The 57,063-nt window shown below is 66.5% G+C and carries 52 protein-coding genes (2 of these 52 cut by a window edge); 31 read left to right on the top strand and 21 right to left on the bottom strand.

Features of this window, described 5'->3' with window-relative positions; genetic code table 11:
• Window positions 1–200 carry the 3' portion of a cytochrome c oxidase assembly protein gene (locus tag IZR02_RS13800; protein WP_025102537.1) on the top strand. It extends 709 nt beyond the left edge of the window, so 200 of the gene's 909 nt are visible here — the last part of the coding sequence; its start codon lies beyond the left edge, outside the window; the stop codon is at window positions 198–200.
• Here the strand turns inward: IZR02_RS13800 and IZR02_RS13805 are convergent.
• The 4 genes from IZR02_RS13805 to IZR02_RS13820 all read right to left on the bottom strand — a co-directional run bounded on the left by IZR02_RS13805 (window position 134) and on the right by IZR02_RS13820 (window position 2,516).
• Window positions 134–502, bottom strand: a complete 369-nt coding sequence (locus IZR02_RS13805; RefSeq protein WP_025102538.1) for a hypothetical protein — start codon at window positions 500–502, stop codon at window positions 134–136. The two genes, IZR02_RS13800 and IZR02_RS13805, sit on opposite strands and share 67 nt — an antisense overlap.
• Before the next feature lie 56 nt (window positions 503–558).
• A complete protein-coding gene (locus tag IZR02_RS13810) occupies window positions 559–723 on the bottom strand; it encodes a hypothetical protein (RefSeq protein ID WP_164498166.1) in 165 nt (54 codons plus the stop codon).
• A gap of 107 nt (window positions 724–830) precedes the next feature.
• Complete coding sequence (locus IZR02_RS13815) at window positions 831–2,156, bottom strand: flavin monoamine oxidase family protein (RefSeq protein WP_025102539.1); 1,326 nt, start codon at window positions 2,154–2,156, stop codon at window positions 831–833.
• 108 nt (window positions 2,157–2,264) lie between these two features.
• Window positions 2,265–2,516 (bottom strand): VOC family protein, encoded by a 252-nt coding sequence (locus IZR02_RS13820; RefSeq protein ID WP_051582155.1) that lies wholly within the window; start codon window positions 2,514–2,516, stop codon window positions 2,265–2,267.
• Between the two features lie 97 nt (window positions 2,517–2,613).
• Between IZR02_RS13820 and IZR02_RS13825 the strand changes: the two genes are divergently transcribed.
• From IZR02_RS13825 to IZR02_RS13835, 3 genes are all read left to right on the top strand, one after another.
• Window positions 2,614–2,820: a hypothetical protein gene (locus tag IZR02_RS13825; protein WP_025102541.1), complete on the top strand. Its 207-nt coding sequence runs from the start codon at window positions 2,614–2,616 to the stop codon at window positions 2,818–2,820.
• A gap of 50 nt (window positions 2,821–2,870) precedes the next feature.
• Window positions 2,871–3,305 carry a redox-sensitive transcriptional activator SoxR gene (gene soxR / locus IZR02_RS13830; protein ID WP_025102542.1) on the top strand — a complete coding sequence of 145 codons (435 nt, stop codon included), beginning with the start codon at window positions 2,871–2,873 and terminating at the stop codon, window positions 3,303–3,305.
• A 151-nt stretch (window positions 3,306–3,456) separates the two neighbouring features.
• Window positions 3,457–3,795, top strand: a complete 339-nt coding sequence (locus tag IZR02_RS13835; RefSeq protein WP_025102543.1) for a DUF7882 family protein — start codon at window positions 3,457–3,459, stop codon at window positions 3,793–3,795.
• A gap of 39 nt (window positions 3,796–3,834) precedes the next feature.
• On the opposite strand, the gene IZR02_RS13840 is transcribed toward IZR02_RS13835, so the two are convergent.
• Window positions 3,835–5,274, bottom strand: a complete 1,440-nt coding sequence (locus IZR02_RS13840; RefSeq protein ID WP_082758450.1) for a serine/threonine-protein kinase — start codon at window positions 5,272–5,274, stop codon at window positions 3,835–3,837.
• 133 nt (window positions 5,275–5,407) lie between these two features.
• On the opposite strand from IZR02_RS13840, the gene IZR02_RS13845 reads away from it, so the two are divergent.
• Window positions 5,408–6,808 carry a threonine/serine ThrE exporter family protein gene (locus IZR02_RS13845; RefSeq protein ID WP_025102545.1) on the top strand — a complete coding sequence of 467 codons (1,401 nt, stop codon included), beginning with the start codon at window positions 5,408–5,410 and terminating at the stop codon, window positions 6,806–6,808.
• Window positions 6,809–6,818: 10 nt separating this feature from the next.
• Here the strand turns inward: IZR02_RS13845 and IZR02_RS13850 are convergent, their stop codons facing one another.
• Together IZR02_RS13850 and IZR02_RS13855 are read right to left on the bottom strand one after the other, a co-directional pair.
• Window positions 6,819–7,334, bottom strand: a complete 516-nt coding sequence (locus IZR02_RS13850; protein WP_025102546.1) for a GNAT family N-acetyltransferase — start codon at window positions 7,332–7,334, stop codon at window positions 6,819–6,821.
• 85 nt (window positions 7,335–7,419) lie between these two features.
• The gene (locus IZR02_RS13855; RefSeq protein ID WP_025102547.1) at window positions 7,420–7,911 is read right to left on the bottom strand and encodes a DUF1269 domain-containing protein; all 492 of its coding nucleotides are present in this window, start codon (window positions 7,909–7,911) and stop codon (window positions 7,420–7,422) included.
• A gap of 168 nt (window positions 7,912–8,079) precedes the next feature.
• Here IZR02_RS13855 and IZR02_RS13860 point away from each other — a divergent pair, with 168 nt between their 5' ends.
• Both IZR02_RS13860 and IZR02_RS13865 read left to right on the top strand, forming a co-directional pair.
• A complete protein-coding gene (locus IZR02_RS13860; protein ID WP_025102548.1) occupies window positions 8,080–8,910 on the top strand; it encodes a zinc-ribbon domain-containing protein in 831 nt (276 codons plus the stop codon).
• A 109-nt stretch (window positions 8,911–9,019) separates the two neighbouring features.
• Window positions 9,020–9,364 carry a hypothetical protein gene (locus tag IZR02_RS13865; RefSeq protein ID WP_025102549.1) on the top strand — a complete coding sequence of 115 codons (345 nt, stop codon included), beginning with the start codon at window positions 9,020–9,022 and terminating at the stop codon, window positions 9,362–9,364.
• A 27-nt stretch (window positions 9,365–9,391) separates the two neighbouring features.
• Here the strand turns inward: IZR02_RS13865 and IZR02_RS13870 are convergent, their stop codons facing one another.
• On the bottom strand, window positions 9,392–10,048 hold the full coding sequence (locus tag IZR02_RS13870; protein ID WP_025102550.1) for a metal ABC transporter ATP-binding protein: 657 nt from the start codon (window positions 10,046–10,048) through the stop codon (window positions 9,392–9,394).
• Between the two features lie 55 nt (window positions 10,049–10,103).
• On the opposite strand from IZR02_RS13870, the gene IZR02_RS17940 reads away from it, so the two are divergent.
• Genes IZR02_RS17940 through aztD form a run of 5 tightly spaced genes read left to right on the top strand, consistent with a single transcriptional unit; the run spans window position 10,104 to window position 14,361 of the window.
• Window positions 10,104–10,667 carry a metal ABC transporter permease gene (locus tag IZR02_RS17940; RefSeq protein WP_254385392.1) on the top strand — a complete coding sequence of 188 codons (564 nt, stop codon included), beginning with the start codon at window positions 10,104–10,106 and terminating at the stop codon, window positions 10,665–10,667.
• Complete coding sequence (locus tag IZR02_RS17945) at window positions 10,664–10,969, top strand: metal ABC transporter permease (protein ID WP_254385394.1); 306 nt, start codon at window positions 10,664–10,666, stop codon at window positions 10,967–10,969. Before IZR02_RS17940 ends, IZR02_RS17945 begins: the two co-directional genes overlap by 4 nt.
• 20 nt (window positions 10,970–10,989) lie before the next feature.
• A complete protein-coding gene (locus IZR02_RS13880) occupies window positions 10,990–12,216 on the top strand; it encodes a hypothetical protein (protein WP_025102552.1) in 1,227 nt (408 codons plus the stop codon).
• A gap of 1 nt (window position 12,217) precedes the next feature.
• Window positions 12,218–13,132, top strand: coding sequence for a zinc ABC transporter substrate-binding protein AztC (aztC, locus tag IZR02_RS13885; RefSeq protein WP_025102553.1), 915 nt, complete (start codon window positions 12,218–12,220; stop codon window positions 13,130–13,132).
• 29 nt (window positions 13,133–13,161) lie between these two features.
• Window positions 13,162–14,361 (top strand): zinc metallochaperone AztD, encoded by a 1,200-nt coding sequence (gene aztD / locus IZR02_RS13890; RefSeq protein ID WP_025102554.1) that lies wholly within the window; start codon window positions 13,162–13,164, stop codon window positions 14,359–14,361.
• 64 nt (window positions 14,362–14,425) lie between these two features.
• Here aztD and IZR02_RS13895 read toward each other — a convergent pair whose 3' ends face one another.
• Complete coding sequence (locus IZR02_RS13895; protein WP_157544383.1) at window positions 14,426–17,209, bottom strand: hypothetical protein; 2,784 nt, start codon at window positions 17,207–17,209, stop codon at window positions 14,426–14,428.
• 114 nt (window positions 17,210–17,323) lie between these two features.
• Between IZR02_RS13895 and IZR02_RS13900 the strand changes: the two genes are divergently transcribed.
• Together IZR02_RS13900 and IZR02_RS13905 are read left to right on the top strand one after the other, a co-directional pair.
• Window positions 17,324–17,857, top strand: coding sequence for a DUF488 domain-containing protein (locus IZR02_RS13900; RefSeq protein WP_025102556.1), 534 nt, complete (start codon window positions 17,324–17,326; stop codon window positions 17,855–17,857).
• Between the two features lie 120 nt (window positions 17,858–17,977).
• Window positions 17,978–19,069: a YihY/virulence factor BrkB family protein gene (locus tag IZR02_RS13905; RefSeq protein ID WP_051582157.1), complete on the top strand. Its 1,092-nt coding sequence runs from the start codon at window positions 17,978–17,980 to the stop codon at window positions 19,067–19,069.
• A 40-nt stretch (window positions 19,070–19,109) separates the two neighbouring features.
• Here IZR02_RS13905 and IZR02_RS13910 read toward each other — a convergent pair whose 3' ends face one another.
• From IZR02_RS13910 to IZR02_RS13925, 4 genes are all read right to left on the bottom strand, one after another.
• Complete coding sequence (locus IZR02_RS13910) at window positions 19,110–20,603, bottom strand: thioester domain-containing protein (RefSeq protein ID WP_025102557.1); 1,494 nt, start codon at window positions 20,601–20,603, stop codon at window positions 19,110–19,112.
• 304 nt (window positions 20,604–20,907) lie between these two features.
• On the bottom strand, window positions 20,908–21,423 hold the full coding sequence (locus tag IZR02_RS13915; RefSeq protein WP_025102558.1) for a hypothetical protein: 516 nt from the start codon (window positions 21,421–21,423) through the stop codon (window positions 20,908–20,910).
• Between the two features lie 13 nt (window positions 21,424–21,436).
• Entirely contained in the window at window positions 21,437–22,291 is an 855-nt protein-coding gene (locus IZR02_RS13920) for an aminoglycoside phosphotransferase family protein (protein ID WP_051582158.1), read from the bottom strand.
• 1 nt (window position 22,292) lies between these two features.
• Window positions 22,293–22,913 (bottom strand): cyclodeaminase/cyclohydrolase family protein, encoded by a 621-nt coding sequence (locus IZR02_RS13925; RefSeq protein ID WP_025102560.1) that lies wholly within the window; start codon window positions 22,911–22,913, stop codon window positions 22,293–22,295.
• Between the two features lie 56 nt (window positions 22,914–22,969).
• Here IZR02_RS13925 and IZR02_RS13930 point away from each other — a divergent pair, with 56 nt between their 5' ends.
• Complete coding sequence (locus tag IZR02_RS13930) at window positions 22,970–23,359, top strand: hypothetical protein (RefSeq protein ID WP_025102561.1); 390 nt, start codon at window positions 22,970–22,972, stop codon at window positions 23,357–23,359.
• A gap of 16 nt (window positions 23,360–23,375) precedes the next feature.
• Here the strand turns inward: IZR02_RS13930 and IZR02_RS13935 are convergent, their stop codons facing one another.
• Window positions 23,376–24,044 (bottom strand): hypothetical protein, encoded by a 669-nt coding sequence (locus tag IZR02_RS13935; RefSeq protein WP_051582159.1) that lies wholly within the window; start codon window positions 24,042–24,044, stop codon window positions 23,376–23,378.
• A gap of 90 nt (window positions 24,045–24,134) precedes the next feature.
• On the opposite strand from IZR02_RS13935, the gene IZR02_RS13940 reads away from it, so the two are divergent.
• Both IZR02_RS13940 and IZR02_RS13945 read left to right on the top strand, forming a co-directional pair.
• A complete protein-coding gene (locus IZR02_RS13940) occupies window positions 24,135–24,389 on the top strand; it encodes a type II toxin-antitoxin system VapB family antitoxin (protein ID WP_025102563.1) in 255 nt (84 codons plus the stop codon).
• A complete protein-coding gene (locus IZR02_RS13945) occupies window positions 24,386–24,790 on the top strand; it encodes a PIN domain-containing protein (RefSeq protein ID WP_025102564.1) in 405 nt (134 codons plus the stop codon). The genes IZR02_RS13940 and IZR02_RS13945 overlap by 4 nt, the downstream gene beginning before the upstream one ends.
• Window positions 24,791–24,798: 8 nt before the next feature.
• On the opposite strand, the gene IZR02_RS13950 is transcribed toward IZR02_RS13945, so the two are convergent.
• Window positions 24,799–26,607 carry an oleate hydratase gene (locus IZR02_RS13950; protein ID WP_025102565.1) on the bottom strand — a complete coding sequence of 603 codons (1,809 nt, stop codon included), beginning with the start codon at window positions 26,605–26,607 and terminating at the stop codon, window positions 24,799–24,801.
• A 131-nt stretch (window positions 26,608–26,738) separates the two neighbouring features.
• Here IZR02_RS13950 and IZR02_RS13955 point away from each other — a divergent pair, with 131 nt between their 5' ends.
• From IZR02_RS13955 to IZR02_RS13965, 3 genes are all read left to right on the top strand, one after another.
• Window positions 26,739–27,053, top strand: a complete 315-nt coding sequence (locus tag IZR02_RS13955; RefSeq protein WP_025102566.1) for a hypothetical protein — start codon at window positions 26,739–26,741, stop codon at window positions 27,051–27,053.
• 34 nt (window positions 27,054–27,087) lie between these two features.
• The gene (locus IZR02_RS13960) at window positions 27,088–27,705 is read left to right on the top strand and encodes a hypothetical protein (protein WP_025102567.1); all 618 of its coding nucleotides are present in this window, start codon (window positions 27,088–27,090) and stop codon (window positions 27,703–27,705) included.
• Between the two features lie 83 nt (window positions 27,706–27,788).
• Window positions 27,789–28,064 carry a hypothetical protein gene (locus IZR02_RS13965; RefSeq protein WP_025102568.1) on the top strand — a complete coding sequence of 92 codons (276 nt, stop codon included), beginning with the start codon at window positions 27,789–27,791 and terminating at the stop codon, window positions 28,062–28,064.
• A gap of 44 nt (window positions 28,065–28,108) precedes the next feature.
• Here the strand turns inward: IZR02_RS13965 and IZR02_RS13970 are convergent, their stop codons facing one another.
• Entirely contained in the window at window positions 28,109–28,369 is a 261-nt protein-coding gene (locus IZR02_RS13970) for a hypothetical protein (RefSeq protein ID WP_157544385.1), read from the bottom strand.
• Between the two features lie 164 nt (window positions 28,370–28,533).
• Between IZR02_RS13970 and IZR02_RS13975 the strand changes: the two genes are divergently transcribed.
• From IZR02_RS13975 to IZR02_RS13985, 3 genes are all read left to right on the top strand, one after another.
• A complete protein-coding gene (locus IZR02_RS13975) occupies window positions 28,534–28,959 on the top strand; it encodes a hypothetical protein (RefSeq protein ID WP_025102569.1) in 426 nt (141 codons plus the stop codon).
• Window positions 28,960–29,553: 594 nt separating this feature from the next.
• Window positions 29,554–30,027: a Pycsar system effector family protein gene (locus IZR02_RS13980; protein WP_162817521.1), complete on the top strand. Its 474-nt coding sequence runs from the start codon at window positions 29,554–29,556 to the stop codon at window positions 30,025–30,027.
• An 8-nt stretch (window positions 30,028–30,035) separates the two neighbouring features.
• On the top strand, window positions 30,036–30,764 hold the full coding sequence (locus IZR02_RS13985) for an adenylate/guanylate cyclase domain-containing protein (protein WP_025102570.1): 729 nt from the start codon (window positions 30,036–30,038) through the stop codon (window positions 30,762–30,764).
• A gap of 50 nt (window positions 30,765–30,814) precedes the next feature.
• Here IZR02_RS13985 and mobF read toward each other — a convergent pair whose 3' ends face one another.
• Window positions 30,815–34,366, bottom strand: coding sequence for a MobF family relaxase (gene mobF / locus IZR02_RS13990; protein WP_025102571.1), 3,552 nt, complete (start codon window positions 34,364–34,366; stop codon window positions 30,815–30,817).
• Between the two features lie 325 nt (window positions 34,367–34,691).
• Here mobF and IZR02_RS13995 point away from each other — a divergent pair, with 325 nt between their 5' ends.
• The 6 genes from IZR02_RS13995 to IZR02_RS14020 are packed head-to-tail and all read left to right on the top strand — an operon-like array spanning window position 34,692 to window position 51,979.
• The gene (locus IZR02_RS13995; protein ID WP_081811509.1) at window positions 34,692–38,690 is read left to right on the top strand and encodes a protein kinase domain-containing protein; all 3,999 of its coding nucleotides are present in this window, start codon (window positions 34,692–34,694) and stop codon (window positions 38,688–38,690) included.
• The gene (pglX, locus tag IZR02_RS14000) at window positions 38,687–42,244 is read left to right on the top strand and encodes a BREX-2 system adenine-specific DNA-methyltransferase PglX (protein ID WP_025102574.1); all 3,558 of its coding nucleotides are present in this window, start codon (window positions 38,687–38,689) and stop codon (window positions 42,242–42,244) included. The genes IZR02_RS13995 and pglX overlap by 4 nt, the downstream gene beginning before the upstream one ends.
• Entirely contained in the window at window positions 42,241–45,870 is a 3,630-nt protein-coding gene (locus tag IZR02_RS14005) for a hypothetical protein (RefSeq protein ID WP_025102575.1), read from the top strand. The genes pglX and IZR02_RS14005 overlap by 4 nt, the downstream gene beginning before the upstream one ends.
• The gene (gene pglZ / locus IZR02_RS14010; RefSeq protein ID WP_081811510.1) at window positions 45,867–48,581 is read left to right on the top strand and encodes a BREX-2 system phosphatase PglZ; all 2,715 of its coding nucleotides are present in this window, start codon (window positions 45,867–45,869) and stop codon (window positions 48,579–48,581) included. Before IZR02_RS14005 ends, pglZ begins: the two co-directional genes overlap by 4 nt.
• 4 nt (window positions 48,582–48,585) lie before the next feature.
• Entirely contained in the window at window positions 48,586–49,893 is a 1,308-nt protein-coding gene (gene brxD, locus IZR02_RS14015) for a BREX system ATP-binding protein BrxD (protein ID WP_029989114.1), read from the top strand.
• Complete coding sequence (locus tag IZR02_RS14020) at window positions 49,844–51,979, top strand: DEAD/DEAH box helicase (protein ID WP_205272901.1); 2,136 nt, start codon at window positions 49,844–49,846, stop codon at window positions 51,977–51,979. The genes brxD and IZR02_RS14020 overlap by 50 nt, the downstream gene beginning before the upstream one ends.
• On the opposite strand, the gene IZR02_RS14025 is transcribed toward IZR02_RS14020, so the two are convergent.
• The 4 genes from IZR02_RS14025 to IZR02_RS14040 form a co-directional block, all read right to left on the bottom strand.
• Window positions 51,980–53,155, bottom strand: coding sequence for an alpha/beta hydrolase (locus tag IZR02_RS14025; RefSeq protein ID WP_081811511.1), 1,176 nt, complete (start codon window positions 53,153–53,155; stop codon window positions 51,980–51,982).
• On the bottom strand, window positions 53,152–54,171 hold the full coding sequence (locus tag IZR02_RS14030) for a DUF6545 domain-containing protein (RefSeq protein ID WP_025102579.1): 1,020 nt from the start codon (window positions 54,169–54,171) through the stop codon (window positions 53,152–53,154). The genes IZR02_RS14025 and IZR02_RS14030 overlap by 4 nt, the downstream gene beginning before the upstream one ends.
• Entirely contained in the window at window positions 54,168–54,632 is a 465-nt protein-coding gene (locus IZR02_RS14035; RefSeq protein ID WP_025102580.1) for a hypothetical protein, read from the bottom strand. The genes IZR02_RS14030 and IZR02_RS14035 overlap by 4 nt, the downstream gene beginning before the upstream one ends.
• Window positions 54,633–54,693: 61 nt before the next feature.
• Window positions 54,694–55,125 carry a hypothetical protein gene (locus IZR02_RS14040; protein WP_025102581.1) on the bottom strand — a complete coding sequence of 144 codons (432 nt, stop codon included), beginning with the start codon at window positions 55,123–55,125 and terminating at the stop codon, window positions 54,694–54,696.
• A gap of 388 nt (window positions 55,126–55,513) precedes the next feature.
• On the opposite strand from IZR02_RS14040, the gene IZR02_RS14045 reads away from it, so the two are divergent.
• Together IZR02_RS14045 and IZR02_RS14050 are read left to right on the top strand one after the other, a co-directional pair.
• On the top strand, window positions 55,514–56,596 hold the full coding sequence (locus tag IZR02_RS14045; RefSeq protein ID WP_025102582.1) for an ArdC-like ssDNA-binding domain-containing protein: 1,083 nt from the start codon (window positions 55,514–55,516) through the stop codon (window positions 56,594–56,596).
• A 5-nt stretch (window positions 56,597–56,601) separates the two neighbouring features.
• Window positions 56,602–57,063, top strand: the 5' portion of a protein-coding gene (locus IZR02_RS14050; protein ID WP_240183545.1) for a bifunctional DNA primase/polymerase. The gene runs 456 nt beyond the window's last position; only the first 462 of its 918 coding nucleotides appear in the window; it begins with the start codon at window positions 56,602–56,604; its stop codon lies off the right edge, out of view.

A 57,063-nucleotide genomic window follows, 5' to 3' on the forward strand; every position in this document is an offset into this window, starting at 1 on the left:
CGGTGGGTGTCGACCCCGGGGACGCGCGGATCGGAGCGGAGCTGATGTTCTACGCGGGTGACGCCGTCGACGTACTGCTCATCGTGCTGCTGCTCCGGCAGTGGTACGTCGCGACACGACCGCGCGAGCCGGCTCAGCCGCAGAAGGAGGAGAGTCCGTCGTGGAGGCGCTCGATCGCCTCGACCGTCTCCGGGGCCTGAAGGTCGGTCATGCCGCCGAGCTGATCGGCGCCGGAGCGGATGAGGTCGCCGAGCTGCCCGTCCATTCCGTCCGCGACGCCGTCGAGGGTGGCGACGAGGTCGTCGCGCGCGGCATCGAGCTGCTCCGCGGACGCGTCGCCCTGGCTCAGCAGCTCCTGATACTGCGCGTACGCGTCATCGATGGTCGCGCACGTCTCCGCGACCGGAACTCCGAACGCGTCTCCCGCGGCCTGGGTGACCTGCGCACACCCGGCGAGGAGACCGACGGCGAGCAGCAGAGGGACGAGAGCGATGCGGCGCATGACCCGAGAGTAGCCGCGCCACCTGGGGCGCGGCTGACCCTCGGGCGGTGCGGCGGTCAGCCGCCGGACGGGTTCTCGAGGGGCTTGCCCTCGTCGTCCGTCGTCTCGCGCTCGAGCACGTCGTCGGTGCTCTCACCGCTGTCGTCGGGAGCGCCGCCGGAGGCCGTGTCGGCTTCCTCGTCGGCGCCGGGGGTGCCCTGCGTGTTCTGGGGGTCGCTCATGCTCTCCTCCTCTGTTCGGTCCGACGACCGTATGCGCGGCGGCGAGGAATGACGTAGGGGGTTGACCGCACGTATGGCGACGGCCACACTGCCCGCGCCGGGGCGTGTCACTCCGGTGTCCACAGTCGTTCGATCGGGACCGCCCGCCCGAGGATGCGCTCCGCCGCACGATGCCCGGAGAACAGGGCCGCCGGCACCGTGGCCGGATCGTCGGTCCACGTGGCCTCGCCGGCGAGGTGCAGCACGCCGCCGACCGGGGTGGCGAGGTCGTCGTGATCCGCGGTGGTCGACCCGACCGTCATGTACGCGTACGACCCGTGCGCGAACGGATCGTCCTGCCAGGCCGTGCGGCGCATCCCGATCGGATCGGGGATTCCGTCGCCGTAGAGCCGGCGGAGCTGCGCCATGATCGAGGCCTGCACCTCCGCATCGCTCCAGTCCCGCGTGGCTGCCGCGGCGGGCCCGGCGGCGAAGGTGAGCAGGAGCGGCTCGTCGTGCAGCGCGGTGAGGTCGTACCAGGAGTGCCACCATCGCGCCTCGGGGCCCTGCTGCCGGAGGGCGTACACCCCGTCCTCCCAGAACCGCGTCGGGAACCGCAGGAAGACCTTCTCGAAGGCGTTCATGCGCAGCCGCCCCAGCGCCTCGGCGTTCACCGGCGGCAGCGGAGGGACGATCTCCATGGTTCCGGCCTGCAGCACGCCGACGGGAACCGTGATGACGGTCGTGTCCCCGGAGAAGTCGCCGTGCGAGGTCCGCACCCAGACGCCGTCGTCGCTCCAGTCGACACGGGTGACGAGGTGCTCCAGCCGGATGTCGAGGCCTTCGGCCAGGCGCTCCGGGAGCACGCCGTACCCGTCGGGGAACACGACCTCGTCGCCCTCGATCGCGTCGTCGTCGAGGCCGTGCGCGGCGAGGTCCTCGATCCACGCCCCGTACTGCTCCTCGGCGCGATGCTCCAGGTACTCCCGCACCCGCTGCGTACGCTCGGCGCTCCATCCCTGGCGCGAGAGGGCCTCGTCCGTGACGTCGCGGTAGGAGGCCGTGGGGCGGGAGGTGGCGATGATGTCCGGGAGCACGGCGTCCACCGCGTGGACATCGGCGGCGAAGGCGCGCGCCTCCTCGACGGAGAGCGGGCGCCCGTCGGGGCCGTGATAGGCGATCGGCCGGCTGTCCACCTGGAAACCGCCGACGGTGAACTCCACGGTCCGCATGCCGAAGGCCTCGGCAGCCGCCGCCACCGGGCTGCCGTCGACACCGTGGATCCACGAGGCGCCGAGATCGACGATGCCGTCGGTCCGATCCGTGTGCACCCGGCCGCCGATCCGGTCGCGCGCTTCGAGCACCACGACCGTCCGCCCGGCATCCTGCAGCAGCCGCGCCGCCGTCAATCCCGCCACGCCCGCGCCCACGATCACCGTGTCGACCTGCTCCATGCGCCCCTCCTCGCAGCCCCTCCGCGCGGAGCCGTGCCCCGACGATAGCCCAGCCCGGCACCCACCGACAGGGCCGCGGAGCCCGACGACCCGGTCGCGACGCCGGGCTCAGGCGGCGTGTTGGATGAGTCCGAGCAGGGTGCCGTCCGGGTCGAAGAACTTCAGGAAGAGGGCGAAGCCGCCGTCGTCGAAGCTCACCACCTCGACGCCCTCTGCCGCGAACCGCTCGGTGAGCGCGTGGATCTCGGTCGTGCGCAGGAAGAAGAGCGGCCGCTCCTCCCCCGACACCGTGAGCTTCATCGGCGCGTGCCCCGGCGCCTCCCAGAGCATGAGATCCGGACCGCCTTCGGCGCGGAGCATGGCGCTCGACCCCGCAGTAGCGCCACCCACCGACCACACGGCGGGCCGGATGACAACCCCCTTGGGTGCCGCACGCGGCACAGCGCACCCTGGGGCCATGAGCCACCACCCCGATGACATCAAGCAGCCCCTGGACCATCTGCCCCCGGCGGACGAGCGGGACAAGGCCGTCGAGATCGACGAGCCGCACTATCCGACGTCGGGCGCGCCGGCCGACAGCCCGGACGTGACGCCGGAGACCGCGGCCGAGCCGGACAAGCCGAACCGCCACGGCGTCGACAAGCTTCCGCCGACCTCGCGCTGACCGTTCCGCCCGTTCCTCAACTATTGTTGAGGTCTACGGAAGGGCGGCGGATGGAACCGGACGATCTCCTCCCGATCGGGGAGGTCACCCGACGCACGGGCGTCGCGCCCTCCGCGCTGCACTTCTACGAGCAGCTCGGCCTCATCGCGTCGACGCGCACGCCCGGCAATCAGCGACGCTATCGCCGCCACATGCTGCGACGGATCTCGATCATCGTGGTGGCCAAGCGCATCGGCATCCCGCTCAGCGAGGTCCAGGAGCTCTTCCAGACCCTGCCCGTCGACGCCCCGCCCTCGCACGGCGATTGGCGCCGCGTGGCCAAGCGCTGGCGCGCCGAGCTCGAGGAGCGGCGGACCCAGCTCGAGCATCTGCAGCGCGAGCTCGCGGGCTGCATCGGCTGCGGCTGCCTGTCCCTCAAGGCCTGCCGCCTGCTCAATCCGGAGGACGCTCTCGGCGAGAGCGGCCCCGGCCCCCGCCGCATCTGAGAACCGGGACGTCCGCCGCGACCGGCTGGACGAAGGTGGGGTGGTGCGAAGCCCGGATCGGTGAGAGCGTGGAGACATCCCCACCAGCGATCAGTGTGGTTGCGCCTCTTGGCAACGGGTTCCTGTGGAGATGGAACGAAGGATCCATCGAATGGGCAAGTTCATCTATGAGGGCGGTCCGAAGATCGAGATCGAGGACCGCGCTCTCACACATATCCAGCTCGTCATGACGACGAAGCTCCGGCGCGGCGAACCGATGCCGTTCTCGTGGAAGGAAGACGCCTCCGTCGGAGGCGGCCGGACGACGGTCTGGGTGCACGCGCACTCGAACATCGTGTTCAAGTTCTTCGGCAGCAGGCCTCCGGCCATCAACCGGCGGTGGGTGGACGCGCTGGCGTTCACCGCGAACACGCCGAACGGCCTGTATCTGGTGCCGGAGCCGACCGAGACGAGCACCGCCTCCCGGCAGCTCGCGGATCTCGCCGTCTGACACCGGCTCCGCCGTAGGGGAGGGCACAGGCCCGAGGACTCAATCCTCGAGGTCGGTGTCCTCCCCTTTCGCCTTCTCGGCCTTCTCCTGGGCCTTCTCCGCTTCCTTCTCGGCGCGCTCCTGAGCCTTCTCGGCCTTCTCCTGCGCGTCCTCCTCGGCCTTCCGCTGCTCGTCGGCGGCCTTCTGAGCTGCCTTCTGCGCGGCCTCCTGAGCCTTCTCCGCCTTCTTGTCGTCCGGCACGTCGGGCGCCGGTTCCGGAGCCGGGGCCTCGACCGGGGTCGCCGGCGTGTCCGCCTCTTCCGGCACGGTGACGGGCACGACGACCGCCGGCGTGGGCGACGAGCGCGGGGTCGGTTCGGTGTCGACAGGGGTCACCACAGGGTTCGGGTTGAGCGCTCCGGCCGCCCAGAGCGTTCCGGCGACGGTGAGGGCGACCGCGACCGCCACGGCTCCGGTCAGGAGTCCGCGGCGTCGCCGCGCCCGCTGCACGCGAGGAGTCCGGGAGCGGAGCATCCCGACCTCGGGAGACGGAGGAGCGGGCAGCACGAGGGTTCGTGTCGGAGCAGACGGACCGGCCGGCTCCCGCTCCGCGAGCGCTGCGGCGGCGATCGGAGCAGGAACCGGGGGCCGCGGCGGAATCGAGGGGTCGTGCGCAAGGGCGGACACCGCTGCGAAGACGCCGGCGGCGCTCGGCCGGTCCTCCGGATCCGTCGCGGTCATCCGCTGCAGCAGCGCGGACCACACCGGACCCACGGATTCCGGGATCGTGGGGGGATCGATCAAGCGGGCCAGGGTGGCACCGATCCCCTCCGCCTCCGCGAAGGCGCGCTCTCCCGTGAGCGCTTCGCGCAGGACCAGGCCCAGCGCATAGATGTCGGCGGCAGGCGCCGGCGCCGCGCCGTTCAACTGCTCCGGCGCCAGGTATGCCGCGGTACCGATCACGGTTCCGGGAGACGTCAGCCGGGCCGCGTCCACGAGCACCGAGATCCCGAAGTCGGCGAGCTTGGCACCCGACCGGCTCCCGGTGAGAGAGCGCCCGGTGAGCAGGACATTGGAGGGTTTGATGTCGCGGTGGACGATCCCTGCGCCGTGCACGACATGGAGGGCCTCCGCCAGATCGGCCGCGAGCGCCGCCACCTCGTCCGAGGGCAGCGGCCCCTGGGCGATCCGCTCGGCGAGTGTCGGCCCGTCGACGAACTCCATGACCAGGTACTCGGCCCGCCCCGGATGCAGCTGTGCGTCATACAGCGTGACCAGAGCCGGATGATTCAGGGAGGCGAGCACGGTCATCTCGCCGCGGGCGCGCTCGGAGGCGGCGCCCTGCTCGGTCTCCGCGCGGAGCATCTTGATGGCGACCGTGCGCCCGAGGAGCGAGTCCTCCGCGCGGTACACGCGCGCCATCCCGCCCTGCCCGACGCACTCCCGGAGGTGGTAGCGACCATCGAGCAGCGCCTCCGTGGGAAGCGAGTCATCCGTCATCGTCGAATCCTCCTGCCACGGCGTCGGGAGCGGCGCGGCGAGACCCCACTGTAGAAGCAGGGTCGGGGGCCGTCTCGGGCCTTGACAGACGGGCCGTCGATCGGGTGCTCTCGTCCGCGGGAGAATGGGAGATATGCCCGCGCGTTCCCCCCAGCGACTGCTCCTGTCCGTCCGCCGGCTGCTGCACACGGATCCGTCCGCCGTCGCCCACACCGAGGCGATGCCCGTGATCGACGAGCACACGGTGCCGCGGGTCCTCGATCTGGCGACGCGCATCGGGGAGTCGATGTTCGCGGTCGGCGCCTCCGCGCACGAGGTCACGCTCGCGATCACGCGCGTCTGCGAGGCGTACGGCCTCAAGGGCGTCCAGGTCGATGTGACCTACAACTCGATCACGGTGTCCTTCCACCTCAGCGGGGAGGTGTGGCCCGAGACGCTCGTCCGCGTGGTCCGCGTGGCCGCCCCCGACCACGCCAAGCTGCAGCGCGTGCAGGCGCTCGTGGCCGACATCGACGGCGGCCTGGATCTGGAATCCGCACGCACCGCGTTCCGGGTCATCCGTCGCGTGCCCTTCCGCTACCAGCAGTCCGTGGTGATCGTCGCACGGGCGCTCCTCGCGGTCGGCGTGAGCATCATGCTCGGCGCCTCTCCGCTCATCGTGGGCCTCACCTTCGTCGCCGCGCTGGGGGCGGCGCTCACCCAGGCGGGCCTGGCCCGATTGCGGGTACCGCTGTTCTTCAGCCAGATCGCCGGAGGCCTCGTCACCACGGTCGTCGCGGTCGCCGTCTCGGCGCTCGGCAGCGCGGGGATCGAACCGTTCGTCGGCATCCGCCCCTCGATCATCGTCGCCTCGGGTATCGTGCTCATGCTCGCCGGGCTCACGGTGGTGGGCGCCGCGCAGGACGCCATCGACGGCTTCGCGCTCACGGCCGGCGGCCGCATCCTCGACCTGACGATGCAGACGCTCGGGGTGGTCATCGGCATCCTCGTCGGCCTGGAGCTCGGCGGCGTGCTCGGCTTCACGATGGAGCTGCCGGACGACCCCGCGCCCTTCGGCCCGCTGCTCAACCAGTTCGTCGGGGCCATCATCATCGCGGTCGCCGTGGCCGTGTTCAACGGCGCGGGCATCCGCATCATCCTCGTCAGCGCCCTGCTCAGCGCCGTCACCCTCGCCGGGTACGCGGGCACCGTCGCGCTCCAGCTCCACCCGGCCGCGGCGAGCGCGGTCGGAGCACTGCTGGCGAGCTTCATCGGCATGCTCATCGCGCACAACCTGCACGTGCCCTCGGTCGCGGTGACGACCGCCGCGATCGTCCCGCTCGTGCCCGGTGTCGCGGTGTTCCAGGGCCTCCTCGAGGTCGTGCACGCAGCGGGCACCTCCTCCGGGATGCTCACCGTCGGCGGATCGCTGATCGACGCCGCCGTGATCGGGATCGCGCTCGCCTCCGGCGCCTCCCTGGGCCTCTACCTCGGAACGCCGGTGCGAGCGACCCTCGCCGGCGTCGCGAAGACCAGGGCGCGCGTGCGCCGCTGACCCGACGAGGTCATGCCGCCGAGGAGTCGGCGGCGAGGTCGAGCACCCATTCGTTGACCGTGAGCTCGGCTCCGCGGAACTGCTCCGTGAGGGTTCCCTGACGGGTGAATCCGCCCCGCTGACACACCGCGTTCGACGCCGGGTTGTCGACCGCGGGGAACGCGAGCAGCGAACGCCCCTCCCCTGCGCGATCGCGGAGGACGTCGACGAGCAGAGCCAGAGCCCGGGCGGCCACTCGCCGGCCCTGTGCAGCGGGCAGCACGAACCAGCCGGTCTCCCACGCCGGCTCGTCGTGCCACGTGATCCGCCACGCGCCGATCGAGCCGAGAGGCTGCCCCTCGTCGTCGACGATCGCGAACATCAGGGCCTCGTCCCCCGCGACGAGACGCAGGTACCGCTCGTGACGCGCCTGCACCTCCGCCGCACTCTCCGGCCCGTTGAGGTGCACGGTCATCTCCGGGGCGTTCGCCGCGTGCAGGAGAGGGAGATCGTCGGCCGACCAGGGCCGGAGGCTCAGCGTGTCCACGTTCGCAGCCTGTCACGCCCCTCCGACACCCGACACCCGATGCGCCCGCCGCGGACGGATCCACGACGGGCGCATCGGTCTGCGGTCAGTGGCCGCCGAGGTCCTTGACCAGCTCGGCCTCGTCCTCCTTCGACAGCGAGGTCTGCACGACGGTGCCGTTGTACGGGGCCAGTGCCTCGGCGAACTTGTCCTCCGTGAGCTTGAGCGCGTAGATGACGACGGCGGACTTGCCGGCCGTCACGGTGGCCTTCACGCGGTCGCGGAACTCGGCGTCGATGCCGGTCTTGTCGAGGCCGGAGAACAGGGCCCCGAGGAGGCCGCCGAACACCAGGCCGGCGACCGGGATGAAGAACAGGATGCCGATCAGCGCACCGAACAGAGCGCCGGAGGCGACGCCGAGGCCGATCCTGCTCCCGGCGCCCGGGTACTCCACCTTCGTCTTGCCCTCGCCGTCCACCTTCACGAGCGCGAGGCCGGCGAGCTCGACGACGAGGTCGTCCTGCAGGGCCTGGACGCGGTTGTAAGCACCCTCCGCGTCGCTCTCGGTGTCATAGGAGATGACGATCAGTTCAGCCATGGTTTCCTGCTTTCGGTTGCGATCGGAGATGCTCTCCACGCGCGCAGAGGCACCGGTCTTCGCCACCGACCCTAGGCGCGCCCCTGCGGACACGACAGAGCAGCCGTCGATGTTCACCCTGGTGACTCCGCAGCGGCGATGTCCGTGGCCTCGCCTACCGTCGCTGTCGTGCCCGAGCCCGTGCAGCAGTGGTGGGCGAGACGCCAGTTCTCGCGGGGACTCGACGTGCCCTACGCGGTCGGCACCTACCGGGCGGCGTGGGCGGCCTACCCGGAACTCATCCGCCAGTACCACCCGGAGCACAATCACGGCATCGCGCTCTCGCAGATCCCGTTGGCGGCCGATGTGCTGCTCTGCTGGGAGTGCGCCGTCGGCCACCTGTTCGCGGCGACCCCGACCGAGCAGCGCGAACGCCCGGGACGGGTGCGACGGCGCTCGTCCTGGTGTCCGGAGTGCGCGGCGCTGGCACGGCCGCAGCCGGTGGTCCTCGGAGAGGCGCGGACGCTCCCCGCCCGTCCGAAGAAGCCGGCGCCGCCGCTGTGCACGAAGACCCCCGCGCTGCCGACGGGGACCGCGTTCCTGAGTGTGTGCGCTCCGAGACCCGCTTCAGCCGCCGAGGGGAGGCTCCGGCAGGCGCTCACGGAACGGCTGCTGTTCCCCGACGACGTCAACGCCATCAAGGTCGCGCGGCCGTTCTTCCGGCATACGGAGGTGTGGCCCGACATCCTGCTCCCGGACCTGCGGATCGCGATCGAGTACGACACGGTCGGCCGCCACGGGCTCGAGCACGTCGGGAAGAGGGAGGAGGCCGATCGCCGGAAGGATCGCGCGGTGCGGGGCGCCGGCTGGGAGGTGGTGCGCGTGCGGATGGGGAAGCTCGAACCGCTCGGACCGTTCGACCTCCCGCTCGCCTCCCTCGGCGCGAGCGGCATCACCCGGCTGGTCGACCGGCTCCGCGACATCCGTGGCGCCCTCCTCGTCGACGCCTACCTGCGCTGACGCGCGGTGCCTCACCCAGTTAGATACTCGAAGGCGGAGCGATCTAACCGTTCTCGCCCGCGAGCGCAACCCCCGTGCGCGACGGCGGCGGGCAGGCGATGATGCCCGCATGAAACTCGTCTCCTACGCCGGCCAGCAGCTCATCACCTCTGACGACGTCGCGGAGACGCTGCTCGCCCTGGCCGCCGCCATCGCCAGGGAGGGCGAGTCCGAAGCCGTCGAGATCCCGATCCTCCTGGAGGGCGAAAAGGACTGGGCCGACCTCCTCGTCGGCGTCGGCAACGACGTGCTCGTCAGCCCCCACCACACCGGGGAACCCGATCCCGACTTCTCCGCCGAGGTCGACGAGCTGCAGGCCCATCGCCTGTTCCCGAAGCCGCGGAGCGACTCGTCCTCTCCCGGCGACATCGAGGTCCCCGCGCTCTCCGACTTCGACATGGGCCACGGCCTCTGATCGCGCTCCGCTGAGCGGCTGGTCCCCTCAGCGCGACGCAGAGAGCCTCATGCCGTCGCGGAGCGCGACCTCGCGGTCGGCATCGGCGATCAGGGTCGCATCGTGTGTGACGCAGAGGACGACCGCCCCGCGATCCGCCTCCTCCCGCAGCACTGCCCGGATGCGACGGACTGATGCGGCGTCCAGGGCCGTCGTCGGCTCATCCACGAGCAGGACGCTTGCTTCCCCCGCGAGCCCGTGAGCCAGGAGCACACGCTGCTGCTGGCCGCCGGACAGCGTCGCGAACGGCAGGCGCTGCAGAGCCGACACAGCGGTGCGCTCCATCGCCGCCGCCACCGCCGCACGCGCCCGCCGATCCCGCCGGCGGAAGGCCCCGAGCCGACGCCACGTCCCGACCGTCACGACGTCTCGCGCGGTGAGCGGAAGGCCCGGGGGCACCGCGGCGCGCTGCGGCACGAAGGCGATCGGCCCGGTCGCACTCCGCCGCCCCCTGGTCGGTGAGCGCACCCCGGCGGCCACCTCCAGGAGCGTCGACTTCCCCGCGCCGTTCGGACCGGTGACGACGACGAACTCACCCGCCTCCACCTCCAAGGTGACGCCGCGCAGGGCCTCGTGGTCGCCGAGCCGGACGGAGACGCCGTCGAGACGCAGGGCGCCGTCGGCAGCACGGAGGGTTCTCGTCATGTCTCCAGTTTATGAATTTGATAATCATTCTCAACTACGAATAGGCTCGCGTTCCGTGACCCCCTCGCTCGCCGCCCTGCTCACCCCGTTCACGCTCGAGTTCTTCCAGCGCGGACTCATCGGCGGCGCTCTCGTCGCGGTCCTCTGCGGGGTCGTCGGCACCTGGGTCGTCGTCCGCGGGATGGCCTTCCTCGGTGAGGCCCTGGCGCACGGAATGCTGCCCGGCGTCGCGCTGGCCACGGTGCTCGGGGCACCCGTGCTCGTCGGCGGGGCGGTCAGCGCCGTCGCGATGAGCATCGGAATCGGCGCCCTGCAACGACGCGCCCGGCTCTCCTACGACACGAGCATCGGACTGCTCTTCGTCGCGATGCTGGCCCTGGGGGTGATCGTCATCTCCCACTCCGGGAGCTTCGCCACGGATGCCACGGCGATCCTCTTCGGCGACATCCTCGCGATCACCCGCGCCGACCTCCTCCTGCTCGCCGCGGCCGCGGTCGTGGGAGTGACGGTCGCCGCCCTCTGCCATCGGCCGTTCGTCGCGCTCGCCCTCGACGCCCGTATCGCGACGGTGCTCGGGCTCCGCCCACGGGGGCCCAGGCGGCTCTGGTCGGACTGGTGACCCTCGCGGTGGTGGCGTCGTACCAGGCGGTCGGCTCGCTGCTCGTCGTCGGTCTACTCCTCGCCCCCGCGGTCGCCGCCGGACAGTGGACGTCGCGCCTGCCCACGCGGATGGCGCTCGCGTGCGCCTTCGGCGTGGCTGCCGTCCTCGCCGGTCTCCTCGCGTCCTGGTATGCGGCCACCGCCGCGGGAGCGTCCGTCGCCGCCGCCGCGATCGCCCTCGCCGGTCTGTCCTGGGCGGCGCGGGTCGCCGTGCGAACCCGACGGCCGATCGCCCCTCCCGTCCCTGTCGCCGCCTCCTGACTCGTCCCGAAAGGCTCTTCGTGCATTCCCGCCTCCTTCCCCTCATCACCGTCGCCGCCCTGACTCTCCCCCTCGCGTCCTGCGCCGGACCCGCGGCGCAGAGCCCCGCCGCCTCCTCCTCCGCCGGAGACGGCCACGGCGCGATCGCCGGGGCGGAAGAGGTCGCGGAACCGCAGCTCGGACTCACGACCATCGACGCGCAGGGTCGGGTCACCCACCTCGACCTCCTTGACGAGAGCGTCACCGACATCGGCACGGTGGCCGCCCCGGAGGGCCTGACGACCGACGGCCGGTACCTCTTCGCAGACACCGGCGACGGCGTCGAGGTCGTCGACAGCGGCGTCTGGACGTGGGACCACGTCGACCATTTCCACTACTACCGCGCCGATCCCGCCCTGCTCGGCACGGTGGAGGGCGACGGCGCGGCGACGGTCGCGACGACGAACAGCTCGACCACCGGCGGCACCGGCATCTCCTTCTCCGGATCCGGAGAAGCTGTCCTCCTCGACACGGAGGCCCTGTCGAAGGGGGAGATCCGTGAGCTGTTCCGCATCGAGCGCTCCCCGCACGAGGGGCTGGTGGTGCCGGCCGGGTCGTTCGCGCTGGTGACCGAGGCCGACGGGGAGACGGGCGGAGTCGTCGTCGGCTACACGGCGGACGGCGAGCGCACCGGCCTCCGGGAGGACTGCGCCGCACCGACCGGCACGATCACGACCAGGGTCGGCGCGGTCATCGGCTGCGCCGACGGTGCGCTGCTCGCCCGTGTCGAAGCCGGGGCGCTCACCGTGGACCGCATCCCGTACCCGGACGGAGCGCCGGCCGGAGCCGTGTCCGCGTTCCACAACCGCGAAGGGCGCCCCACGGTCGCCGGCCTCGCCGGACCGACCGACATCCGGGTCCTCGACACCCGCGCGCAGGCCTGGACGCTGCTCACCGCCCCCACTCCCCTCGCGCAGGTCACCGCGGTCGGCGATGAGGACGACACCCTTCTGGCGCTGACGCAGGACGGACGCGTGCTCGTGCTCAGCGCGCTCGACGGGACGGTGCGGGCGGAGACCACCCCGCTGGTGGCGGCATCGCTGGCGGCGGGCGAGGCTCCGGCCCTCATCGCCGATCAGCACCGCGCCTATCTGAGCGGCCCGGCGGAGCACCGGCTGTTCGAGATCGACTACGCCGACGACGCCCGCCTCGCGCGGACCTTCGATACCGCCGACGCCCCGGCGTTCGTCGCCGAGACGGGACGCTGACATGCGCCTCCTTCGCCCCCTCGCCGCCGTTCTCGCCGCGCTCACCGCCGCCGCTCTGACCGCCTGCGCCCCTCCCGCCGATACGCGGCCGGTGGTCGTCGTCTCGACGAACATCCTGGGCGATGTGGTCGGCGAGCTCATCGGCGCTCAGGCTCGCGTCGTCACCCTCATGAAGCCGAACGCCGACCCGCACTCGTTCGAGATCTCGGCGCAGGAGGCCGCCACGCTGCGGGACGCCGACCTGCTCGTCTCCAACGGGCTCGGGCTCGAGGAGGGCCTGCAGCAGCATCTCGACGCGGCCGTCGCGGCCGAGGTGCCGTCCTTCGTCGCGGGCGACGCGATCGAGGTCCTGGACTACCGCGACGGCGACGCCGCGGGTATGCCGGACTCCCACTTCTGGACCGATCCGGCGCGGATGATCGACGTCGTCGACGCCCTGCAGCCCGCCCTGGCCGCGCTCGACGGGGTCGACGCCGACACCCTCGCGGCGGACGTCGCCGGCTACCGCGAGGAGCTGACGGCGCTCGACGACGAGATGACGAGCGCGTTCGCCCGGATCCCCGACGACCGTCGGGCGCTCGTGACCAACCACCACGTCTTCGGCTACCTCGCCGACCGCTTCGACTTCGAGGTCGTCGGTGCCGTCATCCCGGGCGGCACCACGCTCGCGGCCCCCTCGGCCTCCGACCTCGCCGATCTCGTGGGTGCCGTGGAGGAGACGGGCGTGCCCGCCGTCTTCGCGGAGTCCTCCTCCCCCGACCGCCTCGTCCAGGCGCTCGCCGACGAGGCCGACGTCCACATCGAAGTGATCGAGCTCTTCACCGAGTCGCTCACCGCCGAAGACGGCGGCGCACCGGACTACCTGACCATGATGCGCGTCAACACCGAGCGCATCGCCTCCGGTCTCACCCGCTGAGACCATCCCTCACAAGAAAGAAGCACCGCATGAAGACACTCCCCCTGCGCCGGGCGCTGGTCGGGGCCGTCGCCCTCGGCGCCGCCGTGACGCTCGCCTCCTGCTCGACCACGGCTGGAGCCGGCTCCGCCGCGAGCGACGCCCCGGAACCGGACGCCGGCCCCCGGGTTGCCATCTCGTATGAGGGCGGCATCCTCGTCCTCGACGGCGAGACCCTCGACACCGTCGCCGACTTCGACTCCGAGCCGTTCACGCGGCTGAACCCGGCCGGCGACGGTCGCCATGTCATGGTGACGATGAGCGAGGGCTTCCAGGTGCTCGATACCGGGGCCGGGTCAGCCGACGAGGCGGTCCTGACCGACACGGTGTTCGCGGCCGACACCCCCGGCCACGTCGTCCGGCATGGTGGCAAGACCATCCTCTACGCCGACGGCACGAGCGACACCACGATCTTCGACACCGCCGACCTCGGCGACGGCGGTCTCCCGGCGGTGGAGACCGTCGACGGCGTCGAGGCGCACCACGGCGTCTCGGTGCTGTTGGAGGACGGCACGTTCCTCACCACGGTGGGCGATGCGGACGGTCGCAGCGGCATCGTCGTGCGCGATGCGGACGGTACGGAGATCGCCTCGTCCGACCAGTGCCCCGGCGTCCACGGCGAAGGGACCGCGGCCGACGAGGTGGTCGTCTTCGGGTGCGAGGACGGCGCGCTCGTGTACAAGGACGGCGAGATCACCAAGCTCGCCGCACCCGACCAGCCCTACGGCCGGATGGGCAACGCGTACGTGAGCGAGACGAGCCCGATCATCGTCGGGGACTACAAGAACGACCCCGACGCCGAGGGCTACCTGCTCGGCGCCGTCACGCTCATCGACACCGCGGCGATGACGTCCGAGGTCGTGTCCCTGCCCGAGGGGGCCGAGTACACCTTCCGGGACGTCGCGCGCGGCCCGGGCGACCTGGCCTACATCCTCGGCGCCGACGGCGCCATCCACGTGCTCGACCCGGAGACCGGCGAGATCACCGACTCCTACCCGGTCATCGAGGCGTGGGAAGGGCCCGCCGAGTGGCAGGACCCGCACCCCGCCATCGTCGTCGCGGGCGACATCGCGTACGTGACCGAGCCGGCCGCGGACAGCGTGCACGCGGTCGACCTCACCACCGGCGAGGTGCTCGCGAGCGCCGAACTGGAGGTCACGCCGAATGAGATCGCACCGGCCGCCGGCTGAGCCTCGACACGGCGGGCCCGTCCTCTCCAGGGCGGACCCGCCGTGCGTGGGCGGAGGGGTCGGATCAGCGCGATCCGGGATGCCCGTGCCGCGTGCGCCGAAGCCGCCGCGCCGCGAGGAGTCCGGCACCGAGGAGCACGAGCAGACCACCGGCGCCTGCCGCCGCGGCCGCGGCCGGCGCGAGACCCGTCGTGGCCAGGTCGGAGGCCGCCCCGCCGTCCGCCCCGGTCGCCGTCCCGGGGTCGACATCCGTGCCCGGATCCGGATTCTCGGGTTCGGGTTCGGGTTCCGGCTCGGGGTCGGGACCGGAGCCGGGGTCGTAGACGTTCGTCACCGTGCACACGGTGTCGACCCCTGCCGTCACCTGGACGACGTCGCCCTCCAGCACGCCCCCCGCGCACTCCCAGCCGTCGCTGCGGTAGTCCACGGTGGGCGCGCCCGCGACCGCCCGCTCCGAGAGCCGGAACGCACCGGCCCCGAGCGGAGCCAGGGTCACCGCCGTCTCGCCGGACGCTCCCTCGATACGCGGGCGCGGGAACTCCCCGCCACCGATCGCACGCAGCGTCCAGTCCGTGGGGTCGGCGGGCCCGGCCGGATCTCCCGGACCGTCTCCGACGACGGTCTTCCGGAGCGTCAGAGTGCCGCCGACGAAGGTGTTCGTGGCGGTGCAGATCGCGTCCTCTCCGAATCCCAGCGTCGCCGTGGTCCCGTCCCAGGTCGTGCCGGTGCAGGACCACTCACCCTCATAGCCGCTCGGGCCGTCCTCGGAGAAGATGTACTCCCCCGGCGGAAGCTGCATGTCGGTGACGAACTCCGAGCCGCTGGGGCCGGAGAGCGCCGCGTTGCCAGGGCCGCGGGCCTTCAGCTCGAAGTCGCCGGGCACCGCGCGTCCGCGCTCGCCGTTCACGACCTGCTTGACGAGAGTCAGGCTCGGCGTGATCGATGCATTGGTGAGGATGCACACGACGTCTGCGGACGGCGGCACCTGGACCACGTCGCCGGTCACCGTCCCGCCCGAGCAGTTCCAGCCAAGCGGATCATAGCCGGTGGGGCCGTCCTGCTCGCTCAGCGTCCATGCGCCGGGGGCGACGGCCGCCTGCGTGACGGCGGGGGAATTGGCGGGTCCCGACACCGTGGCGGCACCGTCGGTTGCGGTCAGGGACCACGCCGAGGGCAGCGCCGGCGTGCCGAAGGCGGAGGCGACCTGCTTGCGCAGCGTCAGAGTCGACTGGGTCCACCGGTTCGTGACGGTGCAGATCACACTCTCCAGCGGCACGACCTCGACGGTGTCGCCGGAGCCGACGGGAGTGCCCTCGTCATCGACGCACGACCAGCCCTCGCTCACATAGGAGCCCGCCTCCGGAGCGGAGCTCGCCTCCGACAGGGTGAAGGTCCCCGGAGCCACCGCCGCGAAGCTCACCTTGCCGGAGCCGGAGACGCCGCTGATGACGGTGTCGGCCGATGTCGCGGTGAGCTCCCAGTCCTGCGCGGTGAGGGGACCGCCGCCGGCGTTCACGACGTTCTTCACGAGAGTGAGCTGGCCGACCTCGAGGGTGTTCGTGACCGTGCAGGTCACGTCCGCTCCGGCGCCGACGGTCACGGTGTCGGTCGCCAGGGCGCCGCCCGTGCACGACCACGGCCCGGCCGCGTATCCGGCGGGTCCGTCCGCCTCGGCGAGCGCGTAGTCGCCGACCGGCACGGGGACGCGGGTGACCGCCGCGGATCCGGAGGCACCGGTCACCGTCTCCGGTCCCGCGGCCGTCAGCGTCCAGTCGGACGGGGGCTGGTCGCTGCCCACCACGTTCTTGACGAGGGTGAGCCACCCGCCCGCGAAGGTGTTGGTGATGCGGCAGGTGATGTCGGAGCTCTCCCGCACGTAGAGGAGCGCCCCATCGATCCCGCCGTCGGCCGTGGCGTCGACGCAGGTCCACGCACCGCCGCTGTACCCGGCGGGACCGCTCTCGGCGAGTGTGTAGGCGCCGGGGTCGATGGAGGCGTGGTCGACGGCGTCCGAGCCGGAAGGACCGGAGATCCGCTCGGGTCCGCTCGCGCTCAGGACGAAGTCCGACGGGGCGGCCAGCGGGTATCCGGTCGCCGCCGGGTCGACGACCTCCTTGACGAGCGTCAGGTGGGGCAGGTCTCCGGTGTTCGTGATCTGGCAGGTCACCGCGCCGCCGAGGGTCATCTCGAACTGCTCACCGGCCACGGGGACGGCAGTGACCGCGCCGGTCGTCAGATCCCGCCGCTCGCAGGTCCAGGGCCCCGGCACATAGCTCCCCGGTCCGCCCGATTCGCTCAACGTGTAGGTGCCGATCCGCGCCGGCTGGTTCTGCACCGCAGCGGAGCCTCCCGCCCCCTCGATGGTCGACGGTCCCTGGGCCCGCAGCGTCCACTCCGACGGGGCCGCGCCACCGCCCTGCACGTTCTTGACGAGCGTGAGGCTGCTCCGGATCGCGTTGTTCTGCACCGTGCACGTCATCGACTGGTTCGCGGTGATGGTGATCGTACGCTCCGGCTGCGTCGTCACGTCGCCGTCGCAGTTCCAGGAGAAGAAGGCGTACCCGGCCACGCCGCCGGTCTCGAAGATGCGGTAGGTGCCGGGTGGGATGAGGCGCGACTGCATGCCGTTGAGGCCGTCGCCGGTGAAGGTCTCCCCCGTGGCCACGTTGACCGCGTGCATCGTCCACAGGGTGCGGTCTCCGAGGCTGGCCCCCGTGTCGAGGTTCTCGATCGCCTTGAAGAGCGAGAGCCGAGCCGTGGGTTCGGCGGCGACGGCGGGAAGAGCACCACCGATGCCGACGACCGCGGCCAGCAGCACGCCCAGAACTCCGAATCGGACTTTTCTCATCGAACGACCCCCGCCCCGGGTGCGGATCCCCACCCGTCACCTCACCGTAGGTGCGGGGACCGCGGCAGGGCAAGGGTCGTCCGTGGATGGGGACGAGTGGGCTACGGTCGCCTCATGTCTGAGCCGTTCTTCACCATCGGGCACTCCACCCGCACGATCGACGAGTTCCTCGGGCTCGTGCAGGAGAGCCGCGTGGAGAGTGTCGTCGACGTGCGGCGTCTCCCCGGCTCGAAGCGGTACCCGCAGTTCGACCAGGACGCGCTGGCTTCTTCCTTGCAGGACGCGGGGATCGCCTACCGTCGCGAAGAGGCGCTGACGGGTAGACGCCCGGTGAGCAGGGACGTGCCCTTCGAGACCAACGCGTGGTGGCAGAACCGCAGCTTCCACAACTACGCCGATCACGCCCTGTCCGCGGATTTCGGACGCGCCCTCGATGAGCTCCGCGCCGAGGGTCGCGCGCGGCGCGTCACGGTCATGTGCTCGGAGAGCGTGTGGTGGCGATGCCATCGACGGATCATCGCCGACCACCTCCTCGCGCGGGACGAGGTCGTCCGCCATATCCTCGGTCCGGGGCACGTCGATAGGGCGGAGCTCAGCGGCGGCGCCGTCGTCCGCGCGGACGCGGTGGTCACGTACCCGGCCGCATGACCCTCCGCCGGCAGAGGATCCCCCTCGACTCGGGTTCGCGCAACCCCCGTGCCGGAACACCTCCTCTCCTCATAGGACTGGATCGCGGGAGCAGCGCTCGCGCCGACGCGAGGAGGAACCATGTCGAAGGCACCCACAGCACGCAGCGGATCCGCGTCCGCTCCACCGCCCGAGCACGACGAGAAGCCGGACAGCCCGACCGATCTGCAGAAGCGGTCGTGGAAGTACGTCCTCGTCAAGAGCGTCCGGGAGTTCTCCGCCGACCAGTGCATGGACGGCGCGGCGGCCCTCACGTACTACGCGGTGCTCTCGATCTTCCCCGCCATGATCGCCGTCTTCTCGCTGCTCGGCGTGTTCGGCCAGGGCGGGGCCGCCGCCGACGCGGTGCTGGGCATCATCGGCGACGTGGCCCCGCCGGAGACCGCGAAAGCCCTCCGCGGGCCCATCGAGCAGATATCCCAGGCGCCAGGCGCCGGGATCGCGCTCGTGTTCGGAATACTCCTCGCTCTCTGGTCGGCGTCGGGGTACGTCGGAGCGTTCAGCCGGGTGATGAACCGCATCTACGAGATCGAGGAGGGGCGGCCGTTCTGGAAGCTGCGCCCCATGCAGCTGCTCGTCACGCTCATCACCGTCGTCTCCCTGACGATCGTCGCCATCGTGCTCGTGCTCTCCGGGGATGTGGTGTCGGCGCTGGGCGACGCGATCGGCGCGGGCGAGGGCGTGCAGCTCGCGTGGAACATCGCCAAGTGGCCCCTGCTGCTGTTCGTCGTCGTCTTCCTCGTGGCGATGCTCTACTACGCGACCCCGAATGCCAAGCAGCCGAAGTTCCGGTGGATCAGCATGGGGGCCCTCGTGGCGATCGTGGTGCTGGCCGTCGCCACCCTCGGCTTCGTGCTCTACGTCACCACCTTCTCCAACTACGAGCGGACCTACGGATCGATGGCGGGCGTCATCGTGTTCCTGCTCTGGCTGTGGATCGCGAACCTCGCCCTCCTGTTCGGCGCCGAGTTCGACGCCGAGCTGGAACGCGGCCGCCAGCTCCAGGCCGGGATCGCCGCCGAACGCGACATCCAGCTTCCCGCGCGCGACACCCGCCAGAGCGACAAGCGCGCGGAGAAGGAGCGGAAGGACATCGAAGAGGGTCGGCGCATCCGCATCGCGAACGAGGACGACGGAGGGGAACCGCGGCGAGACGAAGCCCCGCGGTCCTGATGCCGGGGTGGGGGCGCGGCCGGGCCGCGCCCCCACCTGCTCAGCGGAGGTTCGCTCGACGCCGGATCCGCAGAAGAGCACCGGCGAGCAGGAGCCCGACGCCGGCGGCCGTCAGCGGGCCTGTCATCAGTGTGGGGCCGGAGGCGGCGAGTCCCTGCCCCTCGTCACTGCTCCCCCCGGAGCCGCCCTCGCCGCCACCGTTGCTCGGCGTCTCGACGGGGTCGTACGTGTTGGTCACGGTCACGACGACGGGCTCCGTCGCAGCCGCGTCGACCGTCACCGTCTCCGGTTCGATGGTCTGCGCGGCGAGGGTGACCGCGTCGTTGGCACCGTCCGCGGACTCGCTGACCGTGCACGTCGCCCCGTCCGGCAGGCCGGTGAAGACCACCGGATCCGCGCTCGTGGCCCCCGCGGGAATCGTGGCGGAGACGACGACGCCTTCAGCCGGGGCGGGGGTGCAGGCGAGGTCGATGGTGATGGCGTCCTGGAGCCCCGCGCCGTCACCGGCGATGATCTTCTGCACGCTGACCTCCCCGGACGCATACGGGGTCGCGCGGACGCCGGTGCGGAGCGGGAGCGTCGTCGTCTGCGCCAGGACGAGCTTCTGCGCCGCGGGCCTGTCCGACGACTCCGTGTCGTAGAGATAGACCGTGCCCTGGGTGAGCGAGGCCTGGGCCGTGATCCGGAATCCGTTCACCGGCGCAGCCGGCCCGGTCCACCGCGCCCAGAGCTGCGTGCCGGCGGCCACCGCGGTGCCGACGGGAACGGGCTGGGTCCCCGCCTGATCCAGGAAGACCTCCACTCCCACGGCGGCGTCGAGCGTGCCATCGGTGGTGCCGGAGACGGTGAAGGGCCCCACGATCGATCCGTCTTCGGGCACCGTGGTGGTGTCGGGGTCGATGGCGAGCGTCGGCACGGACGGCTCCGGGAGGCCGCCGCTGTCGAGGGCGGCCTGCACGACGGCGGCCGTCGCGTTCCGGATGGTCGCATTCGTCCCCGTCGCCAGCACGAAGCCGTCGCTGAAGTACCAGATCGCGCTCTGCACCGCGGCGACCTGCTGCGAGAGCGTGAGACCGGAGAGCGGGTTCGCCGTGTTGAACGGGAAGTAGTTGTTGAGGATGTAGTTGATGTAGTCGAGGTTGGGCACGTTCGACGCGTCCCACTCCCCGATGTTGTAGCCGGCGCCGATGCCGGTCTCCGTGCTGAAGTCGATGCAGTAGGCCGACGCGGTCGCTCCGGAGACGGGGTCGGCGATGGTGATGAGCTGCGGACTCACGGCCTCCACCGAGGCGCCGGTCGCCGGGTACGCGCCGGGAGTCGGCGCCAGGGTCGTGAGCTCACCCGTCACGTTCGTCGGGTACTGCGAGCCGGTGATGGTGACCTGCGTGAAGAAGCCCGCCCGCGGCAGAACGGGGTCGGGATCCCACAGCGCGGACGCCGGCGTCGCGCCGAAGAGCACCATCGCCGCCGCGATGGCCGTCGCCAGAAGTGCCCCTGCTGTCCGCGAGCGTGCGCGCGTGGTCTCCGTGTGCATGGTGTCCCTCGATCTCGCCGATGATCCGAGTGACGGGTTCTCCGACTGCGACAGCCCGCCGTTGGTCACCGACGATAAGCCTGAGGGCCGCACGATCACAGGGGCGGGGATGATGATCACCCGGGTGAGTCGAACGGCGTCGGTACGGCGGCAGATCGCTCTCGCAGCGGAGCGCCCGCCGGGGGAGGGAGGTGAGTGGCAGGCGCTCCGTCGACCGCAGCGTGACCGTCGAGGCCCCCCAAGCCGGCCCGTGCAGCACGTTCAGGATGAACCATGCGCACGGTCCGCGCAACGGGTGTGTCCGTCAGTGTCCGTGCGCGAGCTGCTGCACGAGCACGACGACGCCGCCGAGCCCGACGAGGATGCCCAGTGCGATGAGCTGCTGCCACCACCTCACCCCGGTCCGGCGGACGGCGACGTACCCGATGAGCCCGAGGATCGCGACGTAGACGATCGACGCGATCGTGAGAGCCGTCCGCAGCTCGATCCACCCCAGCACGGCCGCGAGGAGGAGGAGCAGCGGCACCGCCGCCGATCCGAGCGCCGTGCCGGTGAGCCCCAGGACCTCGCGCAGGTCTACTCCTCGCGGGAAGCCGCCATGCGTCGCGAGGTGCGCGACCAGATCGGCGGCGAAGCCCGCCAGCGCGATCGCGACGATGCCGATGAGCAGGGTCACGGTGGCCTGCAGGGCGCTGGTGTGCTCGACGTTGGAGTTCTGCACGAGCACGATGGCGAGGCCCGTGAAGGTCGCGTACACCCGCTCCTTGATCGCGGCGCGGTCGTGCTCGGGCCGGGTGGCATCGGAGTCCGGCGTCCTCATGGGCGGGATGCTATCAAGACAGCCCTGCCGACCGCAGCGCATCGTCGAGCACCGTCGCGGCGGGAGCGATCGCGGGCTCCCCGTCCTCGATGTCCCACAGTGTGTTCTGCAGGAGCCGCGCGGTCGTCCAGCGTGCCGCGCGTGCACGGTCGAGGTGCAGCATCTCGGTGAGGATGTCGAAACGACACCGCACGATGCGGGCCGCATCCACGGTGCCCGGATCGCGGCTCCAGCCGCTGTCCAGCGCCGGCCACAGGTCGAAGCCCGCGTCGCCGACGAGGGGTTCGGGGTCGATCGCCAGCCACGGTTCGCGCTCCGCGTGCAGGACGTTGCCGAAGTGCAGATCCCAGTGCAGGAACCTGCTGCCGGGCGTCGCTGCGACGTCCGCGACGAGGCGCCGCCATCGGTCGAACCGCCGTCGATCCTCGCCGGACAGCAGCGCCATCGCCTCCGTCGCATCGTCCAGCATCTGCGACACCACCGCTTCCAGTCGCGGAAGGCCGGCCGGCGGGTCGACTCTGTGCAGACGCGCGAGGAGGGATCCGACGATCCGTGTGGCGTCATCGTCATCGTCCATCACGTCGAGGCTGCGCTGGGCATCGAGCCGCTCCAGGAGCATCGCTCCGCGATCCGGCGCGCTCGCGAGGAGACGGACGATCCCTCCCCCGTCCCACCGCGCCAGCCCGACGACCGCCGCGTCGACCGCCGGCCCCGGCTGCTGCACCTTCACCACGGCGGCGAGACCGTCAGCCCGCCGGACCGGGACGACTATCCCCGCTTCTCCGGACCGGAGGGGCCCGTCCGGAGACAGACTCCACTGGTCCAGGACCTCCGCGGCGCGCGCATTCAACGCTTCCTCGGGCGCCACGTCAGTCCACGCGCGCGGACAGCTCCGCCGTGATCCGCTCGACCTGGGTCCGCGCCTCAGCCAGTCGTCCGACCTGCGCGTCGAGCCCTGCCCGCATCGCGGCCGACGCGCCGTGCCTGCGAGCGAGCTGCAGATTCGAGCGGAGGTTCAGGGACGCCCCCGCCAGCCCCGCGGCGAGCGCCTCCGTCGCCACCGCAAGGTCCACCGCGACGTGCGGGTTCCCGTGGGCGGCGAGCGTGCGCGCCTCATCGACCACGGTGATGCCGAGGCGACCGAGTCGCGCGACGGATGCGGCCGCATCGAGGGCGGCGCCTCGCACCGCCTCCTCCCGCTCGGGGTCTTCCGGCGTCCGTGCGAGCGCGGCGCCGAGATCCGCCGAGACCACGCCGTCGGCTTCGACCGCCTGCAGGAGCTCCGCACGAGTGCGGTCGAGACGGTCGGCGATCTCGGTGACGGCCTCGTCGTCGCGGGTGTATCCGGCGACCATGCCCATCAGCCCGGCCGCCAGACCGAGCATCACCCCCGCCGCGGCTCCGCCACCCGGTGAACCGGTGGGCTGGCTGAGCGCGTCGAGCCAGGCGTCCAACGGGCGCGACGTCGGGATGTCTGCGGAATCCGTCATGCCGGTCAGACTATCGGCGTGCAGTGTGCGCCTCGTCCTCTCTCTACGATGGAGTCGTGCAGCTCGTGGACACCCTCTCCGTCGTCGGTGAGGTGCTGTCCTGGATCGGCCTCGGCGTCGGAATCCCGTTCCTCATCGTGACCCTGCTGATCCGGCTCGTCGAGGGGCAGTGGGTCCCCGTCGAGATCGCCGTCATCGATCGGGACGGCCGCCCCACCGCTCGCTGGTTCGCGGGCGGCGACTTCCACGAGCGACCGCTGCGCCGCGGCGAGCCCACGGCCACCACCGATGGATGGGTCGACGGATTCCACAGCTCGAACGACCCGGCTCGCATCCGGATCGGTGAGCCGCCGCATCTGCGCCGGGTCCTGCGGACTGTCGGGATCGTCTTCGCCGCGGTCGGCGCCGTCGGCCTGATCGTGTCGTTCCTCCCGCTCGTCCTCTGACTCGACCCGCGGGGCGTCACGCCCTCGACGGGCGCTCCGAGGGACCTCGACCGAACGAGTCCAGCGCCGCGCGGTACGCGGCGGCGTCGCTCCGCACCTCATCCGTGACCAGGAGCGCGTGCGGTCCGATCTGCCTGACGTACGTCCCCCGGCAGGCCAGCGTCACCACCCTTGCGAGGCGACGCCACGCGTCGGCCAGGGTGGCGACGTCGCGGCGTTCGGGGCTGTCCGCGAGCGTCGTGACGTGCGTCGCGAGATGTGTCTCGGAACCGCGCCGCTCCCACGCGCGGTACGCCGCATCATCGGACACCTCCACTCCGAACGCGTCCCGCGCTGTGGGCCCGACGATCCGCCCGAGCAGCGTCTCCCGTTCGGCGGGACTCAGCGTCGTGGCGACGGCGCGGTCGAGCAGCGCCGGGTCGGGGTCGGTCGCGGCGTGCGCGACGGCATCGCCCCAGATGCGGGGCCAGACCTCCGTCCAGCGCGCCCGGGTCTCCTCGTCCACGCGCCGCGCGGCCGCCGCCGGTCGATCGACCAGCGGGGGCGGGAGCGCGTCATCGGTGGGATCCAGCCCGTGCGCCTCGCGGATCCAGAGGAGCTCCAGCAGCGTGTGCGGTCGGTCCTCGACGGTGAGGGTCATGTCGTGCGGCCACGGGTTCCCGGGCATCGGTCGCGTCGAACGCATGTGCCCTCCCCTCCCGCCGTCGGCCGACCGCCGCCGGCCGACAGTCTTATATACTTCCTTATACAAGATCGCGGGGAGGAAGGAACGACCATGACCGTCACATCCATCGACATCGACCCCGACGAGTTGAAGCAGGCCAAGAAGCTCGCCGGCACGACCTCCAACCGTGAGACCGTGGATCTCGCCCTGCGCACCCTCATCGCGGTACGTCGCCAGCCCGCCGCCGTCGAGCGCATCATCGGCCGCCGTTTCGAGGCCGAACAGATCGACGCACCGACCGTGGCTCCCGAGCCGATGCCGGAGCGGCGCGAGGGCGCTGGACGGAGCGCGAGCACTTCCCGGTGACCATCTACCTCGTCGACAACAGCATCTGGCAGAAGGCAGGGAGAAGCGCCGCGATCGCCGACCGCCTCCGTTCCCTCTCGCCGAACCACCTCCTCATCACCTGCCCGCCGCAGGTACTCGAGTACTGCCACTCGGCCCGTGACGCGGAGGAGTACGCCGCTCTGCGGGAAGACATGGAGGAGCTGCTCCCGGCCTGGGAGCATCCCGATGAGCAGGTCGCCCTGGACATCCAGCAGGCGCTCTGGACCAACGGATTCCTGCGAGCCGCGGCCGCTTTCGACTGCCTGATCGCGGCGTACGCCGTCGCCAACGACGCCGTGATCCTCAACTCCGACCACGACTTCGGATACATCGAGCTGGCGACGGCGGGCCGAGTCCGCCAGGAGTACGTCGCCGCCTGAGCGCACGCTCAGGCGATCGCATCGTCGTCCCGCGGGCGCGGCACCGTCGCGCCGTGCGCGGGGATGAGCCCGAAGTCCGTCAGCAGCTCTCCCATCTGCGTGTTGTCGAGCTTGTCCAGGAGGCGACCCTGGAGGAAGTTCGGGCCGGGGATGTGGACGGCCTCGCCGTCGCGCAGCCGCGCGGTCGCCTTGAGGAGGTAGCGGATGTCGTAGGTCGAGTTGAAGACCTCCGGCACGCCGCGTTCCACGTCGAGCAGCTGATACGTGGCCTCCATCGCCGTGCGCACGGAGTACTCGGTGGTGAAGATCGTGTCGCGCGTCGTCTCGGCGAACTGACCGAGGAAGGCGAAGTTGACGCTTCCCTCCGGGACCACCTGCGGACGGTCGCCGGCCCGGCGCGGCATGAAGAAGGAGGTCACGTACGGCATCATCACCGGGACCGTCTTGGCCGCCGACGCGGCGAGCTCGGCGATGTCCTCCACCGGGACACCGAGGTGGTAGAGCCACTCCTGCGCGATCTCCTCGCCCGTGCACTCCTGCATCGGCTTCTTGACGTAATCGCCGGGCGTCTCGACGAACAGCCCGTACACCCAGACCACGATCTCGTTCGGCTTCTGCGCCTTGAAGTGCGGCTGCCGGTTCACCGTCCAGCTCATCAGCCAGGCCGAGTCCTTCGCGGTGACGATTCCGCCGGTGACGACCTTGCCGCTGAACGGGTCGCGCTTGCAGATCTTCTCGATGTACTTCGGGATGCGCTCGTCGACGGTGGTGACCGTGGCGGATTCCCACTTCGTCTTGTCGATGTCGCTGCAGAACACCTCCGGTCGCCCGAACACCGGCGACTCCGCGGCGATCCGCTTCCAGAGGTCCCAGGCCGGGGCCGGGCCGGTCTTGAGCTCCGGAGCGGTGTGCTGGTCGCCGTTGCCGGAGTTCTCCGTCAGCGACCCGATCGTCGCCAGACACAGGTCGTCCGGACCGAGGTCGACGCCGCCGGGCTCGCCGTCGGCGATCCAGTCGATGCGCGTCGCCTGGATGCGATCGTCCTCGATGTCGAACTGGATGTCGGTCACGGTGTGATGGAACCGGAACTGCACGCCGTGGTCGTCGAGGAACTTCCGCATCGGCAGCACGAGCGACTCGTACTGGTTGTACTTCGTGAACTTCAACGCGGACAGGTCGGGCAACCCGCCGATGTGGTGCATGAAGCGGTGCAGATACAGCTTCATCTCCAGCGCCGAGTGCCACTCCTCGAACGCGAACATGGTCCGCCAGTACAGCCAGAAGTTGCTGCCGAGGAAGTCGTCGCCGAACACCTCGTCGATCCGCTTGCCCTCCATCTCCTCGCGGGTGGCGAGGATGACGGCGACGATCTCCTTCTGCGCCTTCTCCGAGAGGGTGAAGAGCTTGTCCGTATGCGCGTCCTGCCCCTGCTTCTCGGTCACCCGGCACAGGGAGACGTTGGGGTCGTCCTTGTTGAGCCAGTAGAACTCGTCGAGCACGCTGGCACCCTCGATCTCCAACGACGGGATGGAGCGGAACATGTCCCACAGGCACTCCATGTGGTCTTCCAGCTCCCGGCCGCCGCGGATGACGAACCCCTTCTCGGGGTACTTGATCCCGTCCAGCGCACCGCCGGGCAGCCCCAGCTCCTCGAGGATCGTGATCCGCTCCCCCGCCACCTGCCCGTCGCGGATCATGAAGATCGCGGCCGCCATCGCGGCGAGACCGCCGCCGACCAGCCAGACCGTCTTGTCGTCGGCCCCCTCCGGCTTCCGGGGTCGTGCGAATGCTTCGTAGTTCCCATTGCTGCGGTACATCTGTCCCACCCTCCGATTGGTTCGACGCCGATGCGCACAGTCCAGCCGAAACCGATGCGGAAAGGAAGGGCTTCCTCCGCGAGCGGCCGGGGCTCGCCCTCGCCGAGTCGCGTGATCGCTAGGATCGCGGGGTGACTCAGATCCCTCCGTTGCCCCGTCGCCGCGCTTTCGGATGCGGAGTCGCCTCCGAAAGCGCGGCGGTCGTCGGGATCCTGCCGACCGCGATCGTCTTCGTCCTGGCGGGGACGGCGGACCCGAACTACGGATGGCTGGTGTTCCTCACGCTGCCGCTCGCGGTCCTCTTCGGTGGCATCGCCCTCGTCCTCGGCGTGATCGGGCTCGTCTTCGCCCGCGCCGACGGCGGAGGGTATGCGTGGCCCGTCGTCGGAGCCGTGCTCGGCGTCCTGGCGCTCCTTCCCGCCGCCGCGTTCCTGTGGGGCGGCTGATCTCGTGCGCAGGAACCCGCCCGCCAACAGACTGATGCTCGCGATAGCTGCCGCACTGGCGGCGTTCTTCGTCTGGGGGGCGCTCGTGCGCCCCCTGTTGGACGGCGAGCCGCCCGTCGCGACCTCGCTCGTGTTCGGCGCTGGGGTGGCACTCGCCGGTCTGATCATCTGGATCGTGCTCGGGCGCATCCGACGACTGCAGCGCGCCCAGCGGAGAGCGCTGCGGGAGCGTGAGCCGCAGGCACGGATCTTCGGCTCCTACGCCCTCAACGGCGTGGCCGCGTACCTCTCGCGCACGATCCCCCTTCTCGGACTCGGCGCCGCACCCCGCGGCCTGCTCACGGCGAGTCCCACCGGAGTCATCGAGCCCTCGGGGTTTCGGCTGGTCCGCGGGGGAGCGCGTCTCCTCACGGTCTACAGCGTTCCCCGGGACCGGATCCAGGGGGTGACGAGGGGCGGCATCCAGGAGGGCGCCTTCCTCTATCCGACCCTGGTGATCGTGGTCTCGCAGGAAGCGGGACAGGTCGCGATCCCGGTGCCGGTGACCAGGGACGACGCGCCGCTTCGCCGAGAGTCGCCGGACGGCATGGATCGCCTCATCTCCGATGCGGCACGGATCTGGGGCGTCCCTGTGCTCGGCGACGGCGACTGACGCGAGCGACTCCGCGACCGGAATCGACGCGCGAGAGCGGGTGACTGATGCGTAAATCGACAGCGTGGTGGTTGATTGCAGCGATGACCGCCGTCTCGCTCATCACTCTCGGCCTCGTCATGACCTACCGTTTTTCGACTCCGCTCGTCGATCCTGCTCCGCCGACGCCGGACTACGGGGTCCAGGCGCTCGTCGCCGGCGTGACGATGGCGGCAGCGACGGCGGGTGGCCTCGGCGCGGGCGTGTACGCGACGAAACGCGAGGTCGCCCGAGGCCGCATCGTCGGCTGGACCGCCGCCGCGATGCTCGCGGGCACCGTTTTGGGAGCGGTTCTGGCCTTCGTCCTGAGCGCACGCTGAGGTCTACCCGATAGCCGCCGGAAGGAAGAGACCCGCGACCCGGGTCATTGCGATGATCTTCGACCTTCCATGAAGGAAAGGAAGTCGGAAGCACCGAGGCCGTCCGGCGCAAAGAACGACTGAACAAAACTCCGGGCCGCTCGTTCCAGCTGCTCGGCCGTGAGATTGCTACCTCCGAGCGAGAAACCGTACGTACCGTCTTCGGGCCCGTTGGTCCACGTGAAATGGTAGGCGTGCACCCCATCTGAAGGTCCTGATTCGCGTACGTCGAACATCTCCCCGCTGACATCCAGAACCGTGTTCACATCCGCCACGCTACTGCGCAGCACAGCGCCACAGAATAGTCTTGCGAATCGCGGCGAGCGCGACCGCGATGACGGTCGTCATCTCTCCTGCGAAGGAGGCCGGCCTATGTCATGCTCGGTCTGCGGCGGATGGATCTTCAAGGGGCGATGGGTATGCTCACGCCATGGAACCCGCTCCGATAGCCGACCACACTCCGGAGAAGGGTTCGACGCGGCGCCGCAGGATCCGGGTCGGCCTGATCGTCGCCGCAGCTCTCCTCATCGTGTTCTACCTCGCACGGCTGGGCTGGCTGTTCATGATGACGGACGAGGGCGACACTCCTCCCCTGTCAGCCGTGCCCCTCCCTGCCGGCGCGCAGGTGGTCGGCCAGAGCGAAGGCTGCGGAAGCGGCGGCTGCTCGGTGACGTTCACCGTTCGCCCACCCGACGGCATGACCCCGGAACAACTCGCCGCGGAGATGGGGGCGACGCCGCAACTGTCGGTGCAAGGGAACCTGTGGGATCCGCGCACTGTGTGGGTGTCCGCGCGGCCGTCAGCGGGCACCTTGAAGCTCGTCGCCGACTACACATCGGGCGAGTACGTGCCGTAGCCCGACCGTTCCGTCTGAGCGCTGACAGCGGACGACCGGACCGCGATCGTCAGGCTCACGGTGGGTCACCCGACGGCGCCTCCGGCCAGCCCGAGGGTCGGGTCGGCCGGAGTCGGACGCATTACTCTGCTTGCGTCCCGCCGCGCAGGACTCAGAAGTCCCAGTACTCGTCGTGGGCCGCGTGAACATGCGGAATCTCAAGGGTTGCAGCGTGGCCGTGCCCTCTGCGTGCCACTCGTGAAATATGGGCGCTTCGCGTGGTGTTGCGAGACCGTGGCACCCTCCTAAGGGTAGTCGCGGGCATGCCGGGCGGCAATGATCCGTGGATCGTCTGGTTCATATCCTCCGTGGTCACTGAACGAGTCTCTTCAGACCGGCGTCGGCGCTTCCCCACGTTTGCTCCCACCATCACCGCTTCAAGTCCCCGAGGTCTTTCTGCACCTCCTCACCGACTGTGTTACAAGCAGCGTCGGAGGTCCCGGATAGCCTTGCCCTGTGCGCAAACTATTTAAGTTCAGTGTGTACCGAAATTCGGGCACTACCTTCGCTGAACCTACCCCTGACCCTAATCATGCATGGCAAGCCTTATCGCTTGTGAACGAGTGGATCCGCCATTCAGACACCAAAGCAGGCGTAACACTCGCCTTTGTTGGCGTACTGGGAACGATGACCTTCAACCTCGTGAGCGACTTTGAAGCAAGGCACACTCTTTTCGATGTGGTCGTGGTGATTACTTGCCTACTCCTCATCACCACCGGGGCCCTCGGCGGCTGGACCCTGACACCACGCGTGAACGATAAGGACGCGACTAGCGACGCCATAAACCGACTGTTCTACGCAAGCATAAGCAGCAACTTTAAGGGGCAACGAGAACAGTATGCTGACGTCCTGCGTACGCTAACCGCGGATCCTGTTGAACTGACTCGCGATCTCGCACATCAAGTCCACGCAAACGCGACAATTGCCACCACGAAGGCTATCTACGCCAAGTGGGCTATCCGGTCAGCGCTCGCATCAGGTGCTGGTGTCGCAGCCTTGGCGACCATCATCGGCCTCGGAAACATTTAGGAGAGACTATGGATGGAAACTACAAATCTTATAGCTACACCAGCAGTGCTGACCGAATCAAGACAATTCTCGATCAGCCTGCAGGAACATTCGAAGAACCTGACTCACTTCCAGATCGGGACAAGCTCACTTACAGCAACGGGTTCTATGGCAAATGCTCCGCAATCTTCATTGACATTCGCGATTCTTCGGGATTGACCAGTAAACATAAGCGACCAACACTGGCAAAGATCTACCGAGCATTTATCTCGGAGATGGTGGCAGTCCTCAATTCAACTCCTATTGTTCGCGAGGTCAGCATTGTCGGCGACTGCGTTTGGGCAGTATTCAACACACCCTATAAGTCAGATATTTCGGAGGTATTCACCGTTGCTTGCCGCGCGAACACGCTCTTAAAGCTCTTGAACCACCACTACGCAAAGAAGGGCATCGACCCCATCAAAATCGGCATCGGCATCGACTACGGTCGCGCACTGATGATCAAGGCGGGATTTAGTGGAAGTGGCATCAACGACGTCATCTATATGGGAGACGTTGTGAACAGCGCGGCCCATCTCGCTCATGAAGCCGGGCGAGGCTGGAACGGCCCCATCTACATGGGTGGCGACATCCACTTGAATCTTGACGATAACGATAAGGCATGGTTCAGCTCCACTCATCTGGCCGGTCACGGAACCGTGTACACGGGGAACGTCATACTCACGACCATGAACGACTGGATTGAGTCGCTTTCCTAGCAGATCTGGCCCATGGGCGGATCTCCACTCGGAGCGTGTTCCAACATCCGCTACCTCAGCCCCAGCCCGCGAGCTTGAAGCGAAGCAGTGGGCTTCGCGGCCGGTCGCAACCGCCCCAAGTTCTCGATCTCAAGTAGAGCCGCTACGGCTCGGACTCGGTCGATCTTCTGGACGGCCCCGTCGGACGGTGCGCCGAGTGCGGCGTTAGAAGTGACCTGATAGCGGTCTCGGTAGGCGGCGACCACGCGCGCTGCGCGGCGCCAATGTCTGGCGCCACGCGGGTCGGCAGGTTCGGCAGCGAGCGCCACAATCCATGGCGCCGACTGTGCAATCGCCGCAGTGAGAACAGCATCCGCACGTGCCTCCATCAGTCCCGCCCGCTCCGAAAGCGCACGTTGCATCTCTTCACTCATGGCGCCAGTTGCCTCCGGTATGAGCCCGGTGATCAACCTGGGGGCCGAGTGCCTCCGGCTCGACCCCACGGCCCTCGCAGTGACCGCCGCCACTCGATGCCGGATCACCGCGGCGATATTGTCTGCGTCGCCGAAGCCGCGGGCTTGTACGAGCCGTGGCAGCAGCGCCTCAACATCGTGATGGTTCGCTTCGGCTCGTCGCAGCTCGGCGGTTAGCGGCCCGAACGCATCAGAGTCGACGACGTCATCAGCTTGCTCGGCAGTCAGCCCGGATGCCCGGATCAGCGATGCCCACCGGTCGCGCTGCGCGGCAGCCGCGATCGTCTCGTACTCGGCGGCAAGCTGGGCGATGGTACCCCAAGTCTCCTGCTCAGCAGCGAGGGTTTCGTGCGCAGACAGCTCGACAGCCACGTGCTGAAGCACACCGGTCAGCACACTCTGCGCGGTGACCTCCCCGCTGTCGCCGGGATGCGGACCCGTGTGGGAGTTATCGGGCTTGTCGACCGCGACGTAGGCGACGTTCGCGTCGCGACCGCGGGTCATCGCAACGTAGAGGCTCTCCCGCGTCAGCGAAGCATCAACCAGAACATGGGCAGTGTCTGTGGTGAGGCCCTGGGCGCGGAAGGAAGTCACGGCGTAGCCGAGTTCGACGTGCTCGGAAACATAACCAGCGGGTAGCAGCAGGCGGGCTCCCCGAGAACGCCCTTCGCGTCGCACGAGCATCGATCCGTCGGTGCGCACATCAAGCACGCGCCACCGGTCACCGTTGCGCACCCAGCTGCCACCCGCCCGGAGCCGACGATCGTTCTTGCGCGTGATGACGATGTCGCCGTGCGCCGCGTTAGTGCCATCGTGCAGGTCGGCCTCGCGCGGGCCACGCACAACACCGTCGAGGATCAGGTCCGTGCGTGCACGCGTGTTGAGCGTAGTGATCGATTCGTTCGAGTCCGCTACGAGCACGGTCGCGCGCCCGGCGAGTTGGTCGGCCCGCCACGCTGCGTACGCAGCCTCGATCATGGCTTCGGTGTCGCCCTCGACGATGCGGTCATGCTCGGCGTAGATGTCGAGCACCTCGACGTGACCGTGTCGGAGGTCGAGGGAGGCGCGCTTCTCCCACTCTTGCGTGAAGCGGTGCACATCGACGAGTTCGGCGACATCGTCGCGATCGTGCGCGAGGAGCCCGAACGCTCCACCTGCGTCCACGGCTTGGAGCTGCGCGTAGTCGCCGACGAGCAGCACCTTCGCACCAGCATCCGCGGCGAGCTGTGTAATGCGATCGAGTGACAACGTTCCAGCGAGAGCAGCCTCGTCTACGATGACCAGCTGCCCACGCCGGAACGTCTCCCCCGTTTGGAGGTGTGTCTGCCACCACTTCGCGGTGTTCTCCGTCGCGATCCCGAGATCCTCGCCGAGCACCTGCGCCGCGCCTGATGAGGGTGCGAGTCCGACGATGGAGCCAGGCCCGTGCTCCAACTCCCACGCCCGCCGGAGCGCACGCATCGCCGTTGTCTTGCCTGCCCCTGCAGGCCCGACCAGCACGTCGACCACCCGCCCCGACACCGCAATCGCTGACAGCGCGGATGCCTGGTCAGCTCCGAGCATCCGTCGCTCACGGTCCGGCTTCCGCGCAATGCGCTCCATAGTGGCGAGCGGGATCGTGGAGCCCGACATCACGCGCGAGAGCTGCAGCAACCGGCCCTCTGCGCCGAGCAGCTCCCCAGAAGAGAAGACCGCGGAGTTCCTCGGCCGGAACACCGACGACTCATCAGCGCGCCGAAAGACAGCGGGACTCGATGCCAGCTCGGGTGGCGTCAGCCGGAGTGATGCGGCTTCGGCGGCATCCACGATCATCCCGAGCACGGCCTCACGGTCGCGCGTGCTCGCAAAGCGGTATCCCATGGTTTGTCGTGCGGCCTCGGCGGTGAGGTTCCAGCGCCGCCAGGTGGAGCGCTTCTCCCCCACAGTCGCGACGACACTCACGCCGAGGTTCTCGATGACGTCAAGTGGCATGTCGTCAGCTCGCAGCAGTAGGGGCGCATCGTTGGCAACGGCTCTGTGCGCCCATGATGTGGCGTCTTCACCCAGGATCGCTCCCGCTCGTTGCCGCCATCCTTCGGTAAGCGAAGCTAGCGAGTGGATCTCCTTCTCAGGCCGCGTGGCGAGTGTCGCTTGGGCGCGCAGCTTGATGATCGTCGCGCTCGATGGCTGCCTACCGTGCTTCTCGATATACACCGCGATGAGGCGATCCTTCTCCTCGTCGATGTGTCTCGAACGAGATGAGAATGCCTCGACCAGCGCCTGTGGGACTGCAGCAATACTCCAGGCCGGGTTTCGGTCGCGACCTCGCTCGCGAGCCTCCCACTCGACCCCCAAGGCGCGTGTGAGATGATCCGCGAACACTGCTTCATGCAGTTCGGAGAGCGCCACCGTCGCGGCGTGCATCGGGCGGCTGTCCAAGCTGCGCCACTTGTTGTCGAGCACGGTCTGCACCTTGTTGCTGATCACGACGTGGGTGTGCAAGTGAGGATCCCCCGCGCGGGAGTCGTAGTGGTCGTATGCCGTTGCGATCAGCCCGCGCACGTCAACCTGCGCAACCGCACCGTCGCTGGGGGTTGCTCCGGCGCGCGTGGCTGCAACCTCACGCTCCATGAATGCAACCACCTCTGCAACCGCGGCATGATGTGCCTCGGCGATGAGCGATTGTGTTCCAGCGTCCGCGACGCCCCACAGCACGGAGGCGGATTTCGGGATCGAGAACGTGTAGTCGTATCCCGCGACTGCTCGACGTGTGCCTCGCGCGGACTCTTCAGCTTCGATCGCGGCGACAGCGCGGCCGCGCGCCGCCGCGCTCAGGCCCGGCGAGAGTGCGGCGACTCGCTCGGCGATCCGCTCGGCCTTCGGCGTGTACTGCGGATACGCCCGCCCCAACGGCTCGCCCGTGATGGGGTCACGGCCCATACCGATGAGGAGCTGAAGCTGAGCCTCGGAGATCTCCGTCCCCACTGCGAGCTGACCGCCTCCGAGCGCAGCGACACCGTCTCCCATCCATCTGCCGGGCGGCGTGCCCTCGGCGCTGTAGTAGCGCGTCAGTGGCGTCGAGAGGGAACGATCACTATCCCCGGCTGCGACAGTGCGCAGCAGGTACTTGTAGCCGTCGCCAGCCGACATCAGCCGCATCGACACCGTCATTGATGCTCACCTTTCCTCCATTACGGAGGAGGTGAACATGCGACATCTCAGGCGCTACGAACTCGTCACCGAAGGCAATCTTCCTCGATCTGCCAGACGCGTGGGCTCTTGTGATTTGCGGAATCTACGCCGACGGCAGCGCAGAGGTGCATGGTGCTTGGTTGCGCCAAACTTGCTCTGTGCCACGCGCACGCAGGAGCGAAATCGGCAGGATGTCGGACCATTCTGAGAGAATGAGGGAAACTTCACATGTGCCAGCGCGTGCACAGCAGATTCATGACATCCAAGGAACATATTGAAGCGTAGTTCGCCACTCTGGCGCGTGATGGGGGATCCCGCCCAGGCACAAGAGGCTGCTGCCCTCGAACGAGTGTGCGATCTTTTGCCAGAGGACGGTGTCGCACGCGCCTGGGCGAACGTCACCTTCACCGACACGAGTGGCCGCCTCAACGAGGTCGACGTGCTGCTGATCACGAGCGGCGGCATGTACGTCGTGGAGCTTAAAGGCTGGCACGGTGAGATCCATGGCAACCAGATGAACTGGACCCATGCGGGCCGAACGGAACGCAATCCTCGCATCCTCGCAAATATGAAAGCCAAACGGCTCGCGTCGGTACTGAAAGACGTCGCGAACAGGGCACGCCTGAACCCTCGCATCGTTCCGTTCGTCGGTGAAGCGATCGTGTTGCATGGCCAAGACTCTCAGGTGCAACTCGACGAGTATGGTGCCGAACAAGTCTGGGCGCTCGATGGCTTCCGTGTGCGTGGCCTCGGCGCTGGTCGCAACTTCTCTGATCTGGTAGCGCAGCCGTCCTTCAAGGATCCGATAGATATCGCCCGCGCGAATGACATCGATCGACTGATGAAGGCCGCGGGCCTGATGCCCCGCGCGAAGCAACGCATGATCGGTCAGTACGCGCTCGACTCCAGCGAGTCTCTCGACGAGGGCAACGGCTGGCAAGACTTTCTCGTGACACACCCGCAAGCAAATACGAAGCGTCGCGTTCGTCTCTTCCCCTACCCTAAGGGCGCTTCGAAGGAGAGCCGCGAAGAAATCGATCGGCGAGCTGCCCGCGAGTTCCGCTTGACCGACGGAATCAGGCATCCTGGCATCATTGGCCCGGCCGACATGCTGAGCACCGAAGAAGGTTCAGCGCTTGTTTTCAACTTCGACCCCGCCGAAATGAGTCTCGCCGATTATCTCTCCAAGCGCGGCGACACGCTTACTTTCGCCGATCGCGAGGCCATCGTTCAGGATATCGCGGAACTGGTTCGGTTTGCGCATGGACAGCGGCTCACGCACCGTGCACTTTCACCGAGCAGCGTACGCATCCACACTAGTGGCGACGGCACCCGTGAGGTACGGATCAGAGACTGGGACCTCGGCAAACGACCCGACGAGGGCACCTCAACCGCCACGTTGATGTCTCGCGGCGTCACCGACGTTGCCGCGTCTGTCAGCCAGGACGCATTCTTCTACCTCGCGCCGGAGACGCTCAGAAACACCACTTCTTCGTCGCCGCAGGCGCTCGACGTGTATGGGGTGGGCGCGCTCGCCTTCCTGATTCTGACGGGCAAGCCACCCGCGGTGAACTTTGCTGCGCTCGAAGCGCTCTTGAACTCTGATGCGAAGGGCCTTGACCCCCGCGCTGTCTTGCCAGAGATCTCTGATGCGTACGCCGAAGTGCTCGTTGATGCAACCGCGTTCTCGGAGCTGCATCGCATCATCGACATTGGCGTGCTTCTCGATGAGCTTTCGAGAGCGCGAACCTCTGAGCACGGATCCGCGCCGACCCCAACGGATGTCGACCCTCTCGAATCTGCCCCGGGCGACATCGTTGGCGAGCGCTTTGAGATCGTCAAGCGCAGAGGCTCGGGCTCCACGGGTGTTGCGCTTGAAGTCAACGACTACGCGCTCGAACGCGAGGGATTGATTCTCAAGCTTGCGAAAGACGATGCAGCCGCCGCACGTCTGAAGAGCGAAGCCGCGGCACTTGATCGACTCGATCACCCCCGCGTCGTCAAGCGGGTTGATGGACCGCTAACTGTCGGCAAACGTCAAGCAATCGTCATGACGGATGCTGGCGCAGAGACCCTCGCCGATCGAATCCGGCTTGAGGGCCGGGCCACAATTGAGCAGCTTGAACGGTACGGCGATGATCTGTTCGCCGCAGTTGCGCATCTCGCAGAACGTGGCGTCTTCCACCGTGACGTCAAACCGTCAAACCTCGCGGTGAGACCCGACCCTGGCACACGCAAGCCCCACCTGCAGCTCTTCGACTTCTCGCTGTCCGACGAACCAGTCGCGAATATCAAATCTGGATCTAAGCCGTATCTCGACCCCTACCTGGGCTCGCGCGAACGACCCCAGTACGACAGCGCAGCAGAGCGCTTTGCGATCGCGGCCACCCTATTCGAACTCGCAAGCGCAGACGCGGTCTGGTGGGAAACCGGAGACCGCCCCACCCGCCCCGCAGACCCGCCGGTCATTGAGTTCAGTCAGTTCGAGCCGAGCATCGCCGATGCGATGGTGGGCTTCTTCCGCACCGCTCTCCACCCATCCGCAGCGGCCCGACATCCCTCGCTGGAGGCCATGCGAAAAGCATGGTCGCAGGCGCTAAGCACAGCGGATACAGCTGACGCCGACTTTGCAGCCAATGAGCACAAGGCAGCCCAAGCGGAACTCTCGACCTCACTTACCGACTCAGGCTTAAGCGCGCGCGCACTTTCGGCGCTTTCTCGATCGGGCGCTACAACAGTCGGCGAGCTGCTTGGCGTTCCACCAATGGCCATCAATCAAATCCGAGGTCTCGGCGAACAGGTCCGGCGAGAAATCAGTTCCCGCGTCAGGGAGTGGCGCGCCCGGCTCTCCCAGCCAGCTGCACCAACCGAGACCCCCGTCGTCCAGGGTCGTCGCCCCGTCGAGAAGTTCATCAGCCCGCTTGCACAGAAGCACGGCGAAACCGACGAACAGTGGCGTGCGCGTATCCGCAAGCAGAGTTTGCTCCGTCAGCCGATGGATGACGTCTCAGTGTGGCTGAGAGAACTTGGCAACGTCGCGACAGGTTCCGAGCTGGCAGCAAAGCTACTTCGGGAATACGGGTCGACTCTTGGCGACGGACCTCGACAGGAGGCCGCGAGAGGCATCATCGATGCGATCGTCAAGTTCGATGTTCGCGCCCAGTCGCCTCGATTCCTCGCCCAAAAGACACGCGATACCGGCGAGGCGGTGATCGCTTACACGCCCGACGGCGACGAGGGGTTGAGTTTTGACGCCGCCGAAACGCACATCGAGACCCTCCTTCGGTTTGCACAGACAGTTGATTCTCTGCTCACCGAGTCGGACATCGTGCCTGCATCTGCGCTGCGTGAGGCTTTTACGTTGCCTCCTCACGAACCGCTTTCTCTTCCTGGGGCGCGCATTGCGCAGATCGCAATCGGCCTCTCGCAGACCGGGCGCATCTCATCGATGGGTGAGGCCTACCGAAGCATTCTCGACCCCTCCCGAGCTGTGGAAGTTGCTCTCCGCGGTACCGCGACCCGCGAGCTCGCGACAGTCACGATCGAACAGCGCGTCAAAGCACGGTTCCCCGATATCTCCGCCGTGCCGTCCCGACCTCAGCTCGACGATGCAGTGCGAGCAGCACTCCCGCACCTGGAATGGCAACCCGAGCAAGGCAAGTACGTTCTGCGTGAGGTCAGCGATGTGTCGTCGACCTACACCGCGTCATCGACGAGCATGGCAGAGGCCGGTGCTGACCCGGCCTTCTCTGCAAAGCTTTCCGCGTCGCTGCGTGACCACGGTGCACTCGTGTTTGCCGCATCGGTACGCCACCGTTCACTTCGTGAAGCGGCCGACGCACTGGCAGCAAACTCCGGCGTGCGTGTCGTCGACCTCGCTGACCTCGTTCTGGGCGCGCTGAAGACCACTGCCGAGCAGAATCGCATCTCTTGGGACGTCGTGCTGCGTGCAGACGCTGAAGCCGATGGCACGCAGAATCGCCGCAACCTCCTGCAGCTTGCCAAGATGGCCGTCACGCCGGTTTGGCAACAGCTTTTGGAGACCCCGGAGCCTCTCCTGCTCATCAACGCGGCCGTGCTGGCTCGACTTGGCCTCACAGACTTGATTGCGCGAGTCTGCGACCTTGCCACTCCGCGTGCGGCAGCTCGATGGATTCTGCTGCCCAAGCCTCAGTCGGGGCGCGCCCCTGATCTGGACGGCAACCCCATGCCGTTCGGCGCGGATGGCTGGACAAACTTGCCACTCGAACTCCCCCCGCTCTCCACATCGTCTGCTTCTGCTCGAAAGGTCGCTGCACAATGATTGACTCGAAGGCACTGCTCGCAGACCTCAAACGCGAACTCTCAGCCCTGGAAGCAGACCTCACCGAGCGCGCGGAAGACACCACCACACCCTGGGGCGCCGAGCTGCGTGAGGACTACGAACGTGCCAAGAATCGGGATCGCACGGGACTCTCCTGGATCGATTGGCGCAACGGCGAAGTCGCACAAGCGGCGGTCGCATGGATCATCGCGTCCGTGTTCATCCGCTTCTGCGAAGACAACGGCCTGCTCTTGGGCGCAAAACGAGATGGTCGCGCACTGCCTCAACCGTGGATCGCTGCCCCCGGAGACGGGCTCGAACGTGCGGTAGAGAACGAGACTGCCTTCTACACCGCCACGCCGACCATGACGGGCCGTGAATGGCTCCAGCACGCGTTCGGGACCCTCGCTGAACTCCCGGCAGGCCGCACACTCGTCGACCTCGACCACTCGCCGGTCTGGCACGCACCGATCTCCGGCGCCGCCGCAGACCGTCTGTTGGCTTTCTTTCGCAAAGTCGACGCTGATGGCGAGCTGATCCACGATTTTTGGGATCCTGAGCTTGGCACCCGCTTTCTCGGCGACCTGTACCAAGACCTCTCTGACTACGCGAAAAAAACCTTCGCCTTGCTGCAGACCCCGGACTTTGTCGAGGAGTTCATTCTCGATCAGACGCTCACCCCGGCGATTCAGGAGTTCGGTCTTACCGGCCTGAAGCTGATCGATCCCGCGTGCGGCTCGGGACACTTTCTACTTGGTGCGTTCGATCGCCTGGTTGAGGCATGGACCGCGGCGGCACCTGGCACTGATCGCGGAGACCGAGTGCAGCGCGCACTTGATTCGATTCACGGCGTCGACCTCAACCCCTTCGCCATCGCTATCGCCAGGTTCCGGCTCACAGTGGCGGCGCTCCGGGCCTCTGGGATCGCTTCGATCGTCAACGCCCCCGCGTTCAAGTTCCAACTCGCTATCGGCGACTCCCTGCTTGGCGGCTCTTCAAGCAGCATGCGTCTCGACCTGGGAGACGGCGAGTACGTCCCCTACAACACAGAAGATCTCACCGAGTATGCGGGCATACTCGAAGACGGGCAGTACCACGTGGTGGTGGCGAACCCGCCCTACATCCAGCCGCCAGACGCCAAGCTCCGAGATCGCTACCGCACGATCTATTCAACCTGCCATGGCAAGTACGCCCTGTCTGTGCCGTTCATGGAGCTGCTGTTCCGTCTTGCGAAGCCCGCGCAAACCGGCGTCGGCGCTGGATACGTCGGCCAGATCACCGCAAACTCCTTCATGAAGCGCGAGTTCGGCAAGAAGCTCATCCAGAGCTTTTTGTCCGGCATATTCACTGGCGTTTCCCCGGAATACGTGGATCTCACCCACATCATCGATACGTCGGGCGCGTACATACCCGGTCACGGCACCCCGACCGTGATTCTTGTCGGACGCCCTCAGAAACCGCAGCTCGAAACCGTACGCGCGATGCTCGGCGTGCGGGGCGAGCCCGGCCAGCCTTCCATAGCGGCGGACGGCAAGGTGTGGCGCGACATCGTCGACCACATCAACGCACCGGGCTACGACGGGCAGTACGTCTCGGTCGTCGATGCACCTCGCGACACGTACGCAAAGTTCCCTTGGTCTCTCTCCGGGGGCGGTGCTGGTGACCTCAAGAAGCACCTAGAAGAGTATGGGTCAACTCAGTTGGGGGCCCTGATCTCAGAAGTCGGTATCGTGGCAGTCCTTGGAGAGGAGTCTCCCTTCGAAGTACCTCCACATTTCGACGGAGACAAAGTCGGACTCGTCCTTGGAGACGCCGTTCGCGATTACCATTTGGCGACGGTCGATCGCTTCTGGCCGTATGACTCCGAACTTCGAGTTACAGACACTGCAAAAGATTCCCGGTGGCTATGGCCATACCGCGCGAATCTGAGCAGCGTGATCTTCTTCGGCAAGTCTCCCTCCGAGCGCGGGTACCACTGGAGTCAGTATGCGTTTCTCGCCGAGAGTAAGCTCAAGACGCCTCTGACCATCACATTCGCATTCGTGGCGACGCACAACCACTTCGTGCTCGACCGAGGTGGAAAGGTGTTCAACCGTTCCGCGCCGGTGATCAAGCTGCCGGAAGGCGCAAGCGAAGACGACCATTACGACCTGCTCGGGGTGCTCAATTCTTCCACCGCATGTTTCTGGCTCAAGCAGGTCAGTCACAACAAGGGCGGTCCCGGTGGCGGCAGCAGTAAGGACGAGAAGTGGCGTGACTTCTACGAGTTCACCGCCACGAAGTTGAAGGATTTTCCTGTCCCTGCGAAATCGCTCCGCACGTACGCACACAAGCTCGACGAACTAGCAACGGAATCAGCGCAACTTCTTGTACGCGCATTCAACTCCGAGCGTTCATTGTCATTGGCCCTCGGAGACGCAGGGCGACAGTGGGAATTCTTACGTCGCACGATGATTGCGGTCCAGGAGGAGTTGGATTGGGCTGCATATGCAGCCTACGGGCTCACTGCACTCCAGCCGCTTCCGGTCGAGGCAATCCATCAGCTGGTTGTGGTTGGGGGGCGACCGATCGAGATCGCGCTTTCTCGCAAGGTCGAGTCCGGAGAACTCATCACCCGTTGGTTTGCTGAATTTGCGACCGTCCAAACTAATGAAGTTCCGGATTTTTCGGATCAGTCTTACAAGGATCTTGTTAAGTTGCGGTTGTTGGAGATCGAAAACAACCGCAAGATTCGGCTTCTTGAAACACCTGACTTCAAACGCAAGTGGGAAACCATTGGTTGGGACGCGATGGTTGCGGCCGCCGCTCGCACCGCGATCCTCGACCGTCTTGAGACACGTGAGCTGTGGGCGGATTCTGCCGGGCGGCCCCTCGTGCGATCCGTCGCGCAAGTCGCCGATGGGCTTCGCCACGACGAACGATTGCGTGAGCTGATGACAATCCACACCGGTTCACGCGATTACGACCTCGCTATTGAACTCGGCAAGCTGATGCAGGCTGAAGCAGTACCAGCCTTTGCTCCGCTTCGCTACAAGCCCAGTGGCATCGAAAAGTTCCGCGCCTGGGAGCAGACCTGGGAACTTCAGCGTGCGGAAGACCGCGGCGAGCAGGTGGCCGTACCAGTGCCACCGAAGTACAAGCCAACCGACTTCCTCAAGCCGAGCTATTGGAGTGCCCGCGGAAAACTCGATGTGCCAAAGGAACGGTTCATCTCCTTCCCTGGCAACACCTACCCCGAAGACCCCACGGCGGTTTACGGCTGGGCCGGGTGGAACCACAGCGAGCGCGGCCAGGCAATCGGCCGCTTCGCGACCCAGCTCGCACCGACGGTTTCTGACACCGATCACGAACAATTGCTGCCGCTCATCGGCGCGCTCATCGAACTGCAGCCTTGGCTCGACCAGTGGTATGGCGACATGGACAGCCGCGGCATCAAGCCCTCGACCGCGATCCATCAAATGACGAACTCACTGCTCGCGCGACTGGGCACCGGCCGCGACGAGGTTCTTGCCTGGCTGCCGCCAGCCCCGAAACGTGGAAGGAAGCGCGCATGACTGAATACACGCAGCACTCACCGCTCCGCGATCTCATCGAGATCCCAGAGCGTGTCGAAGCCGCCGACTTTGTCATCAAGCTCGACGAGGGCGTTGCCCGTCACACACAGACGGTGAAAGACTACGTCGTCACCGAAGCCATTGCTGAAGCTATTGGTGCCGGTCTCGATCTCGTGGCGGGCTCCCTTGCGAGGCAGTCCTCTCGCGGTGCGTTCCTCGACGGTTCCTTCGGCTCCGGTAAGTCGCACTACATGGCCGTACTGCACCTGTTGCTCACCGGCGACCTCGAAGCGCGGCAGATTTCTGGCCTCGCATCGACAGTCGCAGCGCGTCAGGATCTCCTGGGGCACAAGCTTCTCGCGCTGGACTACAACCTGCTCGGGGCCACATCTTTCGAGGACGCAATCTTCAAGGGGTACCTCAAGACCATCGCCGAGAAGCACCCCGATGCACCTGCACCAATTCTGCACGCCAGCGACTCGCTCCTGGTGGATGCGCGGAACATGCGGACTCGCATGGGTGACGACGCGTTCTTTGCCGGGATCGGCAGCGTTGACTCGGCGTGGGGCACACTCGCGAGTGCTTGGGATGCTGCAAGTTTCGAGGCCGCAGCTGCCCAGGCACCAGGCTCACCCGATCGAGACCGCCTCGTCGGCGACCTGATCGACAGCTACTTCTCTGGGTATGCACGCGCGGGCCAGTGGTTGCCGATGGAAGACGGCCTGCGAGCCCTCTCCGCGCACGCCAATTCGCTCGGCTATCAGGGGCTCGTGTTCCTGATCGACGAGATTGTGCTCTGGCTGGGGCAGCATCTCACCAACGAAGACTGGGTGCGTACAGAGATTGAGAAGGTGGTGCAGCTCGCTGAGAATGCGGCCGCAAACCTGCCAATTCCGATCACTTCATTTCTTGCACGCCAGCGCGACCTCCGAGACTTCCTCGGCACCCATGCCTCTGGGGCTGAACGCGCAGCGCAGGGCCAGCTGTTCCAGTACTGGGAAGATCGCTTCACCAAGATCAAGTTGCAGGCTGCGGACCTCCCAAGGATCGTGAAGCAGCGACTGCTGCAGCCCAAGAATGCGTCAGCAGCAGCGACACTGCAGTCAGCGCTCACGGAGGTCAAGCGTGACTACGCTGCGTGGGGCTACCTGCTCTCAGACGATGCGAACTCAAATGAGCAGGCGTTCGGCGACGTCTATCCCTTCTCCCCCGCGCTCGTGGACACGATGGTCGCGCTCTCCAGCCTCATGCAGCGAGAGCGAACTGCACTCAAGCTCATGGCCGAGTTGCTGCGTGACGGCCGTGACACCCTACGGGTGTCAGACGTCATCCCGGTCGGTGACCTGTACGCCCCGGTCGTGCTCGGCGGTTCGCAGCCTCTCACCGATGAGATGCAGCAGCACTTCCGCATTTCGGCCGACTTTTACCTGAAGAAGATGCGCCCGTACCTGCTTCGGAAGCATGGCCTCACCGAGCAGGCGGCTGAAGGTCTCGATCGCGGTCATGCCTTCGTGACCGAAGATCGCCTGGCGAAGACGGTGCTGATCGCGGCGCTTGCACCGGAAGCAAAGTCGCTCTCACAGCTCACTGCTGCGAAGCTCGCCGCGCTCAACTACGGCACCATCGAAGCCTTTATTCCCGGCCAAGAAGCGGGCCAGGCGCTCGCTCTTGTTCGTGAATGGGCAAGCGAGTTCGGCGAGATAAGCGTCGGTGACGGCACTGACCCGATCATCACCGCCACGCTCAGCGGCGTGGACTACGACTCGATCCTGCAACGCGTCGTCACTGAGGACAACTCACAGGCACGCCGTGAACTCGTCCGCAAAATGCTCGCGAAAGAGCTTAACCTCAGCTCCGAGAGCTTGGTTGGGCGCGGCCTCTCCCATGTGTGGCGCGGTCAGAAACGCAATGTGACCGTGAAGTTCGGAAATGTTCGTGACACGAGCGATGTGCTCGACAGCGACCTCGTCCACAGCGATACCGACTGGCATGTGATCATCGATTTCCCCTACGACAGCGGAGACCGTAGGCCTTCCGATGATCTCGCCCGACTCCAACAGGTGAAAGATGACGGGCGCGAAGCGAACACGATTGCCTGGGTGCCGAATTTCCTGTCAGATGCGCGCCAAACCGATCTCGGCAAGCTCGTGCAGCTTGAGTTCCTCCTCAACGGCAACCACTTCGATGAGAACGCGATTCACCTCCCGGTTGCCGATCGCGGCCCCGCCAGGCAAAACCTGGAGGCACAACGACGCACCCTACGCGACGTAGTCGCCAGTGCCATTCGCCAGGCGTACCACGTAAATACGCCCGAGGAAGTCAATGTCGGTCACGAACTCGGGGGCAGCGAGATCTTCCAAGCGCTCCTGCCGGGAGTGACGATCGCTCCGCCGCCGACTGGCACCTTGCTCGACGGTCTCCACCATGCGCTGGACACAGCATGGGCGGCAGAATTTCCCGATCACCCGGATCTCGGCTCCGACGAAGTCACGCTGCGTCGACTCACCGAAGCCGTCGAGCTTGTGACTGCCACGGTCGAGGCCGGTGGCCGACGACAGGGCCTCACCCATGCGGAACAGCGCATTGCGCGCGAGGTGATTTCTCCACTGAAGCTGGGAACCGTGAATGAGAACGTGCTCGTCGTCGATCAGGCTCACTTCGGATGGAGCGCCGAACTCGCTCGCTGGGAGGGAGAACTCGGGGAGTCGATCAGCGTCGATCGCTTGCGCGAGAAACTTCGTTCGCGGGGCATGACCCGAAACATGGAAGACGCGGTGCTCATCACCTGGGCACTGCTCGGCAACTATGATTTTGGCAACGCAGGTACGCTCACCATCGGTGGATTCGCGGGCGGAGCCGTACCGCGCAAGGCGAACCTCCCAAGCGAAGATGACTGGGGCCACGCACGAGATCGCGCCGGGGCCATCTTTGGCATCGCCCCTGAACACAACCGTACTACGCGCGCAGTGTCGCGGTTTGCCACCGCAATCCGCAACAAAGCGATGGACAGCGGGGTTTCGGCTCTCGTTGCTCAGCTGGAAGCACACGTCGACGTGCTCGGGCTGGACGCCTCGGCTCAGGTCGGGCGTCTCGCTACCGCGAGGCGCCTGCGCGAGCTTTTGAACACCTTGAGTGGCACCATGTCCGACACGGCGCTCATTGAGACACTGTCGAGCTTTGATCTGCCCGACGAACTGTCTGCACTCGGTGCCACACACGCATCCGCTGAGCGCATGGTTCGCCTGCTGAGCGGCCTCGATTGGGGTCTGGTCTCGGCTGCGCTGCAACGAAGCGATCCTAAGTTCGAAGCGACACTCGCGTCACTCCAAGAAACCGCCCGCTTGGATGAGTCAATCGCGGGGCTCGAAGCGCAACTTCACAAAACAGCAGACGAGGCACGCACGCTCCTCATGCAAACGTCGCCCGCTGTGACGCCGCCTGCACCCCAGCCGGTGTCGCCAGCTCCTCCAGTGCCGTCGCCCGTCGCGCTCACCGGGCACGTCACTCGCACAACGGTGGCGGAACTTGACGCGGCGCTCGCGCGGCTCGGCAAGGAGATTCGCTCGGAGACGCAAGCACGCGACGCCGATCGGGTGACGATCACCTGGCAGGTCGATGAGTCATGAATCTGCCCGTTGCTCCGGAGCGCGCACTCCGCGATCACATCGCTGAGTGGCTCGAAAGCCCTCGCCGCAAGTCGCGGGTGAAGTTGGTGCGCGCCCAGCCAGTCTGGACGGGCGAACCAGTACTGAGCGTGGCTGGTCAGCGAGTCCATGTTGCGGCGAGCGTGTCTGGTCTCGCTGCACTCGATGCGATTCGCCGGGTTCCCGAGGACGAGTTTGTCGTCGTGCTCACCGATCTGGGGCCTGGCGAACTAGGATCTGCGGTCTGGGTAGAGGCCGAACGGCATGAAGTCGCAACGCTAGACGAGTGGGACAGCGTCCCAAGTTATTTCGGGGTCCGCGATCGGCAGGTTCCACCGCCTGTGCGCGCCCTGGGAAGCTGGATACCAGACTTGCTGGCGGCCTGGCGGCCAGAGCGCGGATACCTACCTGCACCGGGTGGCGTGCTCTCTGCTCGCCACGTGGTTCGGGCCTTGCTCACCGCTCTCCTGGGCTTAGACCGCAGCGATGACCTGGAGGTGCTGTCCACAGCGCTGGCACCACTCGATGATGATGGTGTGAAAGTACGCCTGCGTGAGCTGGACGCGGGCACGCTCGATGGGCTTATCCGTGCGGCAAGCGCGGAGATCGACCCGAGTCTCGGTCTTGCGCTTCGCGCCGCAGGTCGATCCGGTTCCGTCTCTCCGATGGCGGTAGGACTTGTACTTGCCGAGTTGTGGCCGAGTGCGATCGCCGGGGAAGCTGCACCCCTCCACGTGAATGCTACAACTGCTGCAGCACGCGTCCGCATTGAACGGCACGTAGGGACAGATCCAAGCGCAGCAGCCGCATCCCGTTACGGAGCCGCCGCGAGAACTGTGACCTCACGGTGGCTGATCTCCAACCGCGCGGATGCCCAGAACGTCTTGGAACAAGCAGAAGCTATTTGTGATGACCTCGGATGGGCGGAAGGCGCTGCGGCATCACCCTTCCTGATTGCAGGGCTGCGTGCACGAGTCGCAACGTTCGCCGTTCGGGTCAGGGAAGCCGCGGAGCATCCGTCCTCCCGCGGGTCCATCGCTGTGGACGAATCGTTCGTACTGCTGAAGTCGCATGAGGCGAGCGCATCGCTGGGCGAGTCCCTAGACACCGCCGAGACCGCAGCCCGCGCAGCACGTTGGCTTGCTTCACCTACCGTTGCCCCGCATTCGTTCGGCGCCGCAGTTGCCGCGTTTGCCGCTGACGGCGCATGGGCGGAACGCGCACTCGGTCGCCTGTGGTCTGGAGACACGGACGCGGTGCTCGCGGGCGCCTACCGAGATCTTGCGCACGCAGTTCAGCGGCGACGCCGCGAAGACGACGCTCGTGCTGCGATGATGCTGTCGGGCGAGGTGCTGCATAGCGACGAGGTGACCGCCATTGAAGGGCTCCTGGCTCAGCACGTTATCCCGCTTTCAGCGCAAAACAGGGTGCTACTGCTCGTGCTCGACGGGATGAGCGTGCCGGCCGCATCAGCACTCATCGCGGAACTCACCCATTCTGGATGGGAAGAGCTGGTCCGTGCGGACTCGAAGAAGCGGGATGTCGCGGTGGCGATGTTGCCAACGGTGACGGAGTTCTCGCGAAGCTCACTGTTTGCCGGTGCACCGATGGCCGGGAACCAGCAGACTGAAAAGTCGCGCTTCGCAGCCGCATGTAAGGGTGTCGTGTTTCACAAGGATGACCTGCGATCTGAGGCAGGGCATGCGCTTCCGCCGATTGTCACGTCGACGATTGCTGATCCAAAAGAGAAGATCGTGGCGGCGGTGCTCAACACAATCGATGAGTCACTCGACAGTGCGGATGTCGACGCCTTACAGTGGACCCTTGCATCAGTTGCCCACCTCCGGGCGCTGATCGGCGAAGCTTCCAAGAGCGGTCGGACTGTGATCATTACCTCGGACCACGGACATGTTGTTGAACGCGGAGGTCAGCTGCACAATATTCCCGGTTCTCCCGCTCGCTGGCGTACAGCAGACAGTGGTCCTGTTACTGACGATGAAGTGCTGGTCCGTGGGCCGCGCGTACTCGCCCCCGGAGGCCAAGCAGTGCTTGCTGTCAACGACGGCCTGCGCTATGCCTCAAAGAAGGCTGGCTATCACGGCGGCGCGTCGCTTTCGGAGCTGGTCATTCCCATCGTAGTCCTGCAGCCTCACGGCGCTTCTGCGCCTGAGGGTTGGGTCGAGGCTCCGCCGCAAGAGCCGACCTGGTGGAATGAGCCACTACGCGATGCGGAGGCGCGTGGGCACGCCAATGTGGCACCGGTAGCGTCGAAGCCACGAAAGACAAAGAAACCGCCCACAGACGTTCCAGGAGCCATCACGTTGTTCGACACCGTCGATGAGTCCACGCAGGATGATGCCGGTGAGAGTGAGAGCGTCACCGCGTCTTTGGGCGAACGGTTGGTGCAGAATCCTGGGTATCAGCGACGCCGAGAAGCGGGTGGACGTCACCCCATCGATGATTCGGATGCGATTGCCGTCGTTGATTCGCTCCTCACAGGCGGTGGTCGCGCCCACCAAGATACGTTGGCGACCAGGCTCGGTGTACCTTCGCATAGTTTCCGTGGGGTTCTCACCGCTCTACGTCGAGTGCTCAATGTTGATGGCTACGAGGTCGTTCGTATCGATCCAGACCGCGTCACCGTCATCCTTGATGAACAGCTTCTACGCGAACAGTTCGGCTTGAGAGGATAGCCGCATGGTTTTGGTCAGCCCTCGCCGACGTCGGGAAATCATTGATGCCCTGCGCCGCGGCACTGTGCCGCAACGAGGGCTCGATGTCATGGCTGTTGGCCTCGATCGGTACCAGGCCGCACTCGACGAAGAACTCAGCACCGTTGCAGCTGGGGGAGGTGTGTTCAAAGCCGTGCGCGGTGAGTATGGGTCCGGTAAGACCTTCTTTGCGCGCTGGCTCACCGAGTCGGCCAAGCAACGAGGGTTCGCAACCGCCGAGATCCAGATCTCGGAAACAGAAACTCCGCTGCACAAGCTCGAAACAATTTACCGGCGGATCACCGAGAATCTGGCTACCGAAGCGATTCCACCGAGTGCATTTCGTGAGGTGATCGACGGCTGGTTTCGGGTGCTTGAGGAGGATGCCGTTGAAGCCGGGGCAAACCCTTCCACGCGCGGTGAATTGGAGCGCCAGACGGCCAAGTTACTGGAGCAACGGTTGACAACCGTAAGCCGCACCGCGCCAGCGTTTGCCGCGGCTCTACGCGGTTACCACTCGGCACTGCGAGATGGCGATGCTGCCACAGCGGATGGCCTCGTTGCGTGGCTCGGTGGGCAGCCGTCGGTGGCTGCGAGTGTTCGGCGAGCCGCGGGCGTGCGCGGAGATATCGATCACTTCGCAGCATTCGGTTTCCTCCAGGGCCTGCTCGCCGTGTTACGGGATTCCGACTATGCGGGCCTTGTTCTCGTCCTCGACGAAGTAGAAACATTGCAGCGCGTTCGCAGTGATGTGCGCGAGAAGTCATTGAATGCGCTCCGCCAGCTGCTTGACGAAGTGGATGCCGGACGCTTCCCTGGCCTTTATGTACTGATCACCGGTACTCCCGCATTTTTCGAAGGTACGCAGGGTGTGCAACGGCTGCCACCCCTCGCCTCACGCATTTCGGTCGACTTCTCTGGTGACCCGCGTTGGGACAATCCGCGGGCGCCGCAGATTCGCCTGCTCGGATTCCAACAGGAAAGTCTGGTGCAGCTCGGCAGTCGCGTGCGAAACATCTACGCGTCGGACAGCGCTGCTGCTGACCGCATCACCACGCTCGTGACTGACGAGTACCTTACTCGACTGGCCCAATCGATCGCGGGACAACTCGGTGGCCGCGTGGGCATTGCGCCCCGTGTTTTTCTACGAAAGCTCGTTGACATCCTCGACCGCATCGAGCAGTTCCCGGATTTCACTCCCGACGGTTCAGGTGCTGTACCGCTCGCCGTCACGGAGCTGAACGATGATGAACGCGCAGCAAGTGGACTCGACGCAATCGAAATCGATGTCTGAACAGCACACCCCTAGACAGCTCAGCGCCGGGATCGAGTACCACGTCGTCAATACGCTTGGCTGGTCATCACTGCGCCCACTACAGGAAGCGGCGATCAGCCCTGTGCTGGCTGATAGAGACTGCCTCCTGATTGCTCCAACCGCCGGAGGCAAGACTGAAGCAGCGATGTTTCCGGTGCTGTCTCGAATGGTCGATGAAGAATGGTCGGGATTCAGCGTCGTATACGTTGCGCCACTCAAAGCGCTCTTGAACAACCTCTTGCCTCGCCTCGAACAGTATGCGGGTTGGCTTGGGCGGCGAGTGGCGCTGTGGCATGGCGATGTAGGAGACGCCGCACGGCGCGCGATCCTGAGTGACCCTCCGGAGATCTTGCTCACCACGCCCGAGTCGCTTGAAGCAATGCTCGTTTCGCGACGAATTGATCATCGACTCTTGTTCAGAGACCTTCGAGCGATTGTCGCTGATGAGATCCATGCCTTTGCCGGTGGCGATCGGGGTTGGCACCTTGTTGCGGTGCTCGAACGTCTACAGCGAATCGCAAATTCTCCCATCCAACGCATCGGTCTTTCCGCAACGTTGGGTAATCCCGAAGCGGTGCTTAGATGGTTTCAAGGGTCAAATGCGAAGGTCCGGACCAGTGAGGTCGTTTCGGCAGGTACTCCACCCTCAGAGCCTATGGTCGCACTCGACTACGTGGGGTCAGTGGAAAATGCTGCGACTGTGATTGCTGCTCTGCACGCAGGCGAGAAGCGTCTCGTGTTCTGCGAATCCCGTTCGTCGGCAGAGGAGCTGGCTTTCGCCCTGCGTCAGCGGAGGGTGACCACGTTCGTGTCCCATTCGAGCTTGTCGCTTGATCAGCGACGGCAAAGTGAACGTGCATTCGCCGAAGCTCAGAACTGTGTGATCGTTGCAACGTCAACGCTCGAACTTGGCATCGATATCGGGGATCTCGATCGCATGATCCAGCTCGACTCACCCCGCACCGTCGCCTCATTCCTGCAGCGTCTCGGCCGGACAGGTCGGCGCCCCGGAACCACTAGGAACGCCCTGTTTCTCGCGACCGACTCCGCGACTCTCGTGCGTGCCGCTGGGCTTCTGAGTCTTTGGGGACGTGGATTCGTTGAGGCGATCGAGCCTCCCGCGCACCCGCGCCATATCGCAGCACAGCAGTTGCTCGCTCTGACGCTGCAGGAGGGGCGAATCACACGCTCGGCCTTCAAGTCTTGGTTCTCAGAAAGTCCAGTCATGGAAGACTCCGACAGGATTCTCGACTACCTCATCGACGAACAGTTTCTCGCCGCCGATGGTGACTGGTTTTTCCTCGGGCCACGCGCTGAAGACGAGTTCGGCGGACGTCACTTCATGGAGCTGCTCAGCTCCTTCATCACCGGTCTCGATTTTGCAGTCAGAGAGGGCACTAAGGAGATCGGCACCGTCTCGGCGCTCTCGCTCACTTCAGAGGTCAAGCAGGGCACCCGACCGCTATTGCTCGGCGGCCGATCATGGCTCGTGAGCGACATCTCATGGGACCGACGCGTCATCCACGTCGCAGAGGACATTTCGAAAGGAAAGACACGCTGGGCCTCGGAGTCGCTACCTGAGTCATTCGAAATGGTGCGCGCTAGACGTGGCGTGCTGCTCGGCGAAGACCCACCTGTCGAGTTATCCCAGCGCGCGAGGAAGGCGCTGGGCGCAGCCCGTGAAGACTGGGCACTCCTCGTTAATGAAGAGCGCCTGGTTATCGAGCGACGCAAGCGCGACTCGGTGCTTTGGAGCTTCGCCGGTCTCCGTGCGCACGTAACCCTGGCTGCTGTGCTGCCCAATGAGAGCGTCGTCAGCACCACGAACGAATCCATGCACTTCGATCCGGCCTTCGACTTCAGCATGCTGGAGGCCGTCAGTGTAACTGGCGCTGTTCCCCGGATCTCCCCCGAAGCCGTTGAGGGCCTGAAGTTCTCTCAAGCACTTCCCCTAGGGTTGGCGGTAGCGACGCTCGGTGAGCGATTCGCTGATCGTGCGGGTGCCGCTGAGGTTCAACGCGACAAAAGAGTCACGGTTTCTCACGTCGGCCAACGTCTGGATTAGTCACCAGCGATGGCTTGTTGGATTCAGATTCTGTCTGCTGTCCACTCCCTCGATGTTGGAAAGCCACGTCGCCACAGCCGCTCTCCAGCGCTGCACATCAGAGTTCCAAGCAAGTGTGTGTCCCGCGTCGAACCTCTCCAGCTGCACGAGGTCTCGCCGCTTCGTCGCGAGCGCGGACGAGGTCTTGAAGGGAACTGAATCGTCGTTAGCCCCGTGGAGGATCAGCGTCGGCACGGAGAGTTCGTTGGCGCGCGCTACCCAATCAGAATCACTGATCGGGATCCGGCACGGGAGCCCGATCAGTCTGGAGAGCGGAGCATTGGTCAGCCACGGGACTGCGAGCAGCCCGGCACTGCCAGGAAGCCCGGCGCGCTGGCAGTTGGCTTTGATGACCTCGACCCAGTTGAGTACCGGTGAGTCAAGCACGAGCCCTGCTACCAGTGGCGCATAGTCTGACCGATGCGCAATCTGCAGTGCGATCGCAGCGCCCATAGACCAAGCGAACAGCACGATCCGTTCGGCTCCCCGGCGAACCGCATATCCGATCGCGGCCTCGACGTCTTCGGTTTCGGAGGCGCCAAGCGTCGAGCGGCCGGACCCCACGGTGGGCCCTTCACCATCGTTGCGATAGCTCACCACAAGTGACGTGAGCCCCAGATCCGTCGCAACTTGCACACCGCGGAGGGTGCCCGCTCGGGGGCTTCCAAGACCGTGAACGTGAATCGCCCAGATCGATGTGTCAACGTTGATTCGCCAAGCTGGCGCCGGGCCGACGGCGGTACTGATGACGATGTCGCGGGCATCGACCCCGGCGTTGGCGGGTGTGGCGTAATAGATGCCGCTCCACGAGACTCGATCACCTTCTCGCGGCGTGAGCCCTGGAGACACTCCAACGACGACGCGGGCGACTTGGTTCTGGCCGCGATCCTCGACCTCATTGCCAAGTTGCGTCCATCCGCCATGCTCAAACCAGAGGCTGTAGGCGCCGGGCGCTTCGGTATCGCAAGTGCGGTCGAGCAGAAGAAGTTGGCGATCACCATTGACCTCGATGCCGCGCAAGGTCAGGTTGAAACGGCGTGGCCCGACTGGTGCCGTGAGCTTCCGCGCGATCGTCCATCCCAGGGCTGCACCAGCAGCACTGACCATAGCGCCGCCGATCGCGAGCTGCCGCTTCATGCGTGCTCCCTGCTGCTGTCGCCGCGATCCGCGCGCAAACCGGTGCGCGCTACACCAGAGTCGAGTCCCAGAAGCTGTTCCTCGGCCCGTTCCAGGAGAGCTTCTTCAGCAGGAGTCACTTCGAATATCACGCGCGGGTCGATCATGGCGTCACGAATCTCAACCACTTCGCGATGCAATCGTCCATCAGGGGCGTCAAGACTGGCGCCGAGGGCATCGGTGCCGCTGAGCCCGGGGCGAACTCTCGTGGCCCGCTGCCAGAGCGGTTCCAGCTCCCCCGTAATCTGCACTATCTGCGCGCGCCGTGTGCGTTCACGCAACGACCTGACAACTGGTTGCCCCGCGAACCCGGCGCACAAGAACAGGAAAGTGAGCAGCGAGAGCGGCCCGTATGCTTCGCCGAACGTGCGCATCAGTTCCAGGTGACCCGCGACGTGTGTGATATCCATTACGAGGACCACCACGGCCAAGCCCACGCCGCACGCCGAGCCAAGGAGCAAGAGGAGTGCGGGGATGCGCTGGATCCCGGTAGCGACGCGGAACTGACGGATCGCCAACGCGAGCATGGCCGCCAGCACGATGCCGCAGTAGGTGAAGCCGATCATCGAGTAGGCGGCCGTCACCGGCTGGTCACCGAGGTCAAGCATGAATGTCGCGGTCGACGCGCCTCGGTCGATGAAGAAGAACAACACCGTCGTCGTGACCAGGGCAAGGATCAGCGCGGGGCGCCCGACGGCGGCTTGCACGAGCCGGGGACGATACTCACCAGCCTTCATTGCTGCGCGGCCCAGAAAGAAGAGACCGATCATCAGGAGAGCATCCGAAAGCAGAGTCGCGATGTTTGTTCCACCGAAGACGGGATCGACAGCGAGGTAGATCGCGTCGACGTTGAGGGTCATTGCGATGGCGATCGTGACCGATGCATAAGTAATGCTGCGATCAGGGCGCCCGCGTCGAAGGACCAGTAGGCTCGCTACGAGAACCCACATCAGGATCGCAACGAGCGTCTGGATCATCCGAAGACCTCGAAATAGCGAGACTCCGCAAAAGCGGACCCTCGGATCCCTGCTGCGAGTCGGTCCGCGAGAGACTCCGCAGCGATCTCGGTCTCCGAGTCAAGGTCCTGCCGCCTGAGCAGACGGGCGCGAGTGTGCGGAGGAATGTCAGGCAGGAGCACGTCCGCCTCTGTGCACTCGTCGCCGTCACAGTGGCCCAGGATCATGTGTGACAGCTCGTGCAGCACGAACTGCTGGCGATGCAAGTCGGAGTCCGTGCGTGCGTGGATGATGATGTCGTCTTCGTCGGTGGTGAGCCACACCGCACATAGGCCGTCGTGATCGCCGATCTCGGCAAGCTCGACGATACGAAGGCGGCGCCCCCTGCGTTGCTGCACCACACCGTAGAGATCGTCGAAGGTGAAGACACCGCCGAGGGCAAGATCCGAGACGGCCGTGGAGACGACCTGTTCGATATTCACGTTGCGCTCACCTCCTTCGAGGGCACTTCGCGGCATCGACTCGGCTACGTGAGCGACGCCGTCATTGCTGGTCTTTGTGCTTCATTTCCTCATCCAAGAACTTGCTGATGGCTTGGAGTGCCTTCGGTGAGATATCTCCAAGTGTCCGCGCCGCGTACGACTTGACCTTCGCCGCACGCATGGAGCGCACGAGATCGAGCTGTGCACTGACCTTTTCGGGAACTACGGCGTCGTTCGCGCCGATCAAGAAGTCGGTGTCGACGTCAAAGAACGCCGCGAGCCCCGCAAAGACGGCGGGGTCTTGAACGTACCGGTGTCCGTTGACCATGTACGTCCAACGAGACCTCGACAGGTTGGTGCCTCGATCACGGAGATACGACGCGATCTGTGAGTAGGTCGGCTCGGCGCCGGTCTCGGCGATTGCAACATCGAGCACCAGCCGCAGGCGTTTCGCAAGATCCGCAGCCGCAGTCGCGCTCTCGTCGTCGGTCATGCGCGCTGACCTCCTTCGCTCGCGGTGAGAAGCATCTTCGGCGGGGTAGTCCCGGCACGTTACGCATGCTCAATATAGCTGTTGAGCATGAACAAATCAAGGGTTGCGCATGCTCAACGGTCGGTGTTAGAAACGAAGCCCCCGCACGTTTTGAGCATGCTCAACGCCCGGGAGTCTCTGGACCCTTCGAACACTCTTAGGGAGGTGAACCATGCCCAGATTCTGGCTGCGTACGCCTTGTCAACCACACTCGCGCCGAAACGAGTCGGTACATCGTCCCGTTGGCACACGCAGGCGCATCCGCAGAGTTCGTAGAGTCGCTCGCCCACCTCACCGGTGTATCGCCACGCACTCCTGCGACGTGGCGCGCCGGAGAGGAGAACGCCCGATGGTGTCGACAGATGAACGCCGAGCCACCCGCGAAGCGAAGCTCGATGAGCTGCACGAGAAGCTCACTGAAGCAGTTGACAAGTTGGTGTCCGGCGAGGATTGGGCAGCTGCGCTCCGGTTCGCAGCCAGGTTCCGCAGCCGCTCGTTCAACAACACCCTGCTTATCTGGATGCAGCACGCCGCCGCATTCGAAGCAGGTCTCGTGTCCGAGCCGATGCCGTCATACGTGGCCGGGTACAAGCAGTGGCAGCAGTTGGGCCGTCAGGTCGAGAAGGGGCAGCCTGGGTATCAGATCCTCGCTCCGGTGACCGGTCGATTCGCGTCGCCGACGCCTGCGGATCCAGCGTCGTGGCGGCGACTCAACCGATTCGAGAAGCCACGACCGAGCGAGGAAGTCCGTTCGAAGATGATCGGCGTCCGCCCCGCCTATGTGTGGGACGCGGCGCAAACTTCCGGCGACGCCCTACCAACTCCACCCGCACCGACATTGCTGAAAGGCGAAGCACCAGATGGCCTCTGGGCGGGACTCGCCGGGCGAATTGAAGCGGCAGGTTTTCGGCTCCTCAATGTGGAGCACGAGGGCCTGATCCAAGGCGCGAACGGTGTCACTGACTACATGGAGAAGACCGTCAAGGTCCGCGAGAACATGGATCCCGCCGCGCGCGTGAAGACTCTTGCTCACGAACTCGCGCACGTGCTGATGCACGGGCCTGATCAAGATGCCGCGCGGCAGCACCGGGGTGTCGGCGAAGTGGAGGCCGAGTCAGTCGCGCTGATGATTGGCGCTGCACACGGCATGGACACCCGCGACTACACGATTCCGTACGTCACTTCGTGGGCCGCAAACGTCGACGGCCTGGAACCCGCGGACATCGTGCGCGCGACCGGAGAACGAGTACGCGCCACCGCCATGAAAATCCTCGACCAGCTGGACACACAGATGATCGGCGATGGCACTCCCCCCGGGCTCGATCGCTCTGCGGGGCGCACCAGCTCCAGCCCCGCGAAGCGAGCGAGCACCGCGCCAACGAGCACGGCCATCTCTAGAGACGCTCCAGCGGCCGAATCGCGGGGGCTGTGACGAGCGTGGCAGATTCGTTCGTTCAGGTCCTCGATCGAATGGGCCACGAGGAGGCACTCGGCCGAAGCGCCCTCGCGTTGGCAGCGAGCGGCATCCCGGTCTTTCCATGTGTCGCTGGCGGGAAGCGCCCCGCTGTCGCGGGAGGATTTCATGCCGCGAGCGCCGAAGCGGACCTGGCGCGGCGTTGGTGGACCGCGATGCCCACCGCAAACATTGGGATGCCGACGGGCGCAGCCTCGGGCCTCGTCGTGGTCGACGTCGACGTTCACGGCGCTGTCGATGGATACGAGGCGCTGGAGCGTGCGCGACGCGAAGGATTGGTGGATGGCTGGGTCGCAGCGGTGGAAACACCATCGCGCGGCCTGCACCTGTACTTCTCTGCGAGGGGCAATGCGCATCAGACGTCTTGGCAATCGGCGCGAGCGGGAATCGACTTTCGTGGCGACGGCGGCTACATCATCCTGCCG

Source organism: Microbacterium paraoxydans (assembly GCF_019056515.1).
In the GTDB taxonomy this organism is placed as follows: domain Bacteria; phylum Actinomycetota; class Actinomycetes; order Actinomycetales; family Microbacteriaceae; genus Microbacterium.

Bases quoted from the DNA above. Each gene is read 5' to 3' on its own strand.
- IZR02_RS13805 (WP_025102538.1), bottom strand. From the start codon at position 502: ATGCGCCGCATCGCTCTCGTCCCTCTGCTGCTCGCCGTCGGTCTCCTC.
- IZR02_RS13810 (WP_164498166.1), bottom strand. From the start codon at position 723: ATGAGCGACCCCCAGAACACGCAGGGCACCCCCGGCGCCGACGAGGAA.
- IZR02_RS13815 (WP_025102539.1), bottom strand. From the start codon at position 2,156: ATGGAGCAGGTCGACACGGTGATCGTGGGCGCGGGCGTGGCGGGATTG.
- IZR02_RS13820 (WP_051582155.1), bottom strand. From the start codon at position 2,516: ATGCTCCGCGCCGAAGGCGGTCCGGATCTCATGCTCTGGGAGGCGCCG.
- IZR02_RS13825 (WP_025102541.1), top strand. From the start codon at position 2,614: ATGAGCCACCACCCCGATGACATCAAGCAGCCCCTGGACCATCTGCCC.
- soxR (WP_025102542.1), top strand. From the start codon at position 2,871: ATGGAACCGGACGATCTCCTCCCGATCGGGGAGGTCACCCGACGCACG.
- IZR02_RS13835 (WP_025102543.1), top strand. From the start codon at position 3,457: ATGGGCAAGTTCATCTATGAGGGCGGTCCGAAGATCGAGATCGAGGAC.
- IZR02_RS13840 (WP_082758450.1), bottom strand. From the start codon at position 5,274: ATGACGGATGACTCGCTTCCCACGGAGGCGCTGCTCGATGGTCGCTAC.
- IZR02_RS13845 (WP_025102545.1), top strand. From the start codon at position 5,408: ATGCCCGCGCGTTCCCCCCAGCGACTGCTCCTGTCCGTCCGCCGGCTG.
- IZR02_RS13855 (WP_025102547.1), bottom strand. From the start codon at position 7,911: ATGGCTGAACTGATCGTCATCTCCTATGACACCGAGAGCGACGCGGAG.
- IZR02_RS13865 (WP_025102549.1), top strand. From the start codon at position 9,020: ATGAAACTCGTCTCCTACGCCGGCCAGCAGCTCATCACCTCTGACGAC.
- IZR02_RS13870 (WP_025102550.1), bottom strand. From the start codon at position 10,048: ATGACGAGAACCCTCCGTGCTGCCGACGGCGCCCTGCGTCTCGACGGC.
- aztC (WP_025102553.1), top strand. From the start codon at position 12,218: ATGCGCCTCCTTCGCCCCCTCGCCGCCGTTCTCGCCGCGCTCACCGCC.
- aztD (WP_025102554.1), top strand. From the start codon at position 13,162: ATGAAGACACTCCCCCTGCGCCGGGCGCTGGTCGGGGCCGTCGCCCTC.
- IZR02_RS13895 (WP_157544383.1), bottom strand. From the start codon at position 17,209: ATGAGAAAAGTCCGATTCGGAGTTCTGGGCGTGCTGCTGGCCGCGGTC.
- IZR02_RS13900 (WP_025102556.1), top strand. From the start codon at position 17,324: ATGTCTGAGCCGTTCTTCACCATCGGGCACTCCACCCGCACGATCGAC.
- IZR02_RS13905 (WP_051582157.1), top strand. From the start codon at position 17,978: ATGTCGAAGGCACCCACAGCACGCAGCGGATCCGCGTCCGCTCCACCG.
- IZR02_RS13910 (WP_025102557.1), bottom strand. From the start codon at position 20,603: ATGCACACGGAGACCACGCGCGCACGCTCGCGGACAGCAGGGGCACTT.
- IZR02_RS13915 (WP_025102558.1), bottom strand. From the start codon at position 21,423: ATGAGGACGCCGGACTCCGATGCCACCCGGCCCGAGCACGACCGCGCC.
- IZR02_RS13925 (WP_025102560.1), bottom strand. From the start codon at position 22,913: ATGACGGATTCCGCAGACATCCCGACGTCGCGCCCGTTGGACGCCTGG.
- IZR02_RS13935 (WP_051582159.1), bottom strand. From the start codon at position 24,044: ATGCGTTCGACGCGACCGATGCCCGGGAACCCGTGGCCGCACGACATG.
- IZR02_RS13940 (WP_025102563.1), top strand. From the start codon at position 24,135: ATGACCGTCACATCCATCGACATCGACCCCGACGAGTTGAAGCAGGCC.
- IZR02_RS13950 (WP_025102565.1), bottom strand. From the start codon at position 26,607: ATGTACCGCAGCAATGGGAACTACGAAGCATTCGCACGACCCCGGAAG.
- IZR02_RS13960 (WP_025102567.1), top strand. From the start codon at position 27,088: ATGCTCGCGATAGCTGCCGCACTGGCGGCGTTCTTCGTCTGGGGGGCG.
- IZR02_RS13965 (WP_025102568.1), top strand. From the start codon at position 27,789: ATGACCGCCGTCTCGCTCATCACTCTCGGCCTCGTCATGACCTACCGT.
- IZR02_RS13975 (WP_025102569.1), top strand. From the start codon at position 28,534: ATGGAACCCGCTCCGATAGCCGACCACACTCCGGAGAAGGGTTCGACG.
- IZR02_RS13985 (WP_025102570.1), top strand. From the start codon at position 30,036: ATGGATGGAAACTACAAATCTTATAGCTACACCAGCAGTGCTGACCGA.
- mobF (WP_025102571.1), bottom strand. From the start codon at position 34,366: ATGACGGTGTCGATGCGGCTGATGTCGGCTGGCGACGGCTACAAGTAC.
- IZR02_RS13995 (WP_081811509.1), top strand. From the start codon at position 34,692: ATGGGGGATCCCGCCCAGGCACAAGAGGCTGCTGCCCTCGAACGAGTG.
- pglX (WP_025102574.1), top strand. From the start codon at position 38,687: ATGATTGACTCGAAGGCACTGCTCGCAGACCTCAAACGCGAACTCTCA.
- IZR02_RS14005 (WP_025102575.1), top strand. From the start codon at position 42,241: ATGACTGAATACACGCAGCACTCACCGCTCCGCGATCTCATCGAGATC.
- pglZ (WP_081811510.1), top strand. From the start codon at position 45,867: ATGAATCTGCCCGTTGCTCCGGAGCGCGCACTCCGCGATCACATCGCT.
- brxD (WP_029989114.1), top strand. From the start codon at position 48,586: ATGGTTTTGGTCAGCCCTCGCCGACGTCGGGAAATCATTGATGCCCTG.
- IZR02_RS14020 (WP_205272901.1), top strand. From the start codon at position 49,844: ATGATGAACGCGCAGCAAGTGGACTCGACGCAATCGAAATCGATGTCT.
- IZR02_RS14025 (WP_081811511.1), bottom strand. From the start codon at position 53,155: ATGAAGCGGCAGCTCGCGATCGGCGGCGCTATGGTCAGTGCTGCTGGT.
- IZR02_RS14030 (WP_025102579.1), bottom strand. From the start codon at position 54,171: ATGATCCAGACGCTCGTTGCGATCCTGATGTGGGTTCTCGTAGCGAGC.
- IZR02_RS14040 (WP_025102581.1), bottom strand. From the start codon at position 55,125: ATGACCGACGACGAGAGCGCGACTGCGGCTGCGGATCTTGCGAAACGC.
- IZR02_RS14045 (WP_025102582.1), top strand. From the start codon at position 55,514: ATGGTGTCGACAGATGAACGCCGAGCCACCCGCGAAGCGAAGCTCGAT.